Raw genomic sequence first — 57,671 nt, 5'->3', positions numbered from 1 at the left:
AAGTGATGGTTTCTGAGCATATCCTTTCAGAATATCAATTTCTTCAATCTCATTTTTCACTAAAAGAGATCGTGGGAGGATAAACATGGTCACAGTCAAAGTCGTATGGCGAGATAGCGGCAAGCCCGCCAAAGGCTCGCGTGTTGCGATTGGATTCGACGGCTTCACGCGCGGCGTCACGGAATCCGAATTTACCGATAGTGACGGCGAGGCGCACTTCGACGCGGAGCCGGGCACTGGTGAAGTTTACGTCGACGGCTCAACCAAATATCGCGGCAGAATTTCCGGAAGAGTTGTGGTGTACATCTAAACCCTGAGGGAGGAAGCCGTGAAGCAACAAATTCTCGAGCAAGTTGAAGAAAAGTTCTACTTCAAAACCTCGCGCTTTTTCTGGCATCTGCTGGTAGGCATCAGCGGGCTGGCGCTGCTCGGCGGCCTGCTCGTCTATCTATGGGGCATGACTCCTTCGACCAAGTCCAGTGTTACAAAGCCGCTTTATCCGCCACCAACTGCAGTCACTGCAGATGAAATTATGCAACGCCTGGCGCCGCGGGTGGAAGTCGCGCAGGTCACCCCTCCAGCACCGGAGACTCCGCCTGCAACTCCGGTACCACCAGCGGCACAACCTCCACAAGCTGACACGCTCGCTATTGCCTACCAAGCCGCCATGGACAGCTTGCGCCAGCTCCTGCCGGAAACCCGCTTCGCCTGGGATTCACAGCGCCGCTATCAAGAACGGGGATGGTATGATGGCAGGTGGTACGAGGGCGGTTGGGAGACAGTTGTTGTGGGTATTTCAGACAAGCTGCAAAATGCCCTTGCACAGGCCAATGCAAATGATCTGGCATCGCAAACGAAGCTGCTGCAGGCCTTTGCCGAGTTAGTGGCACAGGTCGGCGAGCCGTTGCGTATGGAAGCCCTCGAGAGCGGCATGGCCATCTGCAAAAACGACGTGGTCACCTCCATTACCGGCGTGAAACTGCTGAACGCGGCCGTGCCACATTACACTGCTTACGATGTTTCCCACCTTGCCCAGCTTGCAGATTTCAGCCAGCGCAACCCGCGTGACGGTTTTGCCTTCATCGAGTATGCTAACACCATCATCCCGAAGTTCGACACCAAGCAACGAGAAGCTGCGCTCAAGACAGAACTTTTATTGCATTTCTGGTTCGCTTGATTGCCGCCGCGGCCATCGGCATGTACGGCGGGGCCATCTATCGAACGTACCAGGCGGTGAAGTTGATCATACTGCAAAAATCGTATGCGACAGCGGTACAAGCGGCATATTGAATTATGAACCGAGCGATTGCTCCGCCATTTAAGCGGAGAACTACTCGGTTTGACTGGAACCCAAAACAAAAATATCTCAAGGAGCACAAGAATATGATTACCGTCAAAGTCATTCATGAGCAATCCGGCGAGCCATGGGAGAACAAGAAGGTGGCGCTCGGTTTCGATGGGCTTCTCAGCGGCGGCGTCACCAACGATGAATATACCGACTCCCGGGGCGAGGCGCATTTTGATTACAAGCCGGGAAATGGCAAGGTGTATGTCAATGGGGACGTGGCCTTTAAAGGCTACCTTTCCGGCAGGATTGTGGTGTATGTTTGAACGGTTTGAGGAAAAGCGAAAGACCATGAAGTTTTTTTCACTCTATGCAGCTCAGAAATTTCAGGGAGAACAGACATGAACACAGTGCAAAACCCTACTCAGCCAGTCGCGCAGATGCAACCTACCCAGACAGCGCCATTCCCGATGCAAAGTACGACGTTGCAGATGGGAAAAATTAGATTCATTTTCGCCCCCTTGTTGTTGAGCCTGATCACTTTCGGAATTTATGGTCTGGTATGGCTCTACAAAATTCACGACGAAATGCTGCTTCACACCAGCGATCTCAGCATCAAGCCCGGCGCGGCCGTGGGATTTCTCTTTATTCCATTTTTCAATTTGTTTTGGGCCATCTATCTGATTTTTCATGTGCCGACTCTCATCAAAAAAATGGACATCGCTGACAATGTTCCGGTGCCTGAGCAAACGAATCCGGCGCTCATCGGAATTCTGGGTTTAATGCCGTTCGTGAACATTTTCTGGTCTGCCATGGTGCAGAACGCCCTCAATCGGCATTGGAAACGGCATAACGTCGGATATTAAATTCTAATTCTTTGTTGTGTCGACTAATTAATCAGAATGGGCTGTAAGAGTCAATCTCTTCCTAGTTGAAACTCCAGATGGCTGCCCGGCCTGAGGCTGCCCCGGCCGGGGCGGCCTCAGGCAGCCGCAGCAGATGACTAAAGCCCTTGATCCGCCGCAGGCTCGGCTCGATTCCCAGCAGCGCCGAGGCCGTCCAAAACCAGCGCGACAAATTCGTAGGCGTCCAGCCGACGCTGCATCAACTCTTTGAGCTTTTTCTCACTGGACCGCACGAAGTGGAGTGAGATGCTGCTCTTAGTAACCTTGACGAATCCCCAATAACTGGCCAGTTCAACATGAAAAGAAATTTCTTAATCTATCTTGCCTTAGTCTTCTTGTGTGCAATGCTCAACTTGGGTTTTGCGTCTGGCACTTTAAGCGGCGATCTTGATGCAAAGCTTGCTGAACTCGCGCGCCAGATCGAGTCTAATATGGCTGAAGGAAAGAAAGCCAAAATAGCCGTAATTGAATTCTCTGATCTCAACGGAAACATTACTGATTTTGGCAAATTTCTTTCCGAAGAGCTTATCACTCGACTCTTTATGACCAAACGGTTCGAGGTAATCGAGCGCCAGTTGCTCAGCAAAGTTATTGCAGAGCATAAATTGACTCTGAGCGGTTTTGTTGACCCGAACGCAGCAAAAGAATTGGGTAAGCTCCTTGGTGTTGACGCAATCGCCACCGGCACAATCACTGATCTTGATGCCACCGTCAAAATTAATGCCCGGCTTATTGCGACTGATACCGGAAGTATTTTCGCCGTGGCATCCGTTGAGATGACCAAGGATGAGACAATAAAACGATTGCTGGGCAAAACTTCACAGGATAACAAGCCGCACCAATCACCACAGAGTTCCACAAGTAAACCAGGTGAAATTTTTTTTCAAGAGGATTTCTCCAGTTATGAGCCAGGAGATATTGCAGAGTCTTGGGGAAACGATATCGTAGTCGGCGGCAGCGGAGCTTCAAAATATGTTACAAGCCATACCACCACTGACCATGAAATGATGCAGTACGTGAATTTCCCCAGCGACTTTGCTTTTGAGTTTCTTGTTGCAGGAATTCTATATGGGAATCCTATTCTGGATTTGGCACTCATCGGCGATTCACCGGTGAATATTCGATTCGGAAATTGGTCGCAGATTCTTATCAACAATGCCAAAGTTGGCATCAATAGAGAATGCTGGCCAAGAGAGAAATGGAACAAAATCCGGATTGTCAAAAAGGGAATTTCTCTAAAAGTTTTTGTGAATGACTGTTTAGGACCGAGTATTTCAGTCGCAACCGGTACCAACTTTTCAAAATTCAGACTGTTCTGGCGTTACCGACAATCATCATCAGAGAATTTTTCTTTCACAAAATTCGTTGGCACGAAGCTTTAAAGTCGAGAGTTTTGTTGAGGTGTTCACCATGCGCATCAAATACGCGGGGCTGATGCTTTTATTGGCATTGCTCTTGCCAAAAACCGCCGTCGGCCAGGCGCCGCCTTATCCCATCATCTTTGTTCATGGGTTGAATAGCGACGACGGCACGTGGCAGACGACCATCAATTATCTCCGCGACAATTTCGGGTGGAGTGATCCTTATTTTAACGATCAGGGCATTTTTCATGCGCTGCTCAATGCCAGCGATCTGTCGACGCATTTCGGCATGGATGTGAGAACGCAATTTCCCAATGAGCGGAATGATCTCTATAATGGGAACATCTATGCGATCAATTTCAAAAATTGGTGGGATTCGGCAACGGAAGATTTAAAACCCAGACAGAATCGTTTCGCTTTGACTATTGATTTTTCGCAAAGCAATGAATCGGCCATCGCCAAGCAAGGTTACGCGCTCGGACAGATGATAAAAAAGGTGCTTGATGCGACGGGCAAATCCAAAGTTATTCTGGTTGGGCATTCGATGGGGGGCTTGGCGGCGCGGGAGTATTTGCAGCGAAAAGACCTCAGTGGCAAGCCCAAATGGTGGGCTTTCCCCAATGAGCCTTCCGGCCATCGCGTGGCCAAACTGGTGACGATCGGCACGCCGCATGCCGGATCGAATATGACAGAATTCGGCATTCCTCTTATAATCGATCCCAGGTCGGAAGCTGCGCGCGATCTGAGTTATAACTATTTCGCCTCAGGGCCGCCCAATTTCGGCAACAACCCGGATCACGGCGTTTATCTTTTTGGTGGAGGGGAATCCATCATTCCGCGTTTTAATCCCAACATTCCTGCCGCCGGTGGTTATTTCAATATCGATGTTGATTGCGATGGCAGCGAGAATTCCACCGTGGCGGGGATAAATTCCAATTCGGTCATCCGCGCGGACAATCCGCAAATGCCGCTTCCAGTGGACATCGATTATACATGGATCGTGTCGGATGAAGGCGTGTTAAACGGTGACGGCGCGGTGCGACTCGACCGCCAATATTTGGACAGCAAAGGTGATACCTTGCTGATTCACCGATTGCACTCCCATGAAACCAGCAATTATCGAGCGATTCTTCGCGGGCTGGACGAGCCTGACGACTCGCAAAAAGCTTATGTTTTGACACCCGACCAACCGATTCATGGTTTTGTCGATAGACCCAGCGGCATGACGGCGTCTGATCATGACTGGTTTCGCTTTCATGTCGCGCAAGCCGGCAACTTTACCCTTTCACTTTCCAATCTCGCCTCGCTGCAGAATTTTACCACCATGGCCGTGGAAGTATTCAGCGCGCTCAATTTGACCCATCCGGTGATCGACGGCAGAAATACCGGCGGCGCGGATCGCATTTCATTCATCACGCCGGTGTTGAATCCGGGGGATTATTTTGTTCATCTGCGGGGCGTGGTGATAGATGAAGCCTGGAACCGGCCGTACGCCTTGCTCATTCAGCCGATCGCGGGAGCGGCGCAAATCACATTATCCGCCAGCCCCAATGCGATCAAAACCAACGGCGCCTCCGCAACTGTATTTGCCGAGCTGCGAGATGCGCAAGGCAATCTTAATCCCATTGCCGCCAACCCCATCACTTTCACCGTCACTTTCGGCGCCGCTTCCGCAACGCTCATCGGCTCCAATCCAGTTAATGCTGTGAACGGCGTCGCCACGATCACACTCCAATCCACCAGCACGCCGGGGTTGGTGGCGATTCAAGCTTCGTCGCCGGGATTGGCTTCTGGAACGACGGCGGTTTCGGTTTACAGCAATCCGACTTTGGTTTCCGGCGCCATTACGACGAACACCACCTGGACTTTGGCAAATAGTCCATACCAAGTGACGGGAGATATTGACGTGAGAGCCGGCGTCATACTCACCATTGAGCCGGGCGTGACCGTGATGTTCAACAGCGGCACGGACATGACCGTCGACGGCACGCTGTTGGCCAATGGCACTGCCAGCCAGCACATCACTTTCACCTCCTCTGCCACCAATCCCACCGTGGGGGCATGGGGCGGCGTGTACTTGAATACACCGCAAGGCCCGTTGCGAAGCAGTCTGAGCTACTGTGATTTCCGCTACGGCGGGCAGGTCAGCCTCCAAGCCAGGTACGACGATGTGCTCGAAATCAGCGGTTACGCCGAGCCGCAGATCAGCGCCTGCACCATTCTTGACTGTCGCCGTAACGGCATTGAAGTGACTTCGGGCCGATATGATGCCAATGTCTGGCTGAACGTGACGGCGTTGCCTTTGATTCTAAATGAAATCTACATCAGCCGCGGCGCGGTGATGACTATCGCGCCCGGCGCACACCTCAAGCTCTCCGATGGCGCCAATATCTTTGTAGAGGGCGGACTCATTGCGAATGGCACACCTTCGCAGCGCATTGTCTTCACCTCGATTCACGACGATGCCCTCGACGGCGACACCGATGGCAACGGCGGCAGCGCGGGCAGAACGGGCGACTGGGGTGGCATTGAATTCAAAGACACGGTTGATGACGCCAACTGCGCCATGCAATACTGTGACATCAAATTCGCCGGACGCATCGCCTTCGGCGATTTGGATGTGCCGATTCGCCTCGATGCGCGCGCCAATCCCACCTTCAAATCACTGCGCTTCAGTGATTGCCGTTACAACGCGATCGATGTGGTCGCTGGCACCTACAGCACGAACATCCGCTTCGACCAAAACGCGGCGCCGTATCTTATTCGTGGTGATCTCAAGGTGGATAAACCGGCGGTGCTGACCATTGCCGCCGGCACGCTTTTCAAGATGACTAACGGAAGCGACTTTCGCATCGCCGGCGGGTTGATCTGCCAGGGCGCAGCCGGCAATCCGATTCGATTTACCTCCGTCAATGATGACAGCCGCGGCGGCGACACCGGCAATGACGGCCCAACCGCCGGCAGCGCCGGCGATTGGGGCGGTATCACGCTCGAAGTCGATGCCAAAGGCAACAGTCTGAGCTTCTGTGAATTTTATTTCGGCGGCGTGGGCGGTTTTAACAACTCGGGTAGTCCGCTGCTGTTGGACATGCGCGCCGAGGTGACATTTGCCAATTTGACTTTTGGCAATTGCACCACTAACGGGATCGGCATGTTCGCGACTAATTATGACCGCGACGCGCGGCTGCGTTTTCCCGGCCAGACTCCTTACGTGCAGCTCGGCGATCTTTCGGTAGCTGCCGGGGCCAAATTGACCATCGAACCGGGCTGCATCATCAAGCTCAGTGAAGGATCCGACATGTATATTAACGGCGGTCTGTTGGCCGAAGGCACGGCCACGGCGCCGATTATCTTCACGTCACTCGCTGATGATTCGCTGTTGGGTGACACGGACAATAATGGCCGTGGGCAAGGCGTGCCCGGGCAATGGGGAGGCATTTCTTTCACCAACAGCGCAATAAGCAATTTTTGCCGGCTGCACTATTGCCAGTTTCGTTTTGGCGGCCGTGGCGGCTTCGGCAATGTTGGCTGGGTCGTGCAAGTCTCGCCGTTGGTGAATCCTCTCTTTGCCAATTTGCGTTTCATGCAAAATAACAACAACGGAATTCGCCTTGTTGAGGGCTCTTATACAGTAAATATCGTTTTCGACCAAACCGCCGCGCCGTATCTTCTCGCCGGAGATTATGTCGTCGAAGCCCCGGGTGGATTGACCATTGCGCCGGGAACACTCTTCAAGTGTTTCGGCGGGTCGGATATTTACATCAAAAGCCGCTTGACCGCAATTGGCACGGCTGCGGCGCCGATCATTTTTACTTCCGTTCGTGACGACCGTTATGGCGGAGACACCAATAATGATGGCGCCAGCAACGGCGTCGCCGGCGATTGGGGAGGCATCGTGTTCCAATCCCAGAGTGTGTCCGGCGCCAGTGAGATTGCCCACGGTGAATTTTGGTATGGGGCCGGAGCTGGATTCGGCAATTCGGATGCGGCGCTGCGCTTTGAAAACACCAGCCAGAAAATCCATCATGTTAAAATCCGGCAGATGCGCTGGCAAGGGATCTACGCGAACGGCAATGCTTCGCCGGATCTGGGCGGCGGCGCTTACTCGAGCCCGGGCAACAACTCTTTTCTCGATTTCAATATTGCTGCCGACCGTTATGCCGTCTTCAATGACGGCAGCGCGACGATTTTTGCCAGGAACAATACGTGGGACGGTTCCACTGCCGCAGCGATCGCGCAAGAGATTTACGACAAAAACGACAATGCCTCGAAAGGCGAAGTCATTTTCCAGCCGTTCATTCCTGCCGGCGACAGCGAAGCACCGCAAGTCTCGGTGCTTTTCCCCAACGGTGGCGAAACCTTGCTGCATGGCAGCACCGTTACGCTGCGCTGGAGCGTGCGTGACAACGTCGGCGTAGTAAAAATTGATGTTGCGGTGTCGCGAGATGGCGGACAGGTTTTTCAGCCGCTCATTTCTTTCACCAGCCCGCAGGATGAATATGCCTGGACAGTGGCCGGGCCGTTTTCTTCCCGTTGCATATTGAAAGTGACGGGCCGCGATGCTGCCGGCAATGAACGGTTCGACCTCTCCGATAATTTCTTCGCCATTGTTGATTCGTCTTCCGGCGTTAATTACCCACCTTCGATTCCGCTGCCGTTGCGGCCATTGGCGGGCGAAGAAATGCGTGGCAGCGATTTGCTTATCTGGCAGGCCAGCGTCGATCCCAATCCATTTGATCAGGTTCGCTATCGCTTGGAAATCGACAACAACGCCAACTTCTCTTCACCGGAGCTGGTGGAAGACAATATCGACAGCTCGCGTACGGGCAACTTTTCCCAGAGTATCAAGCCGGCGATACCGGCAGGCGGCAATGTGATCGCGATTCGACTTGACCGGCTCGCAGGTTTTGCGAATTTGCAGGATGACGTGATTTATTATTGGCGGCTGCAGGCACGCGATCAGCAGAATGCCAACTCGGCGTTTTCGAGCGGCACGGCGCATTTCTTCATGAACAAGATCAATACGCCGCCGCAAGCCGTGGTCAGCGGCTTCTCACCGGCGAATAATCTGGAAATGCGTACGGCGCGACCGACCATTTCCTGGCAAGCCGCCGACGATCCTGATCCGAGTGACGGCGCCGAAGTCTTGCGCTATCGCCTGCAAATAGACGGCGACGGAGAGTTCATCACCGATGTGGAAATCTCGGCGCAGACCAATCCGGGCGTGACGTTTTACATCCCCACGCAGGATTTGCACGAGAATGCGCGTTATGGTTGGCGGGTGCAGGCCAGCGACGATGAGGGCGCCGTCTCGCCGTGGTCCGGCGTGCAAAACTTTTTTGTCAACGCGATTAAAGAGCCGCCGCAGCCTTTTGAGATTCTGACGCCGGCCCCCATTTTTAGCAGCCACAGCGATACGGTGATGCTTCGCTGGCAGGCGACAAGCGATCCCGATCCCTTGGACAGCTTGCGCTACATCGTGGAATGGAGCACCAATCGCAGCTTCTCGCCGTTGAACACGTTGCTACCCCAATCCAACACGCAGTATGCTTTTGTCCGTCCGAGCCGGATCGATTCGGTTTTTTGGCGGCTTTATGCGGTTGATTCGGACACGCTCTCCACTTATGCCAGCAACACCAAACAGCAACCGCGCCTTATCCGCTGGCAGACCACAGCAGTGCATTCAAGAGAAAACAACCTCCCAACCGAATTTTCACTGGCGCAGAATTATCCTAATCCTTTCAACCCCGAAACCACCATCGAATTTGCGCTGCCAAAATTTAGTCATGTCACGATTCGCATTTTCAATGCCCTCGGGCAGGAGATTCGCACGCTGGTATATACACCAATGCCAGCAGGCTACATGGTGGTAACCTGGGATGGAAAGGATGAGAATGGTCACTTGGTACCCAGTGGGGTTTATATCTATCAAATGCAAGCAGGCAATTTTGTGGCAACGAAAAAGTTGGTGGTGATGAGATAGTGCAAGGAGCAAATGACAAAGGGCAAGGCAGGATTCGACGCATGGCATAACGATGGCTTATATAGTTTCAAGACGCAAATTTACATTTCCAATAGAGTAAAATCGGAGCAAACCAACAAGGATGTAATCGGCTTCCGAACGATTGTATGGCGCAAGGGAGTGCTATGTACAGAATCTTCACAATAATCATGATAGGGGCGAGCGCCACCTTCGCACAACAAGTCCTGACCAGCCCTACCCATCTTTTTTCTTTCACTCTCCCGTCCGGTTGGGCATACAACAAAATCGATACCGTGAAAACAGTTGTACGGTACGAGTGTTTCAATCCGGACAGCACGGCCATGGTGGAAATTTTTGCGCTCAAGACGAAAAATGATATTGACCGCAAAAAATTCATCACCGTAATGACTTCAGAAGAGGTTGCCGGGGAATCTTTTGGAAAATTACTCCGCACCGACACTACGCAGGTGAGTGGGATCAAGGCGGTGGAGAAAGTTTACCGGCAATATTCACGACGGGGAAGGCAAATCGATGTTCGTGTTTTATTGTTCGCCAAAGCCAATTATGGCTACGCCATGACTTTTCGGGCGTTTCATGCCAAACGCGAGCCTGCCAGCTTTGCGGAAATCATGAGCAGCTTTACTGTACATCCTGAACCCTCCAGAGCCGGCTGGTTCTGGCGATTGCTTTTCTTCGGCATTTGCCTTTATGGCTTGGGCAAAGGTATAAAGCGGACCGCAGAATGGGTAGGGCCTTTTAATTTGAAGGCGATTGGCTATTCCAGTTTCATTGTGCTCATGAGTGCAGCAAGCTTCACGGTTCCTTTTCTTTTTCAACCCAAGACTTGGATTTATGTGATCATCGCTCTTGCCATAGTGATTGCAGCGATAAAACTGCCGGATGCCAAGCCGGTAAAACAGGCTTTTCGTGAGGCGAAAGACAGGAACACGGCTGGCGCCTATCGCGCCTTCTGCCAACAATACCCGGCGTCGCGGCGATATTTCAAAGAAGCGCGCCAGCTCATGCGGGTGATGGTGGAGGCCGCCGTCAAAAAATACAAAGCCTTGATTGCAAAACAGGACACGACCATCACACGCGCCATTTTGGATATGTTCGAGTACATCAAAGCGACCGATAATTTTCAGGTGGCGGTGTGCTATACGGCGGACAATCAAATTGTCGACAAGGCGGTTTATCATCAATTATTCAATCGAAACGTGCTGCCGGCCAATCCCTCCTTCAAGCCGGAAAAAAACAAAAGACGCGAAAGCCGAATTACTGAAATGCTGAGCCTTGCTTTTCGTCAAATCACTCCCGAAGATGTTCTCAGCTTTACAACATACGAGAAACCGCTCAGTAATCAGATTTGCTTCGCTGTTGATTACAAAGTCAAAACCAGTGGCGCCTATTACTATCACACCAGCGAAGAGCATTTGCCCGAAGAGAAAAGAACATGGTTCACCGGCGTGGAATTTCTATGGTCGCTGGCGATTCGCATTCCGAATCGGCCCAATGCCTACAAAATCACCCTCGAATCGAAGCCGGCACAACATTTTACCGTTGACGGCAAAGAAATCGACAAAGTCTACGATGCCATGGCCGATTCGGCGTTTGCCGATTTTTGTCAGGTTTTCATTCAACAATCGGGACTTGCGCCGGCACCGGCGAGAACGGCAGTTACCGTTTGAAATCACCATTATCAATTTTTACACTCACGCGAGGAGGCCTATATGGATAAATTCCAAGCCGCTTTTGAAGTGCTCTACTTTCTGGCATCGGTCGATGGCTATGTCGACAAACGGGAAGTGGATGTCATTTTCGATTTTCTGAATGCCAATTACGGCAAGATCAACTTCGACCCCAAGAAAGTCGTTGATGTCATTTCCGGCATGACAGCGGAAGGCATGGTCGATGAGCTGGAACATGCGGCACTGATTTTCAAAAATTCCAGCAGTGCCCAAGATCGAATGACTCTGCTGGATTTTGCCCTCGACCTGATTGCGGCAGATGGAAAAATCAAGGATCAGGAAAGAGATCTCTTTTTTATTTTGGGCAACATCTGGAACATCGATCTCGAAAGATATTTCAAGAGCAAAGGTCTTTCATAGTGAAAAAGAAGTTCGATCCACACCAAAGATCGGAGGAAGAATATGGCTTACCAGTAGAAGATGATCCAAATCCCGCAAGATGTCACGGTCAAAATGAAAGAGCAGCGTGGCAACGAAGCAGCGGCGTATCTGGAATCTATAGCCAATAGCCAAGCTGCTGAGGGCTGGGAATTTTACCGCGTTGACGAAGTTGGTGTCCTGGCGCGGCCGGGTTGTCTCGGCGCGTTAATCGGCCGCAAGGCAGAGTATACGCTTTACTATGTGGTGACGTTTCGGAGTAGTAAATAAATACGGAGACAATACGATGGCCAATTACATCCACGCCTGCCCCAATTGCGGTGCCGACAAAAGCGACATCAGTTGGTCCGCCGCCTATTTTGATGTCTATGAATGCCGCGACTGTGGCGAAAGGTATTGTCACAAATGTCCGGGCAGCAATGGCGCACGTTACTGCCCGAACTGCAAGAGCACCTCTCGGAGCACCTATGGCAGAGTTTCAAAGCCATAGTTGGAAAGGGCCATTTTCTGAAAACTCATACGGAGACGGCTGCAAACGGCATATAAAAACCTAAACCAAGCGAGGTCTTTCATGAGATGCGAGAACTGTGGCGAGGTGTATCCCTCGCAATACTATTTCCAAAACGAGGGTAAAACAAAGAGATTGTTATGCACGAAATGCTTTGCCTCAATGACTGCTGAAGAATATTGAAGAATATGAACACTTCATGGGCGAGCCCAAACCTGTGCAGAAATATATCCGGGAGGAGAAACGCGAAAAAGGTGTTATGGAAACAAAACCAATGGAGACAAAACCAAAAAGAGATCTAGCGATGACCATGATGCCCTACGAAAAGGTGCTGGCGCAATCCGGTGGGCTCGTTTTAACCACTCACCGAACAAGAGTTGAAACACAAACGCAAATCACCAGCATTATGCTGGAAGAGCTGTGCTCCTGCGAAACACGTTTTGCCAGTCATCCTTTTTTGCTGATTTTGGCAGGGCTGTTTGCTCTCGGTGGTTTGCTAAAGAGTGGCATCGGCGGAGGGGAGGAAGCCATTACGTCTGGCTTTGTTAGCGCATTGATCTTCGTGGCAATCTATTTTGCCACGCGCAAGGCGGTAATAACATTGGCCTCCGCTGGCGCCAGAATCAATCTCGAGCGCAAAAAATGAGCTTGCAAGAGGCAAAGCAGCTCATCGATCAAATCGAGGCGGCAAAAAATCAGCGCTACTTGCTGGCTCATGCTGCCGTCGCCAACTACTCCGGGGTTGCAACGGCTTGACCAGGCCGTTCTAGTTGCGCAAAGCCGCGCAAGAGAGTCAATCCCTTTTTAGTTGAAATTCCGGATGGCTTCTTTGGCCTGAGGCTGCCCCGGCCAGGGCAGCCTCAGGCAGTCGCGGTGATAACGATCTTCAGTTCACGCTGCAGAGTCTCCTGCAGTTGCGGCGGGTAGCGAAAGCCCTTGATCCGCCGCAGGCTCGGCTCGATTTTCAGAAGCACCGATGTCGTCCAGTGTTGTCGCTGATCACGCGCCGATTTTCGCTGGTGCAGCGTTTCGTCGTCCAAAACCAGGGCGACAAATTCTTAGGAATCCAGCCGGCGATGCAACAGAGCTTTCAGCCTTTTCTCACTTGCCCGCACGAAGCGGCGTGAGATGCTGCTCTTGGCAACCTTGACGAATTCCAAATATTACCCGGAGCACAAAATAGTTTAATTTCTTATGCTGCATCACATCTGTGCAAAATAAAATCTCCGGAAAGTGGTATATTAGGGTTGAACACACTCTAAAATATCCACGAACCGGAGATCAAAATGCGCACGAAAGGTACGAATCTCTTCACTCAAATTGTAGCTTTTTTGATCGTCATGATTTTCGGAAGTTGGTTGACAAGTACGGCAACGACAAGCATGGCAAAGGTTTCAGCTCGTGGGAGCATTTTGTCAGCATGCTGTTTTGCCAGTTGGGCAAGGCGCAATCGCTGCGTGAAATTTGCGGCGGCCTGGCCAGTTGCACGGGCAAGGTTGTGCATCTGCGCATGAAGGAAGCGCCCAAGCGTTCGACGTTGTCTTATGCGAACGAACATCGCGATTATCGTCTGTTTGAAGGGCTGTTTTATCAACTTCTGGAGAAATGCCAAAAGCAGTTTGCCGGCAAACGCAAATTTCGCTTCAACAACAAACTCTATAGCGTGGATGCCACGGTCATCGATCTCTGTCTGGGCCTGTTTGAGTGGGCGCATTTTCGCCAGGCCAAAGGGGCGGTCAAGCTGCGTTTGATTTTGGATCACGACGGCTATCTGCCCTGCTATGCTTGCATCAGTGAAGGCAAACCGCACGATGTGCGTGTGGCCAAGGAGACGATTTTACCGCAATTTGTCTTTCCTGCCGGCAGTTTTGTCGTCTTTGATTTGGGTTATACCGATTACACCTTGTTTGCCCATTGGTGCGCCACCAAAGTGTTCCTTGTCACCCGCATGAAAGACAATGCCGACTACGAAGTGCTCGAATCTTTCGAGGTGCCCAAGAACCGGAACATCCTCAAAGACGAACGGATTCGGTTCCGCGGATTCTACTCGTCCCAGAAATGCCCTCATGAGCTGCGCCGCATTGAAGTGTGGGATGATGAACACGAACGTTTGATTGTGCTGCTCACCAATAACTTCAAACCCGGCAGCACCACGATGGCGGCGATTTACAAAGAGGGCTGGCAGATTGAAATTTTTTTCAAAGCGCTGAAGCAGAATCTCAAAATCGAGACCTTTGTCGGCACCAGCGCCAATGCACTCAAGATTCAAATCTGGACGGCTCTGAGGGCGATGCTGTTGCTCAAGTATCTCAACAAAACTTTCGACCTTCGGCTGGTCACTCTCGAATCTGATTGCGATGTTGCGCTTCAATCTGTTCACCTATCGCGACTTGATCGAATGGCTCAATCATCCTTATGAGACGCCACCTGATTTGCCCGGCGACGGGCAGCTGGTCTTGCCCGGCTTGGGTCTTGGACAGCAGGCGGGGGCCTGATTATGAGAATCGCCTTTTGCCTGGCTAAAACCTGTGCCAAATCACATAATTCTCAAAGGCGTCATGGGCGAGCTCAAAATTATTTTGGACAGCAGTGGGTTGGTGCGGAAATTCGTACGCTGTTGGACGAAACCAGAATAGCGGGTTGCCAAAAAATAACCTGGGATGCCAAAGACACCACTGGGCGTCCTGTTCCCTCCGGAGTTTATTTATCCCAGATGCAAGCCGGAGACTTTGTGGCGGTGAGAAAATGTGCGGTCATTCGGTGAGCCTGCACTGCGGAAGCCGTGCAATCTTGATACACCCTCCAATTCCACCCGGGGCATGGCCGCGACAAAAACGACACAGGCAGGAGCACGGCATCTTGGGACAGCCCTCAATGCCTGGGCAGCAACGAGCTCGCTGCTCGCCGAAGGGCAAGAATGACCCGTCGATAGTTCGAGCCAGAGTTTGAAGGCCGAAGGATCGTTTATCGAAAATACTGCCGCATCTATAAATCTCATGAACCTGCAAGGAGGAATCCCATATGCCAAACGATCTTGTTACACCCGAAAATCTCTCGACGGAACTTCTGAAATCGATGTTCGATGCCGCCTTCATGGAAACTTCGATCGATGAAGATGGTGATCTGCAGGTGAGAGACGGCATCGGTTGCTATGTTTTTGCCCGAGAGGATCGTATCAGGCTGATGACGCTTTTTCGCTCAAAAGAGGGCGCCAGCCGGCAGGAGCTGCTGGAATTTGCCAACCGGGTGAATGATGAGTATGTCATCGTTCGGGTGACAATCTCGAACAAGGGGACAGTGAGCTTTGACTACGATATTCCAGTCAAAGGCGGGATTACCAAGCAGGCGGTCGTGCTTGCCACCAAACGTTTTCTGTCGATTCCGATCAATGCCATTGCTGAATATGGCAGTACTCTCATTCGCTAGTGAAAATTTTGGTCGTAAGCGGTCATGCCACAACCTTTGATAAGCGCAATCGATTCTCTTCGATTTCGGTAGAACTGAAGTGATTGTTGTGCATGCATGATGAAAAGGCCAGGTCTCATGGCGGCTGATCAGACACGCCGGCACCGGCTCGACTGGTGGGTCACGGTGACGGGGGTGGCCTCGGGACTGGGGGGCGTGATGCTGCTGGTGTTGGGATTTTCCGATCCCGTGAACCTGGCCTTTTTACTGGTTGGTGGTTTTTCTCTGGCACCGCTGGGTCTGTCGTTGATTTTGATTGGCTATATCATCAAGCGGCTGAACGCGATTGAGCGCAACACCCATTTGAAATCGGCGCCTTCTTCGGTGAAGGAGAAGCGGTGAGCGCGCTGTCGAGACGGCAAGGTTTTGGCAAGGTTGTGAAGCTGATGTTGGATAGTTCGCGCGGTTTAGATTTGCATTGCCGGCTGTGAAATTTTCCTGTTCACGGCCGGCACGGGGGGGACAAGCCGCCATCTCACCGAGCCGCGAGGGGGACGGCTCGGTGATTTTACCCTGGCCATTCCTTTCCAATTCATGACTTGTCCCCATCATCCCGCCGAGCAAATCATGGGCGCTTGTGCGAGTTGCAAGGCGCCGCTGTGCCGTTTTTGTGCCGCATGGCAGGCGGCGCAGGAGTGCGACTCGTTCTGCCTGGCTTGTGGTGCTGCCGTGGCCAAACGCCGCTTGCGCAAGGCAATGAACTTTGCATTGCTCGGCCTCCTGCTTGCGATGTGGTTGTTTCCAATTCCGGCACAACACGCTGAACGCGTGCCGATCACCGGGTTGATTGGCGGCTATTGCTTTTGGGCCGTATTTTGGGGCTGGCACGCGAAGAGGCCGGGGTGGCTTGTTGCCTATCAAGATGGCCAGCCTGAGCCCGGTCGCAATTGGTTGAAAGTGATCCTCCTGCTGGTTGTATGCCTCTGCGTGACCTCGCTCCACGGCATTTTGGTGGCGGGCATCAAATATCCCTGGCAGAGCGTGGCCGCACTCAGGCGATGGCATTCCCCGAAGTAATTTTCACGATCATCAACCGGAGGGAGTGTTGTTGGATTTTTCTCCTGGCCATCCAGGTTGAACACGCTTCGATAAAACATTGCCACAGGCACGCGACAAACACACAACCCAATCATCCCATATTCAGATCTGAATTTTACACTGCCATTGATCGCATCCGCGCTGAACGCAAATTTGATCTGAGATGCCTACCCACCCATGGGGTGGTGCACTAAAAGTTTTGCACGAAATTTTCGAGCAATCATATCGCGGTGGATGAAAAGCGTTTATTTTTGCATGCGAAATTCAGGCAACACCTTTGAACTGCAGACCTGCGCTGCGAATGACCAGTGGCTGGATTGCCGCACGGCGATTCGCCGGGTTACGGCAGATTGAGAGTCTGCGGAGGGGATGGGCACCACTGCCGTTCCTCTCCCAAATCGTATGATTGGCATTCCGAACCTGTAATCCTCCTCCCCCCTTCCCTCCTGTTCAATGATCCCCCGCGTCCGCCCTGGTGGGTGCAGCCTCTTCATTTCTCATCAGCTAACTGATTACAGTTTTGACGCGGCCATTTTTGGTATGCGAATTGAATAGCCGGCACGTCAAAGAGGGCCAGGATCGGGCCTTCCAAGATTCCTGATGCCGTTCGTGATGCAGGAAGCGGTCACGGACGGCATTCTATTCTGCATGACGATGGCTCATGCAGAATGCGTGCGGTGCTGGTGTCGCAACCGCGACTGGAGAGCCGGCACCAACAGCTCTCATCTCCCGCCCTGGCAAACGTGCCGGTCGGATAAAATCAAAAGGAAGGCTGATGCATACCTTGCGTCCGGTGTTTTGCATGCGCGCTTTGTTCTTCCGCCTGTTTGTCTGGCGGCTGAGTCTCGCGATTCTCCTGCTCCCCGCCGGGATGTTGCTGGCCGGAGAGAACGGCCCGTTGGTTTTTTCTTCGGTCAATGTGCGCAGTGTGCGCAGCGGCAACTGGTCGGAGGCCGCGACCTGGTCCGGCGGCAGGATTCCCGCGCGCGGCGATCAGGTGCTGATCGAGCGTGGCCACACGGTGACCTATGATGTTGTTTCAGAAGAGGCGATCCGGCTGATTCATGTGCGCGGCCGGCTGGTGTTTTCGCGCGTGAGAAACACACAACTCGACGTGGGCATGATCATTCTGCAGAACAGCGACACCGTCGACGAAAATTTCCACTGCAGCGTGCGCCACGAAGCCGTGTACCTGGGCGAGCCGCGGCCGACGCTCGAAGTCGGCGCGCCGCAGCAGCCGATCCCGGCCGGGGTGACGGCGCGAATCCGGCTGGTGGATTTCGCCGACATGCGCGACGATTGCGGCCCGGGCATTATTTGCTACGGCGGCCGCATGGATTTTCACGGTGCGCCTTTGAACAAAACCTGGGTGAAGCTCGGTCAAACCGCCACCGCCGGCAGCACCACGCTGGTGCTCGCGGACTCGGTCAACTGGCGGGTCGGTGATCATATCATCGTCACCGGCACCAACAAATTCGACAGCTTCAAAAGCAACGGCGACACCTTTCGCGGCAAGGACAAGGCGCACACCGAGGAGAACTACATCCAGGCGCTCTCGGCCAACGGCCGGATGATCACGCTCAAAACGCCGTTGCGCCGCAACCATCTCGGCAGCGGCGAGTTCCGTGCCGAAGTCGCCAACCTGTCGCGCAACGTCATCATCGCGTCGAAGGATCCCAACGGCGTGCGCGGCCACACGCTGTATCACTACAACAGCCGCGGCAGCATCAGCTACGCGGAGTTTGCCCATCTCGGCAAGCTCAACACCCTGGCGCGCTATCCGATTCACTTCCACGTGCTGGAGGATTCCCACCGCGGCGCCAGCGTGATCGGTGCCTCGATTTGGGACTCGCACAATCGCTTTCTCACCATTCACGCCACCAACTTTCTCGTGGTGCGCGATTGCGTCGGCTATCAGGCGGTGGGGCATGGTTTCTTCATGGAGGATGCCACCGAGGTGTTCAACCTGCTGGATCGCAATCTCGCCGTGTTGGGCTACAACCATGTGCCGCTGCCCGATCAGGCGCTGGCCTACGATCAGAATGCCGGCGCCGGCTTCTGGTGGGCCAACGGCATGAATGCCTTTGTCAACAATGTCGCGGCGGAATGCGACCGCTACGGCTTTCTCTATGAAATTCCCGCCGACATTCACGGCCGCGTGCAGCAACCGGACGGCACGCGGCGCGAGAACGTCCGGATCAACACCCTGCCCTTCATTCGCTTCGACGGCAATGAAGCACACGGCATGATGATGTACGGCTTCAGCGGCGAAGGTGAGGCCACCCCCGACAATCCCTTCGTCATCCGCAATCACAAGAGCTGGCAGGTGCGCTATGGCATGCGGCCGGTGGGCAATTTTACTTTTGTGCAAAACTACAACGTCTGGCAGGCGACCTATGGTTTCTACGGCACGGCCGCGAAAAACGTCAGACTGGTCGGCATGAAGGGCAGGGAGCTCAACCAGGTTTCCCTGGAGTTTTACGAGAAGCCGGAAGGTTTGCACACCTTCGAGAATCTCGTGCTGGATAATGTCGGGCAGTATCCCTTTCGCATCACCGGCCGCGACGGCCGCGACGAGCCGTGTGAGATCCATGTGCGCAACTACACACTCACCAACGTGGAAGACAACAAGACCGGCGCCGGCAGCGAGACCAATCATGCCAAAGCCACACCGGAGCTGACACTTTACCTGCACGACTTTTTCGGCCCCAACCGCGATGCCAAGGTAATCCCCGCCAATCAAACGCGCACTGACGGCTTGAACTATCAGGTGATGACGCCGACTTTCGAGGAGTATGTCAAAGTCGCGGAAGTCAATGTGCCGTTTCCGGAAAATCCGATCAAACCGGTGGACAAGATGGGGCCGGTGACGGTGATCACCTATCCGCCCGCCGATCAAACCGTGGCCACGCGGCCCAACGGCGATTTGCTCGTCACCGGCACCTGCTTTGATGCCAGCACCATCACGGCCGTTACGGTGAACGGCGTGAAGGCGCGGCCGCTGGCGGACAATTATCTGCAGTGGCAGGTGCGGCTCAGCAATCTGCGTGCGGGAGAGGTCACGCTCACTGCCGAGGCCGTGGATGAATTCGGCAATCGCGAGTTGAATCCGCATGTCCTGAAAATCAACCTCAGCGGGCCGACAGCGGTGGCCGAGGCCGGCAGCGCGGAAACCACGGTGCGGCAGTATTCGCTGTCGCAGAATTACCCCAACCCCTTCAATCCGGAAACGCGCATCGTGTTCGAAGTGCCGCTGGATGAACTCGGCAGGCGGGCGGTGCGTCTGGTGGTCTACGATGTGCTTGGCCGTCGGGTCAGGACGCTGGTGGATGGCATGCTGCTGCCGGGCAAATACACCCAGGTGTGGGACGGCCGCGACGATCCGGGCGTGGCAGTCAGTTCGGGAATCTACTTCTATGAATTGACCGCAGCGGGCAGCGGCGGTACAGCTTTCCGCCAGACGCGCAAGATGGTGTTGTCACGCTAGCCGGCTGTTTTCTCTCCCGCTCTCGCCCCTGCCGGTCTTCACGCACTTGCCGTGGGCAGCCCGAGGCAGTAGAACCGTAAAAGGTCTGCGCTCGCATTCCAGGGAATGGGCACAGGCCTTTTTCATTTTGGGGCCGGCAAAAAGTAGATGAATTTTTGGGATGATATTGCTATACTCCAGCCGCGACAATCATTGTGTTTTTCGTCCGCGTGTGCGCCTCCAACATTGGGCGCGTGTTTGTGATGCTGCCGGCATGCTTGTCGGGATGGGAAAGGATGCACGTTTGCACGGGGACACGGCAAGTAAAGCTCCGGGAACAAACTTCGCAATGCGGGGCAATCAAAATGAACTGGATCGGGCAAATTCCTGTGTCGCTGTGGTTGATTGTGGCGGGCATCGCCATGCTGGCGTCAGCCGCGGTTGTTGCCCGCCGACGCGGGTTCCGTCTCAAAACCGTGAGAGTCAAAGTGCCGGGGGCAGAGCTGGAGTTCGAGCGAGACCGGGCGAATTCTCCCGCGCCTGCGAGCGGGATCACCCAGGAAGTGATTGCCGCACCCGGCGGCAGCATTCACAACGCGGAACAAAATGCCGCGGGCTGATTCTCAATCCTGACATGAAGCATTGTTTGAAGCCAGACAAGACCGGCGCCGGAAATTTTGGCGAAAATTGATTCGAATAGCGGATGATGTCGCCGGTTCCGTGAGCGAGGCGTGTCGGACGGAGTTTGTGTTTGAGCGTGGCAATTATGCGCAGCGGCAATATGAAATGACCGCCGCCCTCGACGCCTGCAACCACGCGCCCGCACTTTTCCAACAAGTCGGCGACCGCCCCGGCGAAGCCAACACCCGCCGAAGTTTTGGCCAACTGCACCACGCCCGAAAAGAGTATGCTGAAGCAGGGGCGGCATTTGAAGCTGCCATTGCGGGCCATGCGAACATCGCCGATCACTATAGTATCACCCTGGACTTGTACTATTTTTCCTTCACCCAGGAAGCCATGGGGCAGGCAGCCAAAGCCGTGCAGTCGCTTGAGCGTGCCTTGCATACCTGCTGGCAGCTCGCTTTGCCCTGGACAAACCTTGTCGTGCAGTGTCTCTTCATGCTGAAAGACATGAGCGAGGATGATTTCCAAAAGTACCTGGCAACGCTCGCGCAATCCCGGGGGAGGAATTCAATGAAGCGGGAAGCAATATGAAGCATGGCATGCCTGTTTGGCTTGCGCTCGGCCTGGCGCTGAGCGCCTGCAGCAATGACACGCCTTCGGAAAGCCGCAAATTCAGCCTCCATCTGACCGCCGTCCACCTCGAGCCGCTGGCGGCCGGCGAGGGCCACTACGAGCTGTGGCTCAGTTTTCCACAAGACGCCACGCGCCTGCAAAAACCGGTGCACGGCGACGAAGCCTATGTCAGTTTCGGCAAATTCAACCTCACAGACAGCGGACAATTGGTGGACTTGCACGGCCGGGCGATGGTCTTTGCGCCGCCACCCGGCACAGAAGTCGACATCAATCTCGCGGTTGATGCCCTGCTCACCATCGAACAGGAGAACGACACTGACAAGCGTCCCGGTGCGCGCCTGCTCGGCGGCGAATTCACCGGCAGCGACCGGCGGGCAACCGCAACACTGCGAGCTGACAGCAAGGATGCTGTGGGTTTCGATTTTACGCGCAGCAGCGGCAGCTACATCCTGCAGACGCCCTCGACGCTTGACACGCTCGATTTCAACCGCGGTCTGTGGTGGATGCTGCCGAACGGAGGCAGCGGTTTGGGCAACTGGCCGGCCTTGTCTGACACCTCCGGCTGGCAGTATGAAGGCTGGCTGGTCGATCACACCGGCGCGCAACCGCACTTCTATTCCACCGGCACGTTCTCCCGAGCCAGCGGCGCGGATGCCGATGGCCCGGGCGCCACCGCCGGCAGCAGCAACGGCCCGGCTTTTCCCGGCCAGGATTTTGTGCAGGCAGCAGCCGGCATTCCCCTGCTGCCACCTTTGGACAACGGCAATTTCGCCGTGCAGGTGACGCTCGAGCCTGTGCCGGACAACTCGCGCCAGCCATTTTATCTCGTCATTCTCAGGGATGACCGGATCGAGCCGAATTCCGCCGGGCCACGGACTGCGGCGGCGATGCAAAATGTCGTGGCGGGCAGTTTCCCCGGCGCGGTGGTGGTCATCGATCGTTGACCGGGGATGGCGCAGGATGATCTTCGCGACAATCTCGAGTCAATTTGTGGAGGCCCGGGACTTCATCCCCGGCCTCTCTCTTGCAGGGGTGCAGGCGGATGAGTTCAAAGAACGTCAGCCACAAAAGCCGCCTCGTTTGCAAACCAACATTGCCAGGTCTTTTATCGCGGTTAATGTCACACGTCGATCAGACGTGCCGTGCCTCGTCATCCCTCCTGCTGATGATTCTCCTGATCACACTTCTGCTGTTGCTGCTGCCGTTGACGGGCGGCGAGGCCCAGCCCGGCAAGCGCGAGCGGGCACGGCAGCTTTTGCAGAAAACGCTCGCCGACCGGCCGGGCCTGGCCCTGTCTGATTTGATCAGCCGGCTGGAAAAGGTCACACGCCTGGATGGCGGGTATGCCGAGGCCCACTACCAGCTCGGACTGGCGCGGCAGCAGGAGAACACCATTCGCAGCCGGCGCGCGGCGGCGGCGGCTTTCCAGCGCGCGATCGCGCTGCAGCCACGCAATCCGGAGTATCGCTACCGCCTGGCGCTGTTGCAGCATGAGCGCGGCTTTGACGGCGAGGCCAAACGCCAGTTCCAGCAGATGATGAAAATCGCCCCCGCCGATCCCCGCCCCTATTATCATCTCGCACTGTACAGGGAGCGGGATATGCTGCATTATCGCGAGATGGTGAGCCTGCACGAAAATGCCACGCTCTCGTTCCATGAGTTTGCGCAGCAGGATTTCGAGGAAGCCCGGCGTTTGCTGGAAACGGCCCTGGCGCTCGATCCCAATATGCAGCCGGCCCGACAACGGCTGGCGGCGCTGTTGTTCGAGGTCGGGCGGTATGATGAAATGGCGGCGGTGTTGCAAGCCGGTCTTGGCCATGACAACCGCGCGGCTGGCAGCGATTCCGCGCGTGCCGAGTTGTATCTGTGGCTGGGGCTGGCCCACACACGGCGCCAGGACACGCAGGCGGCAGCCGCAGCCTTTGCCACCGCGCTCGCCCTGCTGCCGCCGGAACAGCGGGCCTTCTTTTCTTCGCTGACGCCCGTGCTTTCCCCCGCGGCGTTGGAATCCTATCTGAGCTCGGACACACTGCGGCAGCGGCAACAGGAACGGGATTTCTGGCAGGCGCGCGACCCGCTCTTCCTCACCGCGGCCAACGAACGGCTGCTGGAACATTTCAGCCGCGTTGCTTATGCCAATTTGCGCTACGGCATACCGGAAAAAGGCCTCGCCGGCTGGCAAACCGACCGCGGCCGGGTTTTGATTCGCTTCGGCTTTCCGTGCCAGCGGCTGCGCACCCGCGCCGATCTCGGCACCACAGCCACCGGCCACGTCACGCTCAACGCCTCCAAAGAAGTGTGGGACTACGGCAGCTTCCACATGATCTTTGATGATCGCTTTCTCAACGGCAATTATTCTTTCGCCTGGAGCTGGAATCCGGAGGGCGACGGCAAAGTCCTGTACGAGCGCCAGATCGAGCGGGAGGCGGAGCGCTATGACTTTCCGCATGGCGGCAAGCCGCTGGCGTTGCCGCACGTCATCGCGCAATTTCGCGCTCCCAATCGCAGCGACAGCACGCTGCTGGAAATCTACTATGGCTTGTTCAGCGCAGATTTGCAGCCGGCAGCGATCAGACAAGAGCAGCGGCAATACCAGCTCGCGCGCGGCTTTTTTCTGTGCTCCGCGGATTGGGTGCCACGGCAGAGTTGGCGGCAGGATCGCAAAGTTCTCACGGCACCCGCCGGAACACCAGGCGGGCAGGAAGTCCTGATCGAACGCTGGACCATCACCGCGCCGCCGGGCACCTACAAATTCTCACTGGAGACGCTGGATCTGGTTTCACGCCGCTCGGGGGTGGTGCGGGATGAAATCAGCATCGAGGATTTTTCCGGCGACCGGCTGGCGGTCAGCCCGATTCTGCTGGCGGAGGCCGTGGAGCCGGCGGGGGAGGGGCTGGCGATGTACAACAAGGGCGAACTCAGCATCCTGCCCTCCCTCTCCCACCGCTTTCGCGCGCAGGCACCGATCTACATTTACTACGAAATCTACAATCTCAGCCGGGACGAGAGCGGCGCCACGAGTTTCCGCATCGAGACCACGGTGGAACGTGATCAGGCGGCACGCTCACCAGTGGCGGGTGCGGTGCAGGCAGTCAGCCGGTTGTTGGGCCTGGGCCGGCAGCCGGTGGTCATCAGCTCTGCGTTTGAAGCGCGCGGCACGAGCAGCCAGGAAAATTTGCATCACAGCATTCAGGTGTTGGAAGCCCGGCCTGGCAAATACCGCCTGACACTCACGGTGACAGACTTGCCGCGCGGCCAGCGCGCAACGCACGCGCGCGCTTTCGAGCTCTTCTGAAGCGAAAACAAGTTGACTTCACCCCGGTGAATCTCTACATTCGGCGTCAATTTGTGAGCTGCCGGCGCGGCTCCCGGCTCATTTTCCGGGAGGTGGTCGGGGCACACGAAAGTATCGCAGCCGTCAGACCGGGCGGTGCCGTAACCGGTCACTGTCACCGGTCGCTTTTCACCATTTCCTTCCACGAGCACAGGAAGCAGACATGATTGCAGGCGTTGTCATCAAAGAACTCACGACCCATTCCGATGACCGCGGTTTTTTTCGGGAGATCATCCGGCGGACGGACGGTTTTTTCACGGAGGGATTCGGGCAGCTCAGCCATTCCGCCATGTATCCGGGCGTGGCCAAAGCGTGGCACATTCATCGCAAGCAGATTGACTGGTGGTATGTGCCGGTGGGCAATTTGAAGCTGGTGCTGTATGACAAGCGCGTCGACTCACCAACGCATGGGGAGTTGCAAACGGTTTTCATGGGAGAGAACTATCCCGCCAAGGTGGTGAGAATTCCGGCGGGGGTGGCGCACGGCTGCAAAGTGCTGGGCGGCGGGGTGACGCATTTGTTCTACGTGACTTCCAGCGTTTACAACCCCGATGACGAAGGCCGCATCAGTCATGATGATCCCACCATTGGCTACGATTGGACGGCCGGACCAGCGATCAAGTAATTGGTGCGGGCCATAAGAGGGACAACAGTTTCGCCCCTGCCGGATCTGCAACGGCCCGGCCATTGGCATGTAATTTTGCCACGGCCCTGCCGGGGCTGAGCTGTCATTGGAGGGAGGTCTGCAGCTCGGTTAGAGCACCTGATCCATTGGAGTGGCCGCATCGCGTGGTGTGTTGCTCACGCGACGCGGCATTTTTGTTTGCGGAGCGCGCGGCAGCAGGCGCGTTTGCTTCCCGCCGGCCCTCGGAACGACTGTGCTTCAACGCAGCGGCCGCTTCAACCGGTTTTCAAGCAACCAGGCCAGCTTGGTCAACAGCAGCGTGACCAGCGTGATGAACACCAGCTTCCAGCTCTGCACGAAAAACTGTTCGCCGGGAAATCCCGGCAGTGCTTTTTTGAAAACAGTGACAATTCCGGCGGCGATGCGGCTGAGCCATTCGCTGGCAGGCGCGAGATAAAGCAGCCACCGGTCGTCGCGCAGGATGGTTTTGAAGAAGGGTGGCAGTGAAATCCAAATGGCGATAAAGCTGGCCAGCAGCATGAGGAGCAACAGCACTGTTTCTCCCTCCATGCGGGACGCACGCGGCATGGTTCGCGGCAAGCGCGCCAGGACACGGCCGGCGAAATTGGGTGGCAGTTCGGGAACCGGGCCGGGCTGCAGGGCCGCCAGCATGACACGGTGGGCGGCCCACTCCCGCCGGCAGGCGTCGCACAGGGCAAGATGCGCCTGATGGCGGGCAGGCAGGGTCTGTTCCCCGGCGTTTTCATCGAGAAAATCGCGGAACGCCTGGCAATCGCTGGTCATCATCACACCTGAACTGGCAATCATTCCAAACTTAATTTTGCACCCGGATTGATCCCCTCCGCAAGCAACGCCGCTTTGATCGCGACGCCCAACCCCGCGAGGGTTGGTGCATAAAAAATTTTGCCGAGCAACCGTGCTGTCAACTCCGGCAGGAGTGGGCTGTTTTGGGTAAAGCGGCTTGTTGCATTTTCCCAAACTCGGCCAGGAGTGGCCTGCCGGCCCTCCTCAAAAAACCGCGCCAGATTGTGAGAAAGTCCACCGGCTACTGCCAAAGAAGTTGAAAGGCACGCAAGATTCCCCTGCCTGCAAACAGTTCCTTCCTCACGGAGTTTTTCCGAGCACGTCATTGATTCCGGGCAACAGCAAGCCGGCAGGCAAAATTTTGTGTTCGGCGGTCGTGGCACAGAAAAACTCTTTTCATCTCTGCGTCTTTGTGGTGCTGTTTTTTCGATGTGATCGCTTCAGCAAAGCCAGTGCATTGAACTGGAAATCTGTGCTGTTATTGGCCCACTCCGATCAGCAGCGAACCTCCTGCCCCGCCGCCTTTTCACAGCAATTCCGCCAAAATTTCCTCCTGCGGCAGGATTTGCAACAGGCGGCGGCGCAGCAGGGCGCGGGCGCGAAACAAATGTGTCTTCACCGTATTGAGCGGCAACCCGAGAATTTCGGCAATCTCCTGATAGGGAAGCTGCTGGGTATGATAGAGAATCAACACGTTGCGAAAATGGTCGGGCATATCTGCCATCGCCTGCTCGACCAACGCCGCGCGCTCACGCTGCGCGAAGTCATGATCAGGCGCTTCGGCCGCGGGCAAATGTTCGAGTGCAACGGCAGCCGGCCGCGGCCGGGCCGTGCGTTTCTTCTCGAGATAATTCAGGCAGACGTTGTAGCAAATGCGGTAGAGCCAGGTCGAGAAGGTGGCGTCCTCGCGAAACCTGGCCAGGCCACGATAGGCGCGCACAAAGGTGTCTTGTGCCGCTTCCTCCGCGTCTTCGTGGTTTTTCAGCATGCAAAAAGTGGTGTGGAAGATGCGCGCCTGATAGCGTGTGATCAATTGCGCAAATGCCTCGCGCTGGCCGGCACGCACGCGTGCGATCAACTCTTGATCCGTCTCGCTCATGCTCTGCCTTTTCATGTCGCAGCTTTTGACCGGCAGGCATGCGAAAAGGTTTCAACGCCACCGCGATACTTTTGTCTGCTGCCGGCTGAAACCTTTGCGCAGCCGCTCCGGTCAAAACCGGTTGAAAACAGTTCTGCAAGGACGGAACGGTTGTTTGCCAGCGCCGGCCCCACGAGGGCGCGATTGCACCGCTTTCGCCACCGAGTTGCCGGCCGCGCAGTCACACCCCGCCGGGCGGGACGGCGGGGAAACCAAACAAGAACAAATTCGAGCAACGGAGGCAAGAGATGCAGCGAATCATCATAGAACTTGTTCCGCTGGGCGCAATGGCGATGCTGGCCTACATTTTCGTGCAATATTTGCATCATCGCCAGCGCATGGTGCTGATCGAAAAGGGCATGGCCACCACCGTGTTGCCCCCCACGCCTGCCAAGGTGAACAGTTCACTGCGCTTCGGCCTGATCGCGATCGCGCTGGGTCTGGCGGTTTTCATTTCGCAAATCTTCGAGGTACTGTTTCACGGTTGGGGGGAAGAGGACTCCTTTGCGATCGGTTCGATTCTCGTCGGTGTCGCTCTCCTGCTGCACAGTTGGTTGGGCCGCAAGGCGGGTGCGGGAGGCGGGCAAAAAGAGGGCAACCTCACGCTGACACGCGCGGGGGAATAGCGCAAGCGGAAGTGACTGCCGTGGCTGCGGTGAATTCCTCCGTTCGTGATGCCCGTGCGCGGCATGGTGCGGTGGAAGCGGCAGGCAGGCTGGCAGCGCAGAGGTCCATCTCTCCCGCCCTATGCGCCCGCCCATGCAGCCCGGGCGGGCGGCTCGAAGCACGATGACAAGATGACGAGGCCTTCCCGCAACGTTGAGGGAATTTGTGCCGCATCAGTTGCGAGAAATGGCCGCGGCAGACTCGCGAACCACAAGCGCCTGTACCCGTCCCAAATCACTACCTCACCGGCTGCCCCTGCAACGGAGCGGCATACAGCTACCAGCCATACCGCACTTCGGGATACAAAAGGCCGACGGAAAAGCGAAAGATCGGGGGAAACACGTAGTCGAACATCTTCCACGCGACGATCAAACCGGCAAGGGCCAGCGGGCTGCGGCTCCATTCCGCCACGCGCCGCGCCAGCGGTACGCTCATGAGCAGTCCCAAAACCGTGATGCCGTCGAGCGGCGGCACCGGCATCAGGTTGAAGGCCATGAGCAGAAGATTCAGACAGAACAGAATACTGACCACGGTGGCAAGCACCTCGGCCACACCGCCGCCGGTGGCACCCACCATGCGGGTGAAGTTCAGCGAGGAGGGTATTTCGAAAAACCCGGCAAGAATGCCCACCCGGATGGCGAGCGCCGCGATCAAGACCAGCGCGAAATTCGCGAGCGGCCCGGCGAGCGCCATCGCGGCGGCGCGTTTGGGATGGCGCATTTGCCACAGGGGATCATAGGGCGCGCTTGCCCAGCCCATCATCCAGCGGCCCTCATTGACCAGAAAGGAAAGGATCGGCACCACAATGGTGCCGAGCGGCTCGCGGCGCATGTGCGGGATGGGATCGAGGGTGACTTGACCACCCGCAAAGGCGGTGAGGTCGCCGCCCAGCTTGGCGGCCAAAGCATGTGCGGCTTCATGGCAGGTGAGTGAGAGCAGAAAAATCACATACCAAATCGGCCCGAGGGCCAGGTAATCCTCCAGCATCAGAGTTGTCCCGCATTTTTTGATGGGTGAGAACCAAGTGACCGCCGGCGTGGCACAGGCAAGACGCAGCCGGCCGGTTGCGGTCATGGCCGGAGTGATTCACAGAGCGGCAAAAGCCTCCCGCAGATTTGCCCACGTTTCCCACAAACCTTCCGAAATGACTTTGGTGTGACCCACCACCGGCATAAAGTTGGTATCGCCGGCCCAGCGCGGGACGAGATGAAAGTGCAAATGCGCATCAATGCCGGCGCCGGCCACCGCGCCGATATTCATGCCGAGATTGAAGCCCTGCGGCCGCATTAGGCGTTGCAAAACTTTGGTGGACTGCTGCAACAACGACGACATTTCCGCCAGCTCCTCGGCAGCCAACCGGTCAAACGCCGACTCATGGCGATAGGGCACCACCATGAGGTGGCCGTTGTTGTAGGGATATTTGTTCATGATCACAAAAGCCCGCTGGCCGCGCTGCACGATCAAGTTGTCGCGATCATTGGACTGCCTGGGTTTCTCGCAAAAAATGCAGCCCGAGTCTTTCGGGCTGAGAATATATTCGATGCGCCAGGGCGCCCACAGAATTGGTGTTTGCGTCGTGTCTTCCATTTTTCCCTTGTGTCGCTCGGGGAGAGGGCAACGGGGCGAGACAGGCCGGACGCCATGCCCACCCGCGGGGGCCTGACATTGGGCAGGGCCCCGCCACCGGCGATCCCGCCACGCCATATCACAGTGCAGCAGGCCGACGGACCGGCTCAGCTCCCTTGTGCGCGCGCTTCTTCGTATTCCTTCATCAGTTTTTCCGCCTGCTCGCGCGGCACCTCTTCATAGTGGGAAAACTTCTGGCTGTAGACGCCGCGGCCCTGGGTCATGGAACGCAGCTTGTTGGAATATTTGGCCATTTCCTTTTGCGGCACCTGCGCACGAATCACTTGATGCTTGCCTCTGCCTTCCATGCCCAGAATTTTGCCGCGGCTGCCGGAAAAATCTCCCATGACATCGCCCATGTATTCGTCCGGCACGGTGACCTCCACCTCCAGGATCGGCTCGAGAATGATGGGTTTGGCTTTCTGGAAACATTCCTTAAAACACATGCGGCCGGCCGTCTTAAAGGCATTTTCATTGGAATCGACCGGATGCATCTTGCCGTCGTGCAGCACGACCCGCACGTTGGTCACCGGATAGCCGGCCACCACACCGGTGGCCATGATTTCCAGAATGCCTTTTTTGACCGCGGGGATGAAACGGGCATCGATCACGCCGCCGACGATGGCATTGACAAACTCCAGTTTGCCGCCCCACGGCAGGTCGGTGAGTTCGACGTCGCGCACGGTGTACTCACCCGGAACGGGCGCGCCATCACGATAGGCTTCCATGTAGAAGTGCACTTCGCCGAATTGCCCGGCGCCCCCGGTTTGCTTTTTATGCCGGTAGAATTCTTTGGCCGAGCCCCGGATGGTCTCGCGGTAGGGAATCTTGGCTTCGACAATGTTGACATCCACGCCATACTTTTCCTTCAAGCGTTTGACGATCATGCCGAGATGCAGCTCGCTTTGCCCCATCAACAAAACCTGGTGCAGTTCGGGGTCAACGCGCATGCTGAAGGCGGGGTCTTCATGCTCCAGGGCATGCAGCCCGGAGGACATCTTGTCTTCATCGCCCTTGGACTTGGGTTCGATGGCGATGGTCATGAGCGGACTGGGGAAGACAATGGGCGGCAGGATGATCGGCTGGCGGCTGTCGCACAGCGTATGGCCGGTGTGGGTGTTGCGCAGCTTGACCACCGCGGCAATGTCGCCGGCGTGCAAATGCGCCACTTCCGAGCGGTTGCGGCCGGTCATGCAGTAAATCTGGCCGATCTTTTCCGTCTGTTTCTGGTTGGCATTGTACACTTCGGAGTTGGGGTGCATCTTGCCGGAGAAGACCTTGAAGAAGGACAGCTCGCCGAGATGCGCTTCGGAAACCGTTTTGAAGACAAGTGCGGCCAGCGGGCTGTCGTCGGAGACGGAGCGTTTCTGTTGTTGGTGGTTGTTGTCCGTGCTGCCTTCCACTTCGCGGCGGTAATCGGGTGCCGGGCCGTATTCCACGAGGAAATCGAGCAAACCGGCGACGCCGGCGGCCTGCGTGGCCACTGTCGCCCAGATGGGAAAAAGCTTTCTGGCCGCGAGGCCGGTGCGCAAACCCTGTTTCACCTCTTCCGTGGAGAGTTCCCCGGCCTCGAAAAATTTTTCGAGCAGCCGGTCATCGGCTTCGGCGGCTTGTTCCATGAGTTGCGTGCGCAGCGTCTGCGCCTTTTCCTGCAGGCCGGCGGGCACGTCTTTCACGCTGGTTTTGCCCGCCTCGTTGTAGGAAACCAGTTTCATTTGCAGGAGATCGACATATTCGCGGGCGTTGACCGGCAGCACCACGGGAAAAGCGCTGTTGCCGAAGGTCTCCCGCACACCGGCAACGAGCTTGTCGAAATCGGTGTTTTCCTTGTCGAGCCGGTTGACCACAAACATGCGGGGCAGGCCGTATTCTTCGGCAATCTGCCAGGCGGTTTCCGTGCCCAGTTCGACGCCCGCCTGGGCATTGAGCACGAGCACGGCGAGATCAGCCGCACGCAAGCCACCCCGCACCTCGCCGATGAAATCCGGATAGCCCGGCATGTCGATCACATTGATCTTGTGGTCCTTCCACAGGCAGTAAAGCAGCGAAGTGATGATCGAGTTTTTGCGGTTGATTTCATCGGCATGATAATCCGAGAGGGTGGAGCCTTCGTCAACCGAACCCATGCGTGAGATGCCGCCGGCAACGAAGACCATGGCTTCCGCCAGGGTGGTTTTGCCGGCGGTGGCATGGGCCACCAGCCCGATATTGCGAATACGATCAGTGGTAAATTCCTTCACGGCACTCCTCCATAAAAGGGGATCAGGGTTTGCGTGGTTGCGCTTGCGGTCGCCGTGCCGGGCGCTTCATGCCACCTGATGTTGCGCCGGCGTGAGCCGCTCGCGCAGCAGGTGCTTGAGAATCTTGCCGGTGGGCCCATGCGGCAATTCTGCACAGAACTCGATGGTGCGCGGACACATGTAGGCGGGCAGGTGCGTCCGGCAGAATTGGATCAGCTCCTCCGCGCTGGCGGCGTGCGGCCGCCGCAGCACGACATAGGCACGGGCCTCCTGGCCGAGGGTGCCGTTCGGCAAACCGATGACGGCACATTCCACCACCTGCGGATGTGCCAGCAGGCAGCGTTCGACCTCCAGCGGGAAAATGGGAAAGCCCGCGTACCGGATGACATCACTCTTGCGGTCCACCAGGTATAAATAGCCTGATTCATCGGTGCGGCCAATGTCACCGGTATGCAACCAGCCGTCACGCAGGACGCTCGCCGTTTCCTCGGGGCGGTTGTGATAGCCCTTCATCACGGCGGCGCCGCGCACGACGATTTCGCCGATCTCGCCGGGCGGCAGCTCCTGGCCCTTTTCATCGACAATCGAGACTTCGAGGCCGGGAAGCTGTTTGCCCACCGAGCCGTGCTTGTTGGTGATGTCCGGCCGGTTGGCACTCACCAGCGGGCTGCATTCCGCCAGGCCATAGCCTTCGAAAATGGCGACGCCAAAACGCTGCAACAGCGCCTGGCGCAAATTGTCATCCACCGGCATGCCGGTGACGATCAGGGCCTGCAACGTGGCCAGCGAGATGCCGCCGGCCGGTGCCGCCTTGCCGGCGGTGGCGGCGCTTTCCTCGATGGCCTTCATCTCGGTGAGCAGGTGATGCAGCATGGCCGGCACCGCGACAAAATGCGTCACACGTTCCCGCGCGATGGTCTGCAGCACCTGCAGCGGATCGAAACGGGGGATGAGCACGCAACACGCGCCTGCGGCCAGCGGCACATTCATCGTCAACATCTGGCCGATGCCGTGAAAGAGTGGTAGCGCGGCAGCAAAGCGGTGGTTGGCGTCGATGCGAAAGGCATCCCAGCAGGAGAGCACGGCTGCCGCGATGCCGGCGTGCGTTAACACGGCGCCGCGCGGCAAGCCGGTGGTTCCGGCGGTGTACAAAATGACCGCGGGGTCTTCGCCAGTGGTCACACACGGCAAGTCTTGCACGGGAGCCGCTTCGGCAGTCAGCTCATCAAAATTCAGGGTATCGGGAGGCAGCGGGCCGGGCGGGCTGGTGTCGGCGGGATAGTGGAGGAAGATGCGATGGCGGCATTCCTCGAGTGTTTGCGCGGCCGCCATCAGGTGGTGGCTGAAACCGCTCCAGGCGATGAAGCCCCGGGCACCGGAATCCTGCAGGACGTAATGGAGCTCCTGTTCGCGAAACATGATGTTCACCGGCACCACCACCGCGCCGATCTTCAGGAGCGCATAATAGGCAATCGGGAATTGCGGCAGGTTGGGCAGCATGAGGGCGATACGATCGCCGGGCTGCAAATTGAGCCTCGCCAGGCTGTGAGCCAACTGGTTGACCATGTCGTGGAATTGCTTGTAGCTCCAGCGCGTCTCCCCGAAGACGAAGGCTTCGCGATCGGCATAACGGGTGGCGCAAATTGTCAGGAAGTCGAACAGCGAGCGTGCAACCATAGGTGTCAACCAGGGTCACAGCGATGATGACAGACAGCAGGCGGGCAAATTTTTTGTTAAGATTCAGCAAGGCCGACAATAAAACAAAAGCCCTAAATAGTCAAGCGAAAAATCTGGCGGGAAGTAATGCCTCAGCAACTGTGGAGCAGCGCAGGCCTCCCTGCCTGCAAACGCGAGGACACGAAGCCGCGGGGGGGTTCGCAAAGAACAAACGTTCCGCCACGGTTTGACCGTGGTTCTATCTTGCGATCCTGCGAATGCTCTCAGCCGGAATTGCCACGGATGAGCCGTGGCAGATCAGACAGACTGAACTGTCATAACTGCGGCATTACTTGCGGCAGGAGTTTTTGGTTGACATTGGCATGCCGTTTGTTATATTGAAGGGCACTTACCTGCGCGACGAGGCCGGCCCATGACAACAACCGAGCTTACCAAAAGTCTCTCTCAGCGGATGCGGGTGTCCCAGCGCGAGGCCCGCGAGCTGTTGCGCTTGTTGTGCGACACCATCACCCGGAGTCTGGCACACAAGGAGACGGTGATTATGCGCGGCTTCGGCAGTTTTGGCATCCGCCGCCGTGCCGCGCGCAAATCCTACAATCCGGCCGCCCGTCGCCACATGCTGCTGCCGCCAAAGGATATTGTCTTCTTCCGCCCCTCAGAACGCTTGAAGCAATTGCTGGCAAAGCGGAGCGAACGGCCATGAGTGCAAAAGTCCGTTATCTGAAGCTCGCCGCCCGGGGACCCTATCAGCGCAAGCGTTTTCGTCTGCAGCCTGATCACACTTCACCGGAATTCCTGCGGGAATTCGTGCGCGAAGCAACCAGCCTCATCGAAGAGGGTTTGGCACGTGACGGTGTGGTGCGAATTCATGAATTTGGCACGTTCGAATTGCAATGGATCAAGGAACGCCGCGGCCGGAATCCCCGCACGGGTGAAACCATCATCATTCCGGGACAAAACCGGGTGATTTTCCGGCCGGCGCAAAAACTCGAGCTTCTGGCAAATCAGGAACTTGCCCATCTCAAACCGACCCTTCTCCCCGCTGCACCGGCAGCGCCAGAAGCGCAACCGTCCAGCGCCAAAGCGCCATCCCTGCCGCTGTCGTCGCAGATTGAACAACTTCTGGCTGATCTTGTGCCCAAGTCAACGCCACAGCCTGCGCGTCTGCGTTTTGATTTTGCGGAATCCGAAGCGCTCGCTGTCGAACCCGCCACCGGCGCGATTCTAGTCGGGCACGTGGTGGAAGAGGTTGACACCGGGGAAAAGCGGACCGCCCAGGTCGAAAGTGCCAATCACAACGGCCTTGCGGTGACCATGCCAGAGGAGATGCCGTTGGCGGACGCGAAAACATTTGACCGGGCCGGGGATTGGGAGAAGCAGGCCGGCAAGGCGGCCGAACCATTCGCAGGGGCCGGGCGCCCGACTTCAAGTGCAGGCGGGCCCCGTCCACACTACAGCACTTTGCCGGGTGCACGCACAGAACCGGGCCGCGTGAGATGGGATTTCTCCGAGGCCAGAGTCAGCCCCACTCACGAACGCTCCCTCGAGTATTTTACTGCATCCCCTGCCGCCCGGGAGGCAGCAGCTGCCCGCAGCCGGCCGCGCCGCTTTCTCTGGCTGTTGGGAACACTGACCACCCTGCTGGTGCTCATGCTGGCTGTCTTCGTCACGCCGATTGGTGAGAAAAAAGAAACGTTGCATTCAAACGCAGAGACAGCGGCAAATGGCAAACCGCCGGCGGCATCGTCCAATGTCGCGCCCGTCCAGCCCGCTCCCTTCTTCCCCGGTGGCACTCACCGCGTGGTGGCCGGTGACAATCTGTGGAACATCTCGGGCCACTATTATTTCGACCCGTTCCTGTGGCCCAACATTTATCGCGTGAATACTGCAACCGTGCCCCATCCTGACCTCCTTGAGCCGGAACAGCTTCTGGCCCTGCCCGTGCTTTATGGCCATCCCCGCAAGCTCTCGGAGGAGGATCGCCGCAATCTGGCCGAAGGTTACTTTTTGGTTTTCAACTACTACCGTACATCTGCGGACAAACATCTGGCACCCTTTGCGCTCTGGGCAGCGGTGAAGTATGATCCCACCCTGCTGGAGAGGTATCGTGACCAGATTACCGCGGATGAGCTGGCGTTTTTGGATGCGCATGAGCCCGGCCGCATGGCCGTGCGTTGATTTTCCCGGCGCAACCCCGGCAGGTGTGCCCGGCCGGCAGCGCCCCACCTCAATCCTCTCCGATGACCGGCACCAGCGGGCTGTGCCCGCCTTCAGCACTCACTTGCGCCATCCTTCCAGTCAAATAGTTTTGCTTTGCTTTATCCGCAAAATTTCTTATTTATGCGCGGTCTGAAAAATCGGAATCTGCTGTCTGACTTTGGGCGTAAGTAAGACAGCCGGCCGGCCTGAGAACCTTTAGCCATAGAGGCCTTTGATGAAACAGCTTCTGCAAGTATTGACCGTCGCAGCCCTGCTGCCAAGTCTGGCCTGGGCCCAGAATTTCGGTCAAAACAAGGTACAATACGCCACGAGGGATTGGAAATACATCCAAACCGACCACTTCGACATCTATTTCTACGAGGGCGGTGAGCAGATCGCCAGCTTTACCAGTGCCGTGGCGGAATCGGCGCTGGTCTCGCTGCAACGGACTTTTCAGTTCCAATTGATTGCGCGCATCCCCTTCCTGGTTTACAATTCTCACAACGACTTTCAGGAGACCAACGTTACTCCCGGCATTCAGCCGGAGTCGGTGGGCGGCTTCACCGAATTCTTCAAAGGCCGCATTGTGCTGCCCTATGAAGGCTCGAATGAACTGTTTCGGCATGTGGTTCATCACGAGCTGCTGCATGCCGTCTTGTTGCAGTATTTCTATGGCGCGGGCGCCGGTGCCGTGATTCGCGGCATCATGCGCTTCCAACTGCCGCTCTGGCTCAACGAAGGTCTGGCCGAGTATGAATCGCAACATTGGGACACCCATGCCGACAACATGATTCGCGACGCCGTCATCAACGAATATCTGCCGCCGCTCACCCAGCTCGACTACATGGCTTATCAGGGCGGACAGAGTTTCTTCTATTGGATTGAACGCCGCTACGGCCGCGCCAAGGTGACGGAATTATTGCAGGAGCTGCGCTCCAGCCGCAATCTCAACACCTCGTTCCAAAACGCCCTCGGGGAGAATCTCGAAGTCGTCTCCGAGCAGTGGCAGAAAAATTTGAAGCAATGGTACTGGCCGGAGATTGAACGACGGCAGACACCCGCGGATCTGGCCAGCGCCCTGACCGATCACCGCAAAACTTCCAACTACATCAACAACAGCCCGGCGCTCTCCCCGGACGGCTCACGTCTGGCTTACCTGACCGACCGCTCCGGCCTGTTTGACATTCACCTGCTCAATGCCATCACCGGGCAGGAAATGGGCAAGCTGGTGAGCGGGCAAAAACAGTCCGGCGTGGAAGAGTTGAAATGGCTGCGGCCCGGCATCAGTTGGGCCCCGGACAACAACCGCCTGGTCTTTGCCGCAAAAAGTGGCTGGCAGGATGTGCTGCACGTCGTCGATGTCAAGCGCCGCAAAATAGTGCGCACTTACAAGCCCGGCTTTGAGGGCATCTGGAATCCCGCCTGGTCGCCCGACGGCCGGCACATTGCCTTCACCGGCATGAAAAAAACCCGCAGTGATCTCTACCTGGTGGACGTGGAAACGGAGCAGCTCACGCAGCTCACCGACGATGCCTTTTCCGATTTCGAACCAACCTGGTCGCCCGATGGCCGCTGGCTGGCATTCTCCTCCGATCGTGGTGAACCAGGGGCAAGCAGCGATGACCCCATTTGGCGGCACGATTATCGCAACAGCGACATTTATCTGATCCGGCCCGACGGCACCAGTTTGCGGCGCATCACCTCCGCGCCAAGCACGGAAACCGCACCGGAATTCTATCACAGCGCTGACACCCTGCTGTATTTGTCCGATCGCAACGGCATCGCCAACATCTATTTCCACGTTCTGTCCACCGGCACCGAGCTGCCATTGACCGACCTGCTGGTTGGCATTCAACAAATCTCGATCGCCAACAACGGCCAGCGCCTGGCATTCACCTCGTTTTATCGCGGCGGCTATGACATCTACTTGTGGCGCAATCCCCTGGAAGCTGTCGGCAAGCATTCCGCCCTCACCCTGACCGATGCGATGAAGTACCGGGCCACCCCGATGAACATCCAGGATGCGCCGCAACTGGCCAGCATGAGCAACGAGCAGACCCAGGGCCGGCCCTATCAGAATTTTGCCTTCGATCGCGACTTCACCCGCGGCATCATCTCCAACGGCACGATTACCCGGGGTGAAATCGAAGCGCCCAAGGACAATCTGCAAGCCGACGGCAGTTTCATCGTGCGCGATTACAAGCCACGCTTCAGCATCGATTATGTCGGCGGGGTCACCGGCTATGATCCTTTCTTCGGGCTGCAGGGTTTGGGGCAGGTGTATCTTTCCGACCTGACCGGCAATCATCAAATCGGCATCGGCGCCTATCTTAACCGCTCGCTCGCCAACAGCGATTTTGCCCTGAGCTACCTGTACCAGGGCTGGCGCCCCAATGTTTATTTCGCCTTCGGCCAGCAGGTCAGTTTCTATCTCTCGAATCTGCAGGGCGATTTCGACTTGTTCGGCAGCATCGAACGCTTTCGTTTCCTCAGCCTGCTGAGCGGCGTGAGCTACCCCTTTTCACGCTTCGACCGCATCGATTTTTCCGCCGCCTATCTCTACACCATCCAGGACAACCTGACCTACATCGACATTCCCTCGCTGAAAAGCTCGGCGGCGATTTTCTCGCTGGAGTACACCCGCGACAACACACGCTGGGGCTCCTATGGCCCGGATGACAACCGCCGCAGCTCGCTCTCAGCTGCGGTCAGCCCGGGGATCGGCAGCATTCCGCGCGAGTTTGCCACGGTGCAGGCGGATTTCCGCCACTACAAATCGCTGTCACGGGAATGGAGCCTAGCATGGCGGCTGGCGGGCGGCGCCAGCTTTGGCAGGCAGCCGCAACATTTCATCCTGGGCGGCATTCCGAACTGGCTCAATCGTGAATTTGCCCGCGGGCTGAGCTCGGAGGATATCAACGATCTCACCTTCAGCCAGTTCGTCTATCCGGTGCGCGGCACCAACTACTATGAGCAGATCGGCACGCGCTATTTCCTCATGAACGCGGAAATTCGCTTCCCCTTCATCCGCTTCCTGCTTTTGCAGGCGCCGATCCCCCTGTTCTTCCAACAGGTGCGCGGTGCGATCTTTTTTGATGCCGGCAGCGCATGGGACGACAGCAACGGTTTCCGCCTCTTTACACGCAACAGTCTGGGTGAGCGGGTGCTGGATGATGTGCTGGCCGGCTTCGGCTACGGCATTCGTTTCTACAGCCCGATTGGTCTGTTGCGCATCGACGCCGCCTGGAACACCGATTTGCAGCAATACACCAAACCGCGCTATCTCTTCTCGCTGGGCACCGATTTTTAAGCAAGGACACCGTTCCATGAAATACATCTGTTTCAGCCTGGCTCTCCTGCTGCTGGGATGCGGCAGCGGCCAGCCGCATCGCTTCGGCGTCCGCCAACAATCGACCGGAGTGTTGAAATTCGGCGTGCAGACCGCCAATATCATTGACCCGACGCGGCAGAACCGCTTGTGGACGATTCTGGATGTGCCGCATCGCAGCCTGCAGTTCGAGCGCAAAACGCCCAATTTCGTTGCGCAATTCGAGCTCACCCTGGCGCTGCGCGATCATCGCGGCCATGCCGTTCAGCTCATTGATGACTCCCGCACCATCACGGTCAGCAGCTATGACAGTACGCAGCCGGATTCACTCTACCAGCGCGTCGCCTACTTTCTCCAGGCACCGCCGGGTGAATACAAACTCGAAGTCATGGTGACCGACCGCGTCTCCAAAGGCCGCGGTTTCATGGTGATACCGGTGCTGATTCGCAATCTTTTTGCCGAAGACTTGACGCTGAGCGATGTGATTCTGCTCGACAGCCCGCCCCGGGAGTTCCCACGCGAGGAGCAGGTCATTCCCTCCTTTCAGCAGCGTTTCAACAAAACGATTTATGCTTTCGCGCAGGCGCGGCATGTGCGCGCCGGCGGCCGGTTGCAGGCCACGCTGCGCATCGGCCACGAGGAAACCGGCAACAGCAACCGCGCCGACATTGACACCACCGCCAGCCAGCAAACCGTCAACATCATCTTCCCCATCCCTCCCACGCAACTTGGCCTGGGGCCCCTGGAAATCAGCATGACCGTCACTTCCGACGGCCGCACAACGGTTTCCAAACGCAGCCTGATGGTGCGCTGGGCCAATCGTCCGGCGGTGACACGCAACAACCGCGCCTTCGATGACTACATCGAGCCCCTGCGTTTGATCATGACCGGCGAACAATGGAAGAAGATCAAAAATGCGCCGCCCGAGGAGCAGCGCCGCCTGCTCGATCAATTCTGGCAGGAACGCAACCCGAATCCGGAGGCGAGTGCCAATTTGCTGGAGGAGGAGTTCTACTGGCGTGTCGGCGAGGCCAACTCACGCTATGCGTGGGGGAAAAGCCAGGGCTGGACCACCGATCGCGGGCGGGTGTACGTCATCTACGGCCAGCCGGATGAAATCTCGCGACAGTATGATCGCTACGGCCGCACCATCGAGATTTGGCGCTATGAGGAGCCGCCGCGCGAATTCGTTTTCTATGACGAACAGGGTGACGGCCGCTTTCATCTGGTCCGTCAAACCAATGCCAACCTGATCAGCTCGGCTTTTTAAAGCCGCAGGCGCATGACGGCCGCCGCCCGCGGGTTTATCACCTGGGCGGCAGGTGGTGGCGCAACAATTCCTTCAAGTTGTCGCCCATCACTTTGCGGATCTCTGCGGGGTTGAAGCCTGCCTGCTGCAATGCGGCGGTCAGTTGCACCATACCGCTGGCGTCGAAAGGCGTGCTGACCGCGCCGTCGAAGTCGGAGCCCAGCGCCACGTGATCGATACCGGCAATACCCACGGCGTAGCGCATGGCTGCCGCGATGGCCGCCGCGTCGTGGCCGCAACAGGCGGTTTCCCAAAAGCCGATGCCAATCAAGCCGCCGGTGGCCGCAATGCGGCGCACATGATCGTCGCTGAGATTGCGCTGGTTGTCGCAATGGCCGCGCAGGCCGGCGTGTGAGACCACCAGCGGCCGCCGGGCGATTGCCAGCACGTCCTCGATCAGTTGCGGAGAGGCATGTGCGAGATCGATCAGCATGCCCAACTCTTCCGCGCGCTGCACCACGCGCCGGCCAAACGCCGTCAACCCGCCTTTGGCAAGGCCATGCGCCGAGCCGCCCACCTGGTTGTCAAAAAAATGTGTCAGACCCAGCATGCGAAAGCCGGCGGCATACAGCTCGTCCACGCTGGCAAGCCCGCCGTTTAGCGCATGACACCCCTCCAACCCCAAAAACCCGGCAGTGATTCCTTTTTCGTGGGCGCGGCGCGCCAGATACGCCTCCAGATCCGGCGCAGTGAGAATCAGGGTGAAGCGCCCGCGGGAACGCGCCGCCACTTCATGCAGCCGGCGCGCCTGATGCAACGCACGCGCCTTCAAGCTGAACCAGGTGGCCACCGGCCAGCGCTGCGCGATCGCCAGCAGGGTGATGTCATCGCTGCGGTCGTCGTTGCGTTCGATGTTCAGATGCCGCGGCGTTTTGGTGACCACCGTGAAGCCTTGCAGCGCCACACCGCCTTCGATCAGACGCGGAATATCGACATGGCCGTAACTGCCGCACTCCAGCAAATCACGATTCCACAGCAGGGCATCCGCGTGCAAATCTGCCACAAAGAGTGAATCATGCAGACGCTGCACGTCCGCCGGCGGCGGGGCGGCGGCAGGCGCGTGCACACGATTCAAGTTTTTCGCCACCATAGTGGGCGCCCACCCCCAAAAAAGTCCGGCGCCGATGAGCGCCAGACCCAGGCAGACCAGCGCGCCACGTTTGACCGTCTGCTTGAATTTCATCCCGCCTCCTCGCAAGCGCCTTGTCGTTCATTCGATGAGCAGCGTGAAATCGCAATTCCTGACCGAGTGCGTGAGTGTCCCGATGGGAGGAACGGCACAGCGGCGGCAGTCACCATCGCGGCAAGACGCGACCGCATGCATCTGCGGCCGCGCACTGAAAAGCGCGAGAGAGCTCGAACGGCCGGTGCGCAAAGCAACCCGGCGAAAAAACCGGCAGGTGCTCATACACCGCGACGGCAAAACTGCACCAGGCAAAATAAATGGCCGGCAACGGGACGGGTGGGACGGCAACAATCCGGGCGAGCGGGGATGGAACAGATGCCAGTCGCAGGCCGCCATTTCCCCGGTGTTGCTTTACAGCAGGCTGCCGCGCACGGCACCGGCAAAGCGGTAGACATCGAGAAAAGTGTTGTAAAACGGTGCCGGGGCAACCCGAATGACATCGGGCTCGCGCCAATCGCAGATAAAATTGCGCGCCAGCAAAGCTTGCAACAAAGCGCGGCCGTTGCGGCGCACGCGCAGGGAAAGCTGCGCTCCGCGTTGGGTCTTGTCCGCCGGTGTGATGATGGTGAGCAGATCGCCGCCGAACTGATTGAGCAGGAATTCCAAATAACCGGTCAGCAGTTCACTCTTGGCGCGCAAGCGCGGCATGCCGACTTCATCGAACAGGTCGAGGGAGGCTTTCAAGGGAGCCAGCGAGAGGATCGGCGGATTGCTGATCTGCCAGCCTTCCGCACCAAAGACCGGCTGGAATGCCGGCTCCATCAAAAATCGCCGGGCCGGATTGTGACCCCACCAGCCCGCGAAACGCGGCAGGTCACGCGCGTGACCGTGGCGCTCGTGCACAAAACAACCCGCCACGGCACCCGGGCCGGCATTCAGATATTTGTAGGAACACCAAACCGCAAAATCGACCTCCCAGTCATGCAGCCGCAGCAGGAGATTGCCCACCGCATGTGCAAGATCGAAACCGATCATGCAGCCCTGCGCATGCGCGGCCCGGGTCAATCGCTGCATGTCGAAAGCCTGGCCGGTGTAATAGTTCACCACGCCCAGCAAGACCAGGGCAACCCGCTCGCCGTTTTCACGCAGATAAGCTTCCATGTCCTCCGTGCGCAATGTGGTCTCGCCCGGCCGGGGTTGCAGCATCACCAGCGAGCTGGCGGGATCATAGCCGTGAAAGGCGATTTGAGATTGCACCGCATAGAGGTCGGAGGGAAAGGCATTGGCTTCCATCACCACCTGGTGCCGCGTCGGGGTGGGCCGGTAAAAAGACACCATCATCAGGTGAAGGTTGACAGTGAGCGTGTTCATCGCCACCACTTCCACCGGCCTGGCACCCACCAGATTCGCGAGCTGGCGGGTGAAACGCTCGTGATAGGTCGTCCAGGGATGTCTGGCTTTGACATGTCCCTCCACCGCCAGACGCTCCCAGTCACTCAGCTCCTGTTCGACATGGGCTCTGGCCGTCTTCGGCATCAGGCCGAGCGAATTGCCGCACAGATAAACACAATCTTCGCCACTCCTGGTTTTGGGAAGATGGAAACGGAAGCGAAATTCCGCCAGGGGATCTTCAGCATCCATTGCCAGGGCAAAATGGCGGTTGGCTTGATACTCGATCATGTGTCCGCAGCAAGAGATTGGGGTGGATCTGAATTTTGCCTGTTGCCTGCTGTTATTCGCAATAAACGACGTGTTCACAACACTCCGTCAGTGATCTGTGGCTTTCTCATGATCTGACGCGTTTTTTTCAGGAGAACCAAACGGGGCACTGCTGCCGGAGTTTTTGGAAATGCGCTATGCCGCTTGACAAAAACAATTCATTCCTGCCGGAGTTGACCGCAAGTTTGCCTGCAATTTTTTTATGCACCATCCCTGGGTGGTTGAGTTTCGCGATCAAATCGGCATTCCTCGCAGAGGGAATCCATACGGGTGCAAAATTCAAGTAATCTGGCCCGATGTTGATTGATGGAGGTTATGCATGACAGGACTTTGACCGCGGGGTTTTGCCCACGAGCGTTTCCCCACACCCGCGTTTGCCTTGTCATCGCATGCCGTAAAAATACCGCAACACAGGCCGCCAGCCTGCAGGCAGATAAAAAGTCTGTGCGACATTTTCATCCCGATGGTGCCCATACGGGCATGGCAAATTGCCACAAAAAGATTTTTGTAGCAGACCCTTCAGGGTCGGTGCCTGAGGGCACGACTACGAAAGCTCATTTTCATTCTTATGGATGCCGCGCGTGGCATGGCAAATTACCCTAAAAACACCATTCTGGCGCAGAGATTTTAACGACGCCGCTTTTTCCAGCTTGCCACTGAGAAACATTAGCGCGACACTGCGCAAATCAGCGTCCGGGGAATTTGTCTATCGCCGCATTCCGATTTACCCACATTGATCAGCATGGAACACATAAAACACCCGAGACGGGTGCGCAGCGGTTCGTTGTTGTCAACTGCCCACAAAAATCTGATGGCACTCAAAACTCTCTGCGATGCGGCCGGGCGTGGCGGGAGACGCGCCGCCATGCAAAAGTCGCTTTTCAAAGGCCGTCTGGGTGGGCAAAGCAGACGGCGGAGCGCCTGCGCTTCCAATTAAGCTTGTGCCTCCAAAATCACTGTGGCGGCGCCTGCCGGTTCGGACCGGCAGAACGGTGTTTGACGTGTTTCTCGCACCACTCGAACATTTCTGCCAGTGTGTGCAGCACCGACTCGCGGGCGACGTAGCCGTGACTTTCAAGCGGCAGCAGCACCAGCCGCGCCGTGCCGCCATTGCCCTTGATGGCTTGAAACAGCCGCTCGGATTGCATGGTATGGGTGCCGGGGTTGTTGTCCGCCTCGCCATGAATGAGCAAAAGGGGCTCATTGATTTTATGGGCGTGCGTGAACGGCGAAACCCTCATGTAAATCTCCGGGGCCTCCCAAAAGGAGCGTCGCTCATTCTGAAAGCCGAAGGGCGTAAGCGAGCGGTTGTACGCGCCGCTGCGTGCGATGCCGGCGGCAAAATCGTCGGAATGTGCCAGCAGATTGGCTGTCATAAAGGCGCCATAGCTGTGGCCGGCCACACATACGCGCGTGCGGTCGATCACACCCATGGAATCGAGCTTGTCGATGGCGGCACGGCCCGCGGCCACGATCTGCTCCACGAACGTATCGTTCATGGTCTCCGGATCACCGACCACCGGCATGGTGGCATCCATGAAAACGGCATACCCCTGGGTCAAAAAGAACAGCGGCGAAGCACCCCGCAGGAAAGTGAAGGTATGCGGCGAGCCCCGCACCTGCCCGGCAGTGCCGGCGTCCGAGTATTCCAGCGGATAGGCCCATATCACCACGGGCAGGCGCGAGCCGCTTTCATAGCCGGGCGGCAAATAAAGGGTGCCGGAGAGCGGCACTCCATCAGGCCGGTGGTATTTCACCAGCTCCTTGCGCAAGCCGGTGAGCTGTGGTGCCGGATCTCTGAAATCGGTGAGCGTCGTGCGCGTCTTCTTTTTCAAATCCACCATGAAATAGTTGGGCGGTTCCCTTGGCGACTCATAGCGTGTGAGAATGAGATTGCGGCTGCCTGCGACAAAAGAGAGAAAGGGTTCGAAGGAGTTGGGCTGGGTTTGAAACAGCGTTTGCCTGGCCAGGGTTTTCAGGTTCAAACGATCGAGGCGGGGCCGGGCACCCTCCGGGGAGGCGCCGCGTGCGTTCAGGTAGATCCAATCGCCATCCTGCAGCAACACCGTTTCACCGGTTGTGCGTGTTTCATAAACCGGCTGGCCGGGATCGCCATAGGCATCATTGACGCTGAGGTCGAAAATGACTTTGCGGTGTGCGGCCGGCTTGGCCAGGTTGACCCATGCCGTCGTGCGCCAGCGCCGGTCGCGGTCGTATTCGGTCAACAGCACCTCCTCGCGCTTCGCCAGCCAGTCAATTCCGGCAAAACGATGCTGTATCCGCATGACCTCCGCTGGCGCAGCGCTGAACGGCGCAGCCAGAGTCATGAGTTTGTCGCGTTGCGGCACTTTTTTGAGGGGGTCGCCGCCATCCAGCGCCTCGACCCACAGGAGTTTGGCGGGATGCCGCGGCTGCCAGCCCACCTCGCGCGGTCCCACCGCCACGCCCTGGGTGGGAATTTCATCAGCGATGGGCAGATCCGCGATGGTTGCCAGCACCCTGCCCTGGCGGTCCCACACTTCGATCACGCGCGTGAAACGAAAGTAGGGTACGCGATACGAAAACGGCCGTTTAACCCGGGTTACCAGCAGGAATTTTTCATCCGGGGAAAATTCCACAGCCATGATCATCGCCGGTGCGCCAATGGCGGTGATTTCCCCGCTGACCGCATGCACCAGCGCCAATTGCGTGGTGGCGAAGTGCTCGAACAACCGCTCGTCATGCTCATTGCGCAGCAGATCCTGGAAGGTCATGACCTTCGCGAATTTTCCGGCAGTTTCTTCAATGATGGGGCCGGTGGGAACCAATGGCGCCGGTGGCGGCGCGCCGCGCTCCGCCGGCACAAGCAGGACAAGCAAATGTTCGTTGTCACTCGTCCAGCGAAACGGTGTGGTCAACATGTCACTGACCCGCACGCCCGGGAGCAGCCGGGCTTTGCCGGTTGCGGCCTCGGCGACCCACAACTCCACGCCATCAGAGAGATCATGCGTGAAGGCGAGCCTGGCGCCATTGTAAGACCACTTCGGCATGCCGAGACGGCCGTCAGTGGGCGCGTCGATCACCACCGTCCGACCGCGTTGCAGCCAGTTTACGGCGAGGCGGGTGTATTGCGACAGCCGCTGCCGGTTGCCGAGATTGGGATTGAGGCGAACGCCGGCAAGCTTCAACACCGGCTGCGCCAGCAACTCGAGCGCGGGATGCGGCCGGTAATCCACCAGCAAAAGTGCCTCCTGCTGCGGGCTCATTTCCACCAGGGGCGGAGGCGGAGCATCGAGAATGGCGACGACCTCGCGTGGTGGGGTTTTGTAGGTTGTCTGACCGAAGCCGAGTGAGAAGAGCAGCAGGACTGCTGCAACACCAGACACGTTTTTCATTTTCACCTGCCTGCCGGTTAACCGTTCACCATGATTGGTCATGCACCCGGGCATGGGGAGGCGCGGCGTATTCATGGTTGCGCTGTGGCGCGCGCGGCTGCCCTCCCAAGCGGGTGGCAGTGCCATGACTTCGCCGCGTTTCCTGAACGTGCCGCACTCGCGCGGGAGTAGAAAGCACGCCTGAACATGGGAGACTGCTTGACGATGCCCTCCCGGAAAGAAATATTCCGCATACAACAAATTGCCGCATTTCCCACACTGGATTTGCCCGGCGGCAGGTGATTCGCTATATTTCGTTTTCCAATCACCTGCTCAAGGAGACGACGTGACACTTCTTACCGCAGTGCGGCGTTGCTGGCCGGGGCGCTACAGCGGCCTGCACTTTCGCCTGATGGACATCCTGGCCATCGGCTACCTCGCTCTGCTTGCCGTGTTGCTGCCCTTCTTTCATCACCATGTTCCCAATTGGCCGCAGGATGCCGCCATCCACCTCATACTGGTGGTTTCATTTTTGGAGATCATTCGCACCGGCGAAAAACACCCCCGCACGCGCCTGCTTTGGTTTCTGCGCACCTTCTATCCGCTGGTGGTGATGTTCTACGGCTACTTCGAGATGAACCACATGAATCGCATGTTCACCGGCGACTATTCAGCCACGGAGACACTGGTCCAGCTCGACAAGCTGCTGTTCGGCGTGCATCCCACGATTTGGGTGCAGCAATTTTACCGGCCCTGGCTGGACGAACTGATGAATGTCTTTTATGTTTCCTACTACCTGTTTCTGCCGCTGGCCACCCTGCCGCTTTTTCTGCGCGGCAAATTTGCCGAAACCATGGCGGCCCTTGCCATCGTGACGTTGTGCTATTGCGCCAACTTCGTGCTGTTCTATGCCTTCCCTTCGCTGTGCCCGCGCATGATCGATTCGCTCAATGCCCTGCGCACCACGGAATACAGCGGCTACCTCTTCGGGCCGTTGACCAGGCATTTGCAGGCACAAGGCGCCATCGCCGGCGGCTGCTTTCCCTCCACCCATGTTTCCGGCGCGATGGCGTGGGCACTCACCACCTGGCGTTTCAACCGCCGTCTGAGCTGCCTGCTGCTGCCACTGGCGTTCGGTGTCGCACTGGCCACGGTTTACCTGGGTTATCATCATGCAGTTGATCCGCTGGCGGGCATCCTGCTGGCATTCGCAGCCTATGCCGCGGGTGTGGCGATCCTGCGGCGGCGCGGCGAGGACCCGGCGCAAACATAAGCCCAACCCTCTGCCGGACTGCAAAAATTTCGACGAGGGTCTCCCCTGCGCGGCACACTCGTGTCAGAGCCTCGCCGGCTGTAGCGCCCTGCCCGACAGCAGAATGCTCTCCACCGCCTGCTGGCGATAACGGAAAATGCGCGCGAGCTGGCGTTGGACCAATGGCAGGGCCGCCTCCCCGAGCGGCGCCAGGGGCAGGCGGTATTGCACTTCGTCTTCAATCAGGGTTTCGCCGGCCTGCTCGTGGAAGCGATGGGTGTGAATCCACACAGCATAGGGTCCGCGCAATTGTTCGTCAACAAAAACGTGCGGCGGCTCCCACTTTGAAATCAACGTCTGCCAGCGCAGGGGAATTCCGAACAGACGGATGCGATAGTCGATGAGGGTGCCCGCCGCGATCACGATGGGCAGGGGTGTGAGAATTTGAAAATGCATCTCGGGCGGGGTGATGCGGCCGAGATTGGCGGCCTCGGCAAAAAAGGGAAAGACCTCACTGCGCGGCAGCGGGAGTCGCATGGTGGTTTGCAACACATGCAGGTAGCGCTTGCTGTTCACATGTCCCTCACAGCATTCTGTCGCATGCTGATGCTTTCCTCTGAAAATAATTTTCACAAAAACGTCATGAACCCGGGTTGCCGGCCTGCAAACAGACGGGTGAAAGCACGTGTACAAATGAAGTGAAGCTGACCGGCCAGGCGGGAGAGGCCATTCAGTAGCCGTAATTGACTTCCCCGCTCAGGCGTTGCCGCACAGCCAGCCGGGCATGCACTTCCGGACCGAGCTTCTGCCAGTAGGCGGCGCGATCGGGCAGATCGTACACCCACTCCTGAAGATAGGCGGCCAGTTTGGCCTCGTCGCGTGAAATCTCATCCCACGCAATGTAGAAATCGTTGTCGCGATCGTAATAGCCTTGTGCAAAACTGGGGTGTGCACCGAACGGCTCGACCACCACCGCCGACACAATCATGCCGGGGATCACGGTGCGATTGGGGTCGCGGCGAATCACGCTCTGCTCGACCAGCTCCTCCACCACCACGATCACCCGCCGCGCAGCAAAGGCCGCTTCCTTTTGCACGCCATACAGGCCCCAAATCTGCGTATTGCCCTCGGCATCGGCGCGCTGGGCATGCACGATGGCGACATCGGGATTGAGTGCGGGCACCACATAAAGCTGCTCGCCGGTGTAGGGGCAGGTCACGGTGCGGATCAGCGGATTCACTTTCGGCAGATCCGTTCCCTTGTAGCTGCGCAGTGGCAAAAAGGGCAAACGTGAAGCACCGGCCACCAGCCGTTGCGCCATGCCGAAATGCGAGTACTCTTCGAGCTCGATGGGTTTGGGTCTGCCTTTTTCCACGGCGCGGCGCAACGCATGCAGCGGCCCGACGCCGGGATTGCCCGCCCAGGAGAAAATCATTTTTCTGACACAGCCGGCCGCAATCATTTGATCATAGATCAAATCCGGCGTCAGACGGCAGACCGTCAGATCCGTGATGCGCTGCCGGATGATCTCGTGGCCGGCGGCAAAACAAATCAAATGGGTGAATCCTTCGATGGTGATGGTATCGCCGGGATGCACATTCCGCCGAATGGCCTCGGCCATGGACATGACTTTGGAGGTGGTTGTGGTCATGGCTGATGCGCTTTCGAAACTTGCCGAGAAGGGGAATCACCCGCCGCGTGCGGGCAGCGGCCGGCAGGCGGCCCGCGCGCAGCGGTTCGCGAAGCACGAGGAATTCTGCCGCAAGCGGCTTTTCTACTTCATGATGGTCCGGCTTTGCTCGCGCATGAATTGTTGCACGTAATACGGCCCGCAGGCGCCTTTGCCGGTGCTGCCCGAACCTTTCCAGCCACAGAAAGAGTTCACGCCCGGCCAGGCGCCGGTGGTGGCACCGCTGCGCCGGTTGGCATAGGTCACGCCGGCCTCGATGTGATCGAAGAAATAATCCATCTCCCGCTGGCGTTTGGTGTAGATGCCGGCGGTCAGGCCATATTCCACATCGTTGGCGAGCCGGATGGCCTGCTCCAGCGAATCGACCGGCTCCACGATCAGGAAGGGCAGGAACAATTCCTCTTTCACCAGCCGGTGGGAACGCGGCAAACCTGTCACGATCGTCGGTTGCACAAAATAGCCATGGGCGAAATCGCCTTCGCGCAGTACATTGCCACCGGTCAAAATCGTGCCGTCACGCCGCGCTTCTTCGGCGGCCGCAAGGAATTTGTCGTACGCTTTGCGATTGATCACCGGCCCCAGGAACACGTCGCGCTCCACCGGATCGCCGATGCGCAGGGCGGCGGTTTTTTGCAGCAGCAGCTCAAGAAATTTATCCTGCACCTGCCGGTGCACATAGACACGCGAGCAGGCACTGCACTTCTGCCCCTGCAGACCGAAGGCGGAGCGCATCACACCCTCCGCCGCGGTGTCCAAATCGGCGCTGGGCATCACGATCGCGGGGTTCTTGCCGCCCATCTCGAGAATCACCGGCTTGAGCGAATCCCGCGTGAACTCCTGATAAATTTTCATGCCGACCGCCTTCGAGCCGGTGAAGACGATGCCATCGAGTTTGGGATGGTGGACCAGCACCTCGCCCATGCGGCGGTCGCCGGCCAGACAATTGATCACCCCGGCCGGCATGCCGGCTTGCAGGTAGATTTCCTGCAGGCGGCTGGTGATCCAGGGGGTGTCAACCGAAGGCTTGAACACCACGGTGTTGCCGGCCAGCAAAGCGCCGGCACTCATGCCTGCCGGCAGGGCCAGGGGAAAGTTGAAGGGCGCGATCATCGCCCACACGCCATAAGGCCGCAGCACGGAGCGCGTGTCCTCATTGCGCGACAGCCGGCCGAGCGGCATGACAAAGCCTTTGGCATCCAGCAACTGCCGGGCGTAGTAATCCAGCAGGTCGGCGGATTCCTCGACATCGCCCATCGATTCCAGCCGGTTCTTGCCCACCTCCAGTGACATGAGGGCGGCGAGCTCGAACTTGTTCTTGCGAATGAGCGCCGCCGCTTTCTGAATGATGCGCGCACGCTTGCGATAATCCAGGGCGGACCACCGGGGGAAGGCTGCTTGCGCGGCTTCCACCGCGGCGTTGATTTCATCGCTGGTGGCGGCCTTGAAATATGCCAGGACCACGCGGGTATCGACCGGGCTGAAGCTGGCAAAGGTCTCTCCCGCCCCGGCCACCGGCTGGTTGTTGATCACGTGGGGATGGGTTTGGCCGATTTGCTGACGCACCCGGGCGAGCGCGCGGTCAAAATCGCGATGAAACTTCTCCATGTCCGCGCCCAGCGTAGTATAGGTGATTTTGAACGGCTTCTTCGCTGCCATGTCCACTTCTCCTCTCTCAGATGAATTGCAGGGAATTTGTTTGTGCGCCGCCACCGCTCAGGCCCTGGCGCATGCGACAGGGACCTGGCCGGCTGCACATTGCGCCGGAAAATGGCGCAGTGCAGTGCCGGCACAGTTTTCCTGCGGGAACACTCGCGCAGGCCAATTTTTTCCACCGGGCAAAACTGCCTGACGAGGCGGGCAGAGTTGTCAAATGACCCTTCACGCCAAACGCAAGGCCGCCGCCACGGCATTCAGACTTTGTTCCAACAGCGTCACGATCTCTTCGATTTGTGCGGTGGTGACGATGAACGGCGGGGCGAGCAGGATGCCGTCACCGTTTGTGCCGTCCACATGGCCGGCGTTGGTCCAAATGATCAAACCACGGTTGAGCGCTTGGGCGGCAACCTGTTCGACGATTTTGAGACTGCGGTTGAAAGGCGCGCGGGTGGCTTTGTCCGCAACCAGTTCGAGGCCCGCCAGCAGGCCCCGGCCGCGAATCTCACCGACCAGGGGATGATCCCGCAGGCGCAGCAGCCGGGCATGCAGCACGGCGCCCATCTCGCGGCAGCGCGTGATGAGATGATGTTCCTGCAAGTAGCGAATGGTGGCGAGTGCCGCGGCACAGGCCACCGGATGATGGGCAAACGTCTGCGCATGCAGGAAATCACCGCCGCTGGCGTAAATCGCCTCGACCAGCTCGCCGCGCGCCAGCATGGCGGAAAGCGGCACGTAACCGCCCGTGAGCCCCTTGCCGGCAAGCATGATATCCGGGGTGACGCCGGTGGCGGAAATCGCAAACCAATCGCCGGTGCGACCCATGCCGCACAGGATTTCATCAGCGATGAACAGCAGATCATACTTGCGGCAAATCTCGACCACGCGCGGATAATATTCCGGCGGCGGTACCATGCCGCTGCCCGTGGTGCCCAGCACCGGCTCCGCCAGGAAGGCGGCAACCGTCTCCGGGCCCTCCCGTTGAATCGCCAGCTCCAATTCGGCCGCGCATTCGTAGTCGCAGTGCGGAAACGTTTTGCCCCAGGCGCAGCGATAGCAGATCGGCGGCGGAATCTTGGGATGATCGACATACATGTTCTGAAACTGCACGCGATAGGTCTGTCTGCCACTCACCCCCATCGCACCGAAAGTGTTGCCGTGATAGCTGGGCAGGCGGCTGATGATTTTGTATTTCGTGGTGATGCCCCTGGCCACCCAATACTGCCGCGCCAGCTTCATCGCCGCCTCGGTGGCTTCCGTTCCGCCGGAGAGGAAAAAGGCCTTGGTCAGGCCTTGCGGCGCCACCTCACACAACGCGTGCGCCAACTGCTCGACCGGTTCATGGGTGAATTGCAAACCGCTGACATAAGCCAGCGTCGCAGCCTGCCGGCCGATGGCTTCCGCGACCACCCGGTTGCCATGGCCGAGGTTGGTCACCATCGCGCCACCGGAGGCATCGAGATAACGCCTGCCGCCGGCATCATAGAGATAAACACCCTCGCCCCGCACGATCAGCGGAAATTCATAGCGCAGCTTGCGGTAAAGCACGTTGCCGTGCGGGTACGCAAATTTTCGTTCGCCGTTCATTGTGGTCTTTCCATGCAAAAACATGTCACCAGCCGGTGGTTTTTGCATCTTTTTCCAGTGGCACCGGCGCTGTTGCCTCAGTGCGGGGTGTGAAAGCGAAGGGACTCCAGCCTCCTGCTGTCGAGTCTTTGGATCACCGCGGTGAGCAACTGTACCGCACTGTCGAAATCATCACGGTGAATGATGCCGTTGGCGCTGTGATAGTAGCGCTGGGGAATCACCAGGTCGAGCGTAGGCACCCCGAGATGCCACTTGTGAATCGGCCCGGCATCGGTGCCGCCGCCTTCCTCCAGCATGAATTGATGGGGAATATCCAGCTCCTGCGCAACACTCTGCACCCACTGCCGCAGCTTGACATGGGGCAGCATTTCCGCGGTGTGGAGAATGATCACCACGCCTTTGCCGAGCACGGGCTGGGCATAATCGGCACTGGTGTTGGCCGGCAAATCGCTGGTGACGTCGATGTCGAGAGTTATGGCAACATCCGGCTGCACCACGGCTGCCAGCGTCTGCGCGCCTGCCAGTGTGATCTCCTCCTGCACCGCGCCGGTGGCGAACACGGTGTTGGGGTGAGGCCGGTGCGTCAGCCTTTTCATGACCTCGATGATGACACCCAGGCCGACGCGGTCATCCCACGCTTTGCCCAGCAGAAATTTGGGATTCGCCAGGCGCGCAAAACTGCTGTGATGGGTGATGGGATCGCCCGGTTGAATGCCCAGGGCTTCCGCATCGGCGCGGTCGCGGACGCCCACGTCGATCCACATGTCTTCACGGGGAATGAGTTTGTCTTCTTGAATATCGGGGCCGGTGTTGAGCACACCGAGCACCGTGCCGCGGCGCGTGTGAATCAGCACGCGGCGGTCGAGCAACTGCTGGGAGAAATTCCAGCCGAGCGGGAAAAACTTCACGAAGCCGTTTTCATCGATGCGCTTGACCATGAAACCGACTTCATCGAGATGGGCATCGAGCAAGACGCGCGGCGCGGGTGCGCTGCCCTGCTTGCTGCCAATCACACTGCCCAGGTGATCGCGCTGCAGACGGTCGACATGCGGGGCGAGGTATTTCATGAACACCTGTGCCGCCGGCTCTTCATAGCCGGAGACACCCGGCGCCTCGCTGAGGTCGCGCAGCATTTCTTCCGTGGCATCGAGTTCCTGCGCAAAAATCGTGAGTGGGCCGCTCATCAGCAGCGCCAGGAGCACTCCCTGGCGGGTGGCAAACACTTGCTTCCTCCGCATCAGTGGCTTCCCCTTGCCTGCGCTCACTTCACGACAACCTGCGTCCAATCAACCGGTGCAAGCCGCCGGCCCTTTCTGCCGGTGATCGTTTCTGTTTGCCGCAGCGCGCACAGCAGGGCTTGTCTGGTAACCTCAGCGGCGGCATCACCCAGCAGAGCAACAGTTTCCGCACCGTACCACCGCCCGGTGTGGAGCTGGAACTTCTCATCAAAAGCGCCATCCACCGTGTTGGTGGTGGAAAAAGCCAGCGCCAGGCGCCGCTCGTTCGGCAGCCACAAGGTCACGCGCTCCAGGCCGCTCATCCCGGCTTCTGCAAGTTGCTGCAATTGCCCGGGCAACAGAGGCGCAGTAGTCGCCAGGATCAACACCATACTGGGCGTCACGGAAGCCGGCAGTTCCGCATCCCGCTGATGGGAAAATCTGCCGCCATTGGCGGCCAGCAGCGCGCCCACAATGAACTGTTCGCCTGCGACAGTCAGCGTGCGTGCCGCTTCACCCACCCCTCCCTTGCCACCAAAAGCACACAAACCCCGTCCGATGCCAACGCTGCCGCACGCCGGCGCGGGAGAAGCGGCATAAATGGTTTGCAGGACATGCCCGCTGGTCAGGCGACGCACGCGCAGGTTGTTGAGATAGCCATCATCCAGGCCGATGACGATGGGCGGCCAGGCGTTGTCGATGGGCAGATCAGGATGGCGCTGATGTCCGAAAGTGATCAGCGCATCGTAGGCCGTTCCCACCGCGGTTGCGTTGCACAGGACGATTGGAGAAGAGAACGTGCCAAAATCCTGCGCGACATGCCGGCCGGTCCATTCCTGCCAACCTTTGGCGGCAAAGCTGCCGAGAAAAAGCTTGCGGTTCCTGATTGCCAATGGATAGGGCAGGATTACCGTGACGCCGGTTTGCACTTCGTCCTGCGCAAGAGTCAGGTGGCCGACAGCCACGCCCGTCACGGCCGTAATCGAATTTTGCGGATGGCTCCGTCTGCCCGCCGGGCGGAGAGAAGCGGGCGGATCCGCAGGCAAATCAACGCCCATACTTCCTCATGATGGCCGGCAAGCGCTCCAGCGGCAGGGCAAATGCGGTGTTGCCGTCGATCCCCACCGTGGTCTCGGCCGCGCACAGGGCGTTCAAGATTGCCTCTTCCGCGGCTTCGCCGGCCGCCTGATGTGCACGACTCAGCCATTCATCATTGAAAATTTGAATGTCGGTAAAAGCGTCGCCCGGACGAATCTGGATGCCGGTGGAGAAGAACAGTGCGAGATCTCCCGAGCTGTGACCCGACTGGCCGCCGGTACGCGCCATGCCCAGAATCATGTGCTTGCACAGGCGTTGCAATTGTGCAGGGATCATCGGAGCATCCGTGGCGCCGATCAAAATGAGAGATTTTGCCTTGCGGCTCGTCACCGGCATGAGGTCGGTGATTTCCCTGCCCACCGGCACGCCATTGATGATGAGTTGTTCCCGTTCACCGAAATTGGCCTGCACCAGAACGCCGAAAGTATAGCCGCCGTGCGTGGCCGGCAAGACGCGCGAAGCCGTGCCGATGCCGCCTTTGAAATCGAAACACACCATGCCGACACCCCCGCCGACTGCGCCCTCCGCCACCGGGCCGGAGCGCGCATCCGCAATCGCAGCCAGCACATGTTCGTCCTCGAGATGGCGGCCTTCGGCATCATGCAGGAAGGCGGCCCAGGTCTCCGCCACCACCGGCACCGGCACGGGGGCCGTGTCACCGATTTCGGGATAAGATTGCAGCAGCCAGGTCAACGCGCCATTCATCACGCGGCCGACATTCGAAGTATCGGTGAGAAAGATCGGTGTCTGCAGCAAACCCGTTTGGTCGACCGCACCGAGTCCGGTCATTTCGCCATTGCCATTCATCACGAAGCGCGCGGCGGTGACATTTTCCACCACCACCTGTCTGCCCGGCATGATGACGGTCACCCCGGTGCGGATCGGCCCCTGCCCCACACGCAGAGCGCCGGCGCCGGCGAGGCGGGTGCAGTGCCCGACTTGCACCCCGGCCACATCCGTGATGGCATTGCAAGCGCCCGTCGGCAACGTGCCAATGACAATGCCCAGATCGCGCAGACGCTTCCGGCGCGGCGGCGTTGCGGGCAGATAGTGGTGCGGGGGAGAGCAGGCAGTGAGCAGGGCCAGGCCGGCGATTTGCCGGCAAAACCTGCGGCGCGAGATTGGCCGAAAAGAAAAAGTCGAGCTGGGGATCATCAGAAATCGCAGAGCGAGTACTCGCCGGCAACCGCGCATTCGTTAAAATTTTGTGATGCAATATAGCATGGCCGTTGCGGTGTGTCAAGGTGTTTTTGGCCGCGGCTTGTGCGCCAGGTCGCACACAGGCGCCGCAAGCATCAAGCATGCGGGGGTGATGACGAACCTGCCCCGCCCTGCAGGGCGGGATGGCGCCAGGGCATTTTATGGGCAGCAGAGTCCGCCGCCTTTCCCGCCGGCTCGCCACACCGCCTCTGCGAATGCCGCGGCATGCAAGTATATCTGCTTGTCATCAGAGCAGCCGGCAACCCGTGGGCACGGTTCGGGTGGCACTGCTGCGGGAAAGGAATCCCACCTGATTTTTTCCGGCTTCACGAACACCTCGGTTGTGAGGACGGACTCTCGCCCGGTGGCTGTGCCAAGACAGCACCTCCCCAGCTTCAGTGCATATCTTCAGAATCAGGTGAACCGCTCGACTATGCGTGTGAGCGGTCATTCGTTCAGTCGTGTCTTCAGGTGGATCTTTTCAGAAAGGTGACAGATGCACAAGCATGCCCTGGCTCTCATCCTCATGCTCACCTTTATTACCCCTTCGTCTTGGGCGCAAACTTTCGATTTGCGGTTTGTTGTGGTCGCCGACGATGGCGTCACCGGCGGCCATGTCGATCTCAAGGTGCAACTGAAAGCCAACGGCACCAGTTTTCGCATGGGCTCGGGAAATCTGGTTTTCACCTACAATCCTGCCAGGTTTTCCCAGCCGACGCTGCTCACCGCCCATAATTTCAACGGCAGCCAGTATACCGCACCGACCGTGACCGAACCGGCCAGTGGCAGGGTCTCCGCGAATTTCGAATACAACGGCAGTGCCGGCAACGGCACCACGGTTGGCACTTCCTTCCTGGATGTGGTGACCATCCGCTTTACCATCAATGACCCTGGTATGGCCGACACGCTGAGATGGCGCACGGTCTCACCCAATGGCGTCAACGTCTTCAGCGATGACAACGCGACGCAAATCGTGGCCGGCACGCTGGCAAGTTTGATTGTTCTGCCGCCGCCGGGCATCACTTCGTTCACGCCCGCCAGCGGTCCAGTGGGAACAGAGGTAACAATCAGCGGCAACAATTTCTCAGACGTCACACAAGTGATTTTCAACGGACAGCCGGCAGCGAGTTTTGTGATCGATTCCGCCACGCAAATCCGGGCTATTGTGCCAGCCGGCGCCTCGACGGGCAGGATTGTGGTCAGCAACGGCAGCTCAACCGCCACCAGCAACAGTGACTTTGTGGTGACCTCGCCAACCGGCACGGTGACTGTGACGCTCACGCCGGAGGCGGACACTCACATTTCCAAGTCAAAGCCCACGAGCAATTACGGCACCGCCAGCACGCTGCGCTTCCGCAATGCCAGTTCGACCTTCAGTGTCTATCTCAAATTCGAAGTCACTGGCATCTCAGGCA

The 57,671-nt window shown here is 57.8% G+C and carries 44 protein-coding genes (1 of these 44 cut by a window edge); 27 read left to right on the top strand and 17 right to left on the bottom strand.

Annotated features, from left to right (window positions below; all coding sequences use genetic code 11):
• The 20 genes from yidD to ONB52_02685 all read left to right on the top strand — a co-directional run.
• A protein-coding gene (gene yidD, locus ONB52_02780) for a membrane protein insertion efficiency factor YidD (GenBank protein ID MDZ7415068.1) crosses the window boundary here: on the top strand, positions 1 to 83 show its 3' end. The gene continues 250 nt to the left of window position 1, outside the view; the window shows 83 of its 333 coding nt (coding positions 251-333); the start codon falls outside the window, past its left edge; it ends in the stop codon at positions 81 to 83.
• A 2-nt stretch (positions 84 to 85) separates the two neighbouring features.
• The gene (locus ONB52_02775) at positions 86 to 310 is read left to right on the top strand and encodes a hypothetical protein (protein MDZ7415067.1); all 225 of its coding nucleotides are present in this window, start codon (positions 86 to 88) and stop codon (positions 308 to 310) included.
• Between the two features lie 18 nt (positions 311 to 328).
• Entirely contained in the window at positions 329 to 1,177 is an 849-nt protein-coding gene (locus ONB52_02770) for a hypothetical protein (GenBank protein ID MDZ7415066.1), read from the top strand.
• A gap of 206 nt (positions 1,178 to 1,383) precedes the next feature.
• Complete coding sequence (locus ONB52_02765) at positions 1,384 to 1,611, top strand: hypothetical protein (GenBank protein ID MDZ7415065.1); 228 nt, start codon at positions 1,384 to 1,386, stop codon at positions 1,609 to 1,611.
• A 75-nt stretch (positions 1,612 to 1,686) separates the two neighbouring features.
• On the top strand, positions 1,687 to 2,151 hold the full coding sequence (locus tag ONB52_02760) for a DUF4234 domain-containing protein (protein MDZ7415064.1): 465 nt from the start codon (positions 1,687 to 1,689) through the stop codon (positions 2,149 to 2,151).
• A gap of 335 nt (positions 2,152 to 2,486) precedes the next feature.
• Entirely contained in the window at positions 2,487 to 3,572 is a 1,086-nt protein-coding gene (locus ONB52_02755) for a CsgG/HfaB family protein (protein ID MDZ7415063.1), read from the top strand.
• A 28-nt stretch (positions 3,573 to 3,600) separates the two neighbouring features.
• The gene (locus ONB52_02750; GenBank protein ID MDZ7415062.1) at positions 3,601 to 9,534 is read left to right on the top strand and encodes an alpha/beta fold hydrolase; all 5,934 of its coding nucleotides are present in this window, start codon (positions 3,601 to 3,603) and stop codon (positions 9,532 to 9,534) included.
• A 164-nt stretch (positions 9,535 to 9,698) separates the two neighbouring features.
• On the top strand, positions 9,699 to 11,222 hold the full coding sequence (locus ONB52_02745) for a hypothetical protein (GenBank protein MDZ7415061.1): 1,524 nt from the start codon (positions 9,699 to 9,701) through the stop codon (positions 11,220 to 11,222).
• A gap of 42 nt (positions 11,223 to 11,264) precedes the next feature.
• Complete coding sequence (locus tag ONB52_02740; GenBank protein MDZ7415060.1) at positions 11,265 to 11,642, top strand: TerB family tellurite resistance protein; 378 nt, start codon at positions 11,265 to 11,267, stop codon at positions 11,640 to 11,642.
• A gap of 60 nt (positions 11,643 to 11,702) precedes the next feature.
• The gene (locus tag ONB52_02735) at positions 11,703 to 11,930 is read left to right on the top strand and encodes a DUF4177 domain-containing protein (protein MDZ7415059.1); all 228 of its coding nucleotides are present in this window, start codon (positions 11,703 to 11,705) and stop codon (positions 11,928 to 11,930) included.
• Positions 11,931 to 12,367: 437 nt separating this feature from the next.
• Positions 12,368 to 12,814 (top strand): hypothetical protein, encoded by a 447-nt coding sequence (locus ONB52_02730; protein ID MDZ7415058.1) that lies wholly within the window; start codon positions 12,368 to 12,370, stop codon positions 12,812 to 12,814.
• 708 nt (positions 12,815 to 13,522) lie between these two features.
• Positions 13,523 to 14,587 (top strand): IS4 family transposase, encoded by a 1,065-nt coding sequence (locus ONB52_02725; protein MDZ7415057.1) that lies wholly within the window; start codon positions 13,523 to 13,525, stop codon positions 14,585 to 14,587.
• A 602-nt stretch (positions 14,588 to 15,189) separates the two neighbouring features.
• Positions 15,190 to 15,594 carry a YbjN domain-containing protein gene (locus ONB52_02720; protein MDZ7415056.1) on the top strand — a complete coding sequence of 135 codons (405 nt, stop codon included), beginning with the start codon at positions 15,190 to 15,192 and terminating at the stop codon, positions 15,592 to 15,594.
• Between the two features lie 117 nt (positions 15,595 to 15,711).
• Entirely contained in the window at positions 15,712 to 15,975 is a 264-nt protein-coding gene (locus ONB52_02715; GenBank protein ID MDZ7415055.1) for a hypothetical protein, read from the top strand.
• Positions 15,976 to 17,446: 1,471 nt separating this feature from the next.
• Entirely contained in the window at positions 17,447 to 20,158 is a 2,712-nt protein-coding gene (locus tag ONB52_02710; GenBank protein ID MDZ7415054.1) for a hypothetical protein, read from the top strand.
• Positions 20,159 to 20,502: 344 nt separating this feature from the next.
• Positions 20,503 to 20,757 carry a hypothetical protein gene (locus ONB52_02705; GenBank protein ID MDZ7415053.1) on the top strand — a complete coding sequence of 85 codons (255 nt, stop codon included), beginning with the start codon at positions 20,503 to 20,505 and terminating at the stop codon, positions 20,755 to 20,757.
• Between the two features lie 166 nt (positions 20,758 to 20,923).
• Positions 20,924 to 21,352, top strand: a complete 429-nt coding sequence (locus ONB52_02700) for a hypothetical protein (protein MDZ7415052.1) — start codon at positions 20,924 to 20,926, stop codon at positions 21,350 to 21,352.
• An 8-nt stretch (positions 21,353 to 21,360) separates the two neighbouring features.
• Complete coding sequence (locus ONB52_02695) at positions 21,361 to 22,338, top strand: hypothetical protein (GenBank protein ID MDZ7415051.1); 978 nt, start codon at positions 21,361 to 21,363, stop codon at positions 22,336 to 22,338.
• Positions 22,339 to 22,559: 221 nt separating this feature from the next.
• The gene (locus ONB52_02690; protein MDZ7415050.1) at positions 22,560 to 24,689 is read left to right on the top strand and encodes a GWxTD domain-containing protein; all 2,130 of its coding nucleotides are present in this window, start codon (positions 22,560 to 22,562) and stop codon (positions 24,687 to 24,689) included.
• Positions 24,690 to 24,891: 202 nt separating this feature from the next.
• On the top strand, positions 24,892 to 25,353 hold the full coding sequence (locus tag ONB52_02685) for a dTDP-4-dehydrorhamnose 3,5-epimerase family protein (protein ID MDZ7415049.1): 462 nt from the start codon (positions 24,892 to 24,894) through the stop codon (positions 25,351 to 25,353).
• 258 nt (positions 25,354 to 25,611) lie between these two features.
• Here the strand turns inward: ONB52_02685 and ONB52_02680 are convergent, their stop codons facing one another.
• The 3 genes from ONB52_02680 to ONB52_02670 form a co-directional block, all read right to left on the bottom strand.
• Complete coding sequence (locus ONB52_02680) at positions 25,612 to 26,181, bottom strand: hypothetical protein (protein ID MDZ7415048.1); 570 nt, start codon at positions 26,179 to 26,181, stop codon at positions 25,612 to 25,614.
• On the bottom strand, positions 26,178 to 26,504 hold the full coding sequence (locus tag ONB52_02675) for a hypothetical protein (GenBank protein MDZ7415047.1): 327 nt from the start codon (positions 26,502 to 26,504) through the stop codon (positions 26,178 to 26,180). The genes ONB52_02680 and ONB52_02675 overlap by 4 nt, the downstream gene beginning before the upstream one ends.
• Positions 26,505 to 26,704: 200 nt before the next feature.
• A complete protein-coding gene (locus tag ONB52_02670) occupies positions 26,705 to 27,277 on the bottom strand; it encodes a sigma-70 family RNA polymerase sigma factor (GenBank protein ID MDZ7415046.1) in 573 nt (190 codons plus the stop codon).
• Positions 27,278 to 27,564: 287 nt separating this feature from the next.
• Here ONB52_02670 and ONB52_02665 point away from each other — a divergent pair, with 287 nt between their 5' ends.
• Positions 27,565 to 27,942: a hypothetical protein gene (locus tag ONB52_02665; protein ID MDZ7415045.1), complete on the top strand. Its 378-nt coding sequence runs from the start codon at positions 27,565 to 27,567 to the stop codon at positions 27,940 to 27,942.
• 316 nt (positions 27,943 to 28,258) lie between these two features.
• Here ONB52_02665 and ONB52_02660 read toward each other — a convergent pair whose 3' ends face one another.
• The 4 genes from ONB52_02660 to ONB52_02645 form a co-directional block, all read right to left on the bottom strand.
• Positions 28,259 to 29,056, bottom strand: a complete 798-nt coding sequence (locus tag ONB52_02660) for a site-2 protease family protein (GenBank protein MDZ7415044.1) — start codon at positions 29,054 to 29,056, stop codon at positions 28,259 to 28,261.
• A 12-nt stretch (positions 29,057 to 29,068) separates the two neighbouring features.
• Positions 29,069 to 29,569 carry an HIT domain-containing protein gene (locus tag ONB52_02655; protein MDZ7415043.1) on the bottom strand — a complete coding sequence of 167 codons (501 nt, stop codon included), beginning with the start codon at positions 29,567 to 29,569 and terminating at the stop codon, positions 29,069 to 29,071.
• Positions 29,570 to 29,715: 146 nt separating this feature from the next.
• Positions 29,716 to 31,848, bottom strand: coding sequence for an elongation factor G (fusA, locus tag ONB52_02650; protein MDZ7415042.1), 2,133 nt, complete (start codon positions 31,846 to 31,848; stop codon positions 29,716 to 29,718).
• Between the two features lie 66 nt (positions 31,849 to 31,914).
• Positions 31,915 to 33,525, bottom strand: a complete 1,611-nt coding sequence (locus ONB52_02645; GenBank protein MDZ7415041.1) for a long-chain fatty acid--CoA ligase — start codon at positions 33,523 to 33,525, stop codon at positions 31,915 to 31,917.
• Positions 33,526 to 33,937: 412 nt separating this feature from the next.
• On the opposite strand from ONB52_02645, the gene ONB52_02640 reads away from it, so the two are divergent.
• The 4 genes from ONB52_02640 to ONB52_02625 all read left to right on the top strand — a co-directional run bounded on the left by ONB52_02640 (position 33,938) and on the right by ONB52_02625 (position 40,322).
• Positions 33,938 to 34,228 (top strand): HU family DNA-binding protein, encoded by a 291-nt coding sequence (locus tag ONB52_02640; protein ID MDZ7415040.1) that lies wholly within the window; start codon positions 33,938 to 33,940, stop codon positions 34,226 to 34,228.
• The gene (locus tag ONB52_02635) at positions 34,225 to 35,703 is read left to right on the top strand and encodes an HU family DNA-binding protein (protein MDZ7415039.1); all 1,479 of its coding nucleotides are present in this window, start codon (positions 34,225 to 34,227) and stop codon (positions 35,701 to 35,703) included. The genes ONB52_02640 and ONB52_02635 overlap by 4 nt, the downstream gene beginning before the upstream one ends.
• A 256-nt stretch (positions 35,704 to 35,959) precedes the next feature.
• Positions 35,960 to 39,034, top strand: coding sequence for a BamA/TamA family outer membrane protein (locus ONB52_02630; protein ID MDZ7415038.1), 3,075 nt, complete (start codon positions 35,960 to 35,962; stop codon positions 39,032 to 39,034).
• Between the two features lie 16 nt (positions 39,035 to 39,050).
• Entirely contained in the window at positions 39,051 to 40,322 is a 1,272-nt protein-coding gene (locus ONB52_02625) for a GWxTD domain-containing protein (GenBank protein MDZ7415037.1), read from the top strand.
• A 37-nt stretch (positions 40,323 to 40,359) separates the two neighbouring features.
• Here the strand turns inward: ONB52_02625 and ONB52_02620 are convergent, their stop codons facing one another.
• The 3 genes from ONB52_02620 to ONB52_02610 form a co-directional block, all read right to left on the bottom strand.
• The gene (locus ONB52_02620; protein ID MDZ7415036.1) at positions 40,360 to 41,544 is read right to left on the bottom strand and encodes a dipeptidase; all 1,185 of its coding nucleotides are present in this window, start codon (positions 41,542 to 41,544) and stop codon (positions 40,360 to 40,362) included.
• A gap of 354 nt (positions 41,545 to 41,898) precedes the next feature.
• Positions 41,899 to 43,167 carry a kynureninase gene (gene kynU, locus ONB52_02615; protein ID MDZ7415035.1) on the bottom strand — a complete coding sequence of 423 codons (1,269 nt, stop codon included), beginning with the start codon at positions 43,165 to 43,167 and terminating at the stop codon, positions 41,899 to 41,901.
• A gap of 992 nt (positions 43,168 to 44,159) precedes the next feature.
• The gene (locus ONB52_02610) at positions 44,160 to 46,580 is read right to left on the bottom strand and encodes a prolyl oligopeptidase family serine peptidase (GenBank protein MDZ7415034.1); all 2,421 of its coding nucleotides are present in this window, start codon (positions 46,578 to 46,580) and stop codon (positions 44,160 to 44,162) included.
• 325 nt (positions 46,581 to 46,905) lie between these two features.
• On the opposite strand from ONB52_02610, the gene ONB52_02605 reads away from it, so the two are divergent.
• On the top strand, positions 46,906 to 47,832 hold the full coding sequence (locus ONB52_02605; protein ID MDZ7415033.1) for a phosphatase PAP2 family protein: 927 nt from the start codon (positions 46,906 to 46,908) through the stop codon (positions 47,830 to 47,832).
• A gap of 63 nt (positions 47,833 to 47,895) precedes the next feature.
• On the opposite strand, the gene ONB52_02600 is transcribed toward ONB52_02605, so the two are convergent.
• The 7 genes from ONB52_02600 to ONB52_02570 form a co-directional block, all read right to left on the bottom strand.
• Positions 47,896 to 48,387 carry an SRPBCC family protein gene (locus tag ONB52_02600; GenBank protein MDZ7415032.1) on the bottom strand — a complete coding sequence of 164 codons (492 nt, stop codon included), beginning with the start codon at positions 48,385 to 48,387 and terminating at the stop codon, positions 47,896 to 47,898.
• Positions 48,388 to 48,541: 154 nt separating this feature from the next.
• Positions 48,542 to 49,462 (bottom strand): CoA transferase subunit A, encoded by a 921-nt coding sequence (locus ONB52_02595; protein ID MDZ7415031.1) that lies wholly within the window; start codon positions 49,460 to 49,462, stop codon positions 48,542 to 48,544.
• A 123-nt stretch (positions 49,463 to 49,585) separates the two neighbouring features.
• The gene (locus tag ONB52_02590) at positions 49,586 to 51,157 is read right to left on the bottom strand and encodes an aldehyde dehydrogenase family protein (GenBank protein MDZ7415030.1); all 1,572 of its coding nucleotides are present in this window, start codon (positions 51,155 to 51,157) and stop codon (positions 49,586 to 49,588) included.
• Between the two features lie 222 nt (positions 51,158 to 51,379).
• Positions 51,380 to 52,741: an aspartate aminotransferase family protein gene (locus ONB52_02585; protein ID MDZ7415029.1), complete on the bottom strand. Its 1,362-nt coding sequence runs from the start codon at positions 52,739 to 52,741 to the stop codon at positions 51,380 to 51,382.
• Between the two features lie 77 nt (positions 52,742 to 52,818).
• The gene (locus tag ONB52_02580; protein MDZ7415028.1) at positions 52,819 to 53,979 is read right to left on the bottom strand and encodes a M42 family metallopeptidase; all 1,161 of its coding nucleotides are present in this window, start codon (positions 53,977 to 53,979) and stop codon (positions 52,819 to 52,821) included.
• A 23-nt stretch (positions 53,980 to 54,002) separates the two neighbouring features.
• Complete coding sequence (locus ONB52_02575) at positions 54,003 to 55,016, bottom strand: P1 family peptidase (GenBank protein MDZ7415027.1); 1,014 nt, start codon at positions 55,014 to 55,016, stop codon at positions 54,003 to 54,005.
• Positions 55,006 to 56,211, bottom strand: coding sequence for a P1 family peptidase (locus ONB52_02570; GenBank protein ID MDZ7415026.1), 1,206 nt, complete (start codon positions 56,209 to 56,211; stop codon positions 55,006 to 55,008). The genes ONB52_02575 and ONB52_02570 overlap by 11 nt, the downstream gene beginning before the upstream one ends.
• 541 nt (positions 56,212 to 56,752) lie before the next feature.
• Between ONB52_02570 and ONB52_02565 the strand changes: the two genes are divergently transcribed.
• On the top strand, positions 56,753 to 57,671 hold a 919-nt coding region (locus ONB52_02565; protein MDZ7415025.1), incomplete at its 3' end, for an IPT/TIG domain-containing protein.

Source organism: candidate division KSB1 bacterium (genome assembly GCA_034506255.1).
Classification (GTDB): domain Bacteria; phylum Zhuqueibacterota; class Zhuqueibacteria; order Zhuqueibacterales; family Zhuqueibacteraceae; genus Coneutiohabitans; species Coneutiohabitans thermophilus.
This window is presented reverse-complemented; position numbering and strand designations above follow the sequence as displayed.

Bases quoted from the DNA above. Each gene is read 5' to 3' on its own strand.
- ONB52_02775 (MDZ7415067.1), top strand. From the start codon at position 86: ATGGTCACAGTCAAAGTCGTATGGCGAGATAGCGGCAAGCCCGCCAAA.
- ONB52_02765 (MDZ7415065.1), top strand. From the start codon at position 1,384: ATGATTACCGTCAAAGTCATTCATGAGCAATCCGGCGAGCCATGGGAG.
- ONB52_02760 (MDZ7415064.1), top strand. From the start codon at position 1,687: ATGAACACAGTGCAAAACCCTACTCAGCCAGTCGCGCAGATGCAACCT.
- ONB52_02755 (MDZ7415063.1), top strand. From the start codon at position 2,487: ATGAAAAGAAATTTCTTAATCTATCTTGCCTTAGTCTTCTTGTGTGCA.
- ONB52_02750 (MDZ7415062.1), top strand. From the start codon at position 3,601: ATGCGCATCAAATACGCGGGGCTGATGCTTTTATTGGCATTGCTCTTG.
- ONB52_02745 (MDZ7415061.1), top strand. From the start codon at position 9,699: ATGTACAGAATCTTCACAATAATCATGATAGGGGCGAGCGCCACCTTC.
- ONB52_02740 (MDZ7415060.1), top strand. From the start codon at position 11,265: ATGGATAAATTCCAAGCCGCTTTTGAAGTGCTCTACTTTCTGGCATCG.
- ONB52_02735 (MDZ7415059.1), top strand. From the start codon at position 11,703: ATGATCCAAATCCCGCAAGATGTCACGGTCAAAATGAAAGAGCAGCGT.
- ONB52_02730 (MDZ7415058.1), top strand. From the start codon at position 12,368: ATGGGCGAGCCCAAACCTGTGCAGAAATATATCCGGGAGGAGAAACGC.
- ONB52_02720 (MDZ7415056.1), top strand. From the start codon at position 15,190: ATGCCAAACGATCTTGTTACACCCGAAAATCTCTCGACGGAACTTCTG.
- ONB52_02715 (MDZ7415055.1), top strand. From the start codon at position 15,712: ATGGCGGCTGATCAGACACGCCGGCACCGGCTCGACTGGTGGGTCACG.
- ONB52_02710 (MDZ7415054.1), top strand. From the start codon at position 17,447: ATGCATACCTTGCGTCCGGTGTTTTGCATGCGCGCTTTGTTCTTCCGC.
- ONB52_02705 (MDZ7415053.1), top strand. From the start codon at position 20,503: ATGAACTGGATCGGGCAAATTCCTGTGTCGCTGTGGTTGATTGTGGCG.
- ONB52_02700 (MDZ7415052.1), top strand. From the start codon at position 20,924: ATGACCGCCGCCCTCGACGCCTGCAACCACGCGCCCGCACTTTTCCAA.
- ONB52_02695 (MDZ7415051.1), top strand. From the start codon at position 21,361: ATGCCTGTTTGGCTTGCGCTCGGCCTGGCGCTGAGCGCCTGCAGCAAT.
- ONB52_02690 (MDZ7415050.1), top strand. From the start codon at position 22,560: ATGATTCTCCTGATCACACTTCTGCTGTTGCTGCTGCCGTTGACGGGC.
- ONB52_02685 (MDZ7415049.1), top strand. From the start codon at position 24,892: ATGATTGCAGGCGTTGTCATCAAAGAACTCACGACCCATTCCGATGAC.
- ONB52_02680 (MDZ7415048.1), bottom strand. From the start codon at position 26,181: ATGATTGCCAGTTCAGGTGTGATGATGACCAGCGATTGCCAGGCGTTC.
- ONB52_02675 (MDZ7415047.1), bottom strand. From the start codon at position 26,504: ATGACGTGCTCGGAAAAACTCCGTGAGGAAGGAACTGTTTGCAGGCAG.
- ONB52_02670 (MDZ7415046.1), bottom strand. From the start codon at position 27,277: ATGAGCGAGACGGATCAAGAGTTGATCGCACGCGTGCGTGCCGGCCAG.
- ONB52_02665 (MDZ7415045.1), top strand. From the start codon at position 27,565: ATGCAGCGAATCATCATAGAACTTGTTCCGCTGGGCGCAATGGCGATG.
- ONB52_02660 (MDZ7415044.1), bottom strand. From the start codon at position 29,056: ATGACCGCAACCGGCCGGCTGCGTCTTGCCTGTGCCACGCCGGCGGTC.
- ONB52_02655 (MDZ7415043.1), bottom strand. From the start codon at position 29,569: ATGGAAGACACGACGCAAACACCAATTCTGTGGGCGCCCTGGCGCATC.
- ONB52_02645 (MDZ7415041.1), bottom strand. From the start codon at position 33,525: ATGGTTGCACGCTCGCTGTTCGACTTCCTGACAATTTGCGCCACCCGT.
- ONB52_02640 (MDZ7415040.1), top strand. From the start codon at position 33,938: ATGACAACAACCGAGCTTACCAAAAGTCTCTCTCAGCGGATGCGGGTG.
- ONB52_02635 (MDZ7415039.1), top strand. From the start codon at position 34,225: ATGAGTGCAAAAGTCCGTTATCTGAAGCTCGCCGCCCGGGGACCCTAT.
- ONB52_02630 (MDZ7415038.1), top strand. From the start codon at position 35,960: ATGAAACAGCTTCTGCAAGTATTGACCGTCGCAGCCCTGCTGCCAAGT.
- ONB52_02625 (MDZ7415037.1), top strand. From the start codon at position 39,051: ATGAAATACATCTGTTTCAGCCTGGCTCTCCTGCTGCTGGGATGCGGC.
- ONB52_02620 (MDZ7415036.1), bottom strand. From the start codon at position 41,544: ATGAAATTCAAGCAGACGGTCAAACGTGGCGCGCTGGTCTGCCTGGGT.
- kynU (MDZ7415035.1), bottom strand. From the start codon at position 43,167: ATGATCGAGTATCAAGCCAACCGCCATTTTGCCCTGGCAATGGATGCT.
- ONB52_02610 (MDZ7415034.1), bottom strand. From the start codon at position 46,580: ATGAAAAACGTGTCTGGTGTTGCAGCAGTCCTGCTGCTCTTCTCACTC.
- ONB52_02595 (MDZ7415031.1), bottom strand. From the start codon at position 49,462: ATGACCACAACCACCTCCAAAGTCATGTCCATGGCCGAGGCCATTCGG.
- ONB52_02590 (MDZ7415030.1), bottom strand. From the start codon at position 51,157: ATGGCAGCGAAGAAGCCGTTCAAAATCACCTATACTACGCTGGGCGCG.
- ONB52_02585 (MDZ7415029.1), bottom strand. From the start codon at position 52,741: ATGAACGGCGAACGAAAATTTGCGTACCCGCACGGCAACGTGCTTTAC.
- ONB52_02580 (MDZ7415028.1), bottom strand. From the start codon at position 53,979: ATGCGGAGGAAGCAAGTGTTTGCCACCCGCCAGGGAGTGCTCCTGGCG.
- ONB52_02575 (MDZ7415027.1), bottom strand. From the start codon at position 55,016: ATGGGCGTTGATTTGCCTGCGGATCCGCCCGCTTCTCTCCGCCCGGCG.
- ONB52_02570 (MDZ7415026.1), bottom strand. From the start codon at position 56,211: ATGATCCCCAGCTCGACTTTTTCTTTTCGGCCAATCTCGCGCCGCAGG.